Here is a 57671-nt window from a genome sequence, read left to right as displayed (position 1 = left end):
TGTGCTGGTCATACCAGGTTTTGCGGAACAGATAATCAATAAACCAGGGACCTTCATACCACCAGTGACCAAACAGCTCGGCATCATAGGGTGACACAATAATGGGCTTGCGCTGCATAATGCCGTACAGATGTTCAACCTGGCGTTCCCGGTTATACATAAAATTACCGGCATGTTCTGCGGCCCTTTCTCTAGCCCAGTAGGGGTCATAAAGCTGCTTATCACCCAACCCTAAGCCCTTCCCAGTAATTTTGTGGTACTTGATACCCACATTCTTACGCTGCCCGTTGGGCATAATGTAAGGCTTAATGTATTCATACTCGGCATCCCAACCCAGATCCCGGTAAAATTCCCGATATTCGTGTGCTCCAGGATATCCCACTTCTGATGACCACACCTGCTGGGAGGACTCGTGATCTCGACCGAAGGCAGCCACCCCAGCCGGGGTAAATATTGGGGCATAGCTGCCAAAGCGTGGACGGGGGCGAGCGTAAAGGATACCGTGACCGTCGGTGAGAAAATAGCGTAGTCCGGCATCTGCCAGCATTCGCTCCAGCCCCTCGTAGTAGGCACATTCTGGCAGCCAGATTCCCTTCGGCGGGCGTCCAAAGGTTTCCTCATAGTGCTCAACCGCCACCTTGATCTGGGCCCAGACTGCCTGCGGATACATTTTCATCAGGGGCAGGTAACCGTGGGTCGCTCCGCAGGTGATGATTTCAAGGTTGTTGGACTCAGCAAATAGATTGAAGGCTTTGACCAGGTTGCGATCGTACTTTTCCCAGATATTTCGAACCTGATTAAACTCTTTGGCATAGTGCTCTGCCAGGTAGCGGAGGTGTCCGTTATAGGCATTTCGCTCAATCTCCATCTCTGCCAGCTCTTCCAACTTGGCGAGATGATCGTCATAGCGTTCCTGCAATAACGGATCCAGGAGCATGGACACCAGGGGCGGGGTCATGCTCATGGTGATTTTGAAGTCGATACCATCCCGTTTTAGCCCTTCAAAAACCTGGAGTAGAGGAATATAGGTTTCTGTGATTGCCTCATACAGCCATTCCTCTTCCAACACATAGTCGCTCTCGGGGTGGCGGACGAAGGGCAGGTGGGCATGCAAAACAAGGGCAAGGTATCCAATACTCATAGGAATTCCACGATAGGGATGGGTCGTTTAGCAACAAGGGTTGCAAAGCATTGTAAAGCGAAATGGCAACGAAGGGAGTGTCTGATGAGTTACATCTCGCTCTAACCCTTAGCTGTTGGTTTTTAGGAAATGTTTGAAAGGCTTAGATATGATCGGCATTGACACGGAAGTGCTGAGGTTGGGGCGCAATCTGCTGTCGCAGATTGGGGAAATCATATTCCTGAGTTCACACTAATTGGTCGGGTTTTGGCAGTCCCGTTTTAGCGATCGCTCCGATTCTCCCAGCGTACTAGGAAGGGAATCGAAGGCACCCTTTCACGGCAAGAATAAAATCCCCGGAATACTGCTCTTGCTTGAGTTATAAATGACCTTATCAGCAAGCTTCAGGAGGGCTATTGTTCTATGCAACATATAGCGTCCTGCTTGAAATTTGAACGGGGTGTAGGGGTTCTACCCTTGCGTGGGGGTGAAGCTCCCCTCTGTTCAAAAACTATAGCGGTCCTAGGTCAGTCGTGAAATAGAGAGGCTTTTTGAGAAGGAGTTTCTACAGAGCTCCTTCTCAAAATCCAAGTAGGATCGCGATATTTGTGAACGCTATAACATCCGATAAGGTATCCATTTTTCAATTTTCCGATAAGGTATCCATTTTTCAATTTGCGAGTATCTTGAATAGCATCTACCTGATTTAAGGTTGAAGTTTTGCATTGGGCTGTCCCACTATGCTGAGGGATCCCTCTTATTGATTTTTCGAGTGTCTTTGAGCTATTCACTTTAAGTAATTTGTCCTATGACTCAGCCTAATCTCTTGGAAGTTGCCAAGCAGGGTGATCCAGAAGCCATTGCAAAGCTGATGAATCTTGCCTTGCAGCCCAAAGGAATTACTGCTGAAACTCAGCTCAGTAATGGTTGTCTGGAGGTCATTTTGACTTCAAGCCGCCCGCTTAACCCAAAGGCTTTAGTCAATTTTGTTCAGCGGGGACTGGCCAATTTAGGAACTCAATCTATCCAGTTGGTGAAAGTTTATGGACAAAAGGTAGGAGATGATTCTCCAATTTGGGTAGATGAATTTCAAGTTTTTGCTTCAGAAAATAGGGTTCGATCGCGCCCTTCTGACACTCAAAAGGTGACTATTACGGGTCCTTCAGGTAATCGTTCAAACAATTTCTTAAGGTGCAAGCCGCTTCGTCCAAACGCTCGCTTCCGAGGTCTGAAGTTCGCCAGCAAGCGCCTCCTTTTCCAGGTTCGGTTCCATCTGGATCGCTGGTTGGCAACGGCTGAGCAGGCGACTGCAAAAGTTCAGTTGCCGACCCATCTGCTTCCAGCAAAGGTTCGTTCGTCTAAATTCCTGACGGCACTGGCGATCGCAACTCTGCCCGCATTTCTGCTGGGGGCGATCGCAGCGGTGATTGCCTCTTTTGCCCAAAACGGTTCAACCCAGACAGGTGTACCCCCCTCCTCAAATCAAACAGGCAGCCCAACTGAGTCCAGTCAGACTCAGTTGAATGAGATGGCAGAGGTCAGAAAGTATCTTGACAAAATGAATAAGGTACAGCGGAATTTCTACCTCAAGAATGGCCGGTTTGCCTCCAGCCTGGAGGAATTGGAGCGATCGGCAAGTGTTCTTTCTCAGAGCCACCACTACACCTATAAACTCTCAATATCTAGTGGAACTCAGTCCCGCCTAACGGCTACTCCAAAAGTTGATGGTTTAAAGAGTTTTACGGGACTAGTTGTCATCACGAAAGAAAATGGCACCAGCGTTGCAACGACAACTGTTTGCGAGTCGAAGCAACCCGCAAAAACCGCTCCCTTAATAGAGCCATCAAGAGGAAATCCGATCCAATGCCCAGCAGACTCAACCAGAATTTCCTAGAAAAAGGTTTTGAGAAGGCGTACAGCCCTACCGATTTAGCAACGCTACTAGACTTGAAACACTACTGGTCAGGGATTTTACGTTTTCTGCCTGCTGCCTGGCAACCTCCGCCTACTGTTTCATAGTTTCTGCCTGCTGTTGAACCGTTAACTTAATCTCAGTTAATTCCTCTGTCAAATTCTGGGTAGCTTCTGCCTGCTGTTGAACCGTTGACTTAATCTCAGTTAACCCTTCTGTCAAATTCCGCGCGGTTTCGGCTTGCTGTTGAACTAACAACTAATAATTTGATCTCGGTCAAGCCTTCTGTTAAGAATCCTACCTGGTCAATCAATATTTCTAACTTTTCATCTAACCGATTAAACCCATGCTCCACAGTCCGAGCTAGTTGAATGAGGGCTTGCTGAACGCCAGATTCTGGCTAGCTACTGTGGAAGGCATTCGTTTCTCCTACGTGGATATTCATACTGGCGTTTACAGCGGCATCTTCGGAGCCATTCTAGAATAGATAAGTTGGTAGTCATCATTAATTGTAAAAGGGGGAGTGGGGGCTGCGCCCCCAGGCAGGGGGTTTCACCCCTTCCGCCCCTGAAATTATCCTTGATTTAATTGCGCCTGGTGGACGATGGCATCAGTTCAGTCACCATTGGTTGGGGAGTGGGGAGTCGGAGGGAGCCAGAATGGTTCCGTTTCCCGACGTGCTGTACTAGCTACTTAGATAGGATTGGTAACACAATAGATGGGCAGTGTCATTGGTACCTTAATCATCGCCGCGCTGATCGTTGGGCTCTCAGGGTTCAAGCTCGATCGCGAATATCAGCGGGGAGTCATCTTTCGCCTGGGTAGAGCCAGAGGCATTAAGGGACCTGGCTTGTACTGGATTGTGCCCTGGGTTGATCAGAAGGTACAGGTAGATGTGCGAACCCGTACTGTGAACATCGAGCCGCAGGAGACAGTCACCGCCGACAGTGTAACGATTCGGGTCAATGCCGTTCTTTACTACCGGATTCTGGATGCCTCGAAGGCCATCAACCGGGTTGAGAACTACGAAATGGCCGTTTACCAGATCGCCCTGACTACCCTCCGCAACGTCGTTGGCCAAAATATCCTGGATGATGTGTTGCAAAACCGGGACAAGATCAATATCAAGGTGCAAGAAATTGTTGACGAGATTACGGAACCCTGGGGTATTGTGATTGAGCGGGTGGAAATGAAGGATGTCGAGATTCCACCGGGAATGCAGCGGGCAATGGCAAAGGAAGCCGAAGCAATTCGAGAAAAGCGGGCTCGTTTAATCAAAGCCGCTGCTGAGCAGGAAGCCTCGCTAAAGCTGGCAGAAGCTTCTCAGAATATCAGCCAAAATCCCTCGGCCCTGGAGCTTCGCCGCCTGCAAATGTTGACTGAAATCGGTGCAGAAAACAACACAACCACCATCATCATGATGCCTTCTGATTTCATCAACCTGGCTCAGCGCTGGGCAACCGTTCCGCAAAATCCATCAAAATCAGCAGAAGCTGAACCGTTTAATCCAGAGGTCTTTCTGAACGAAAAAGATATGGAAGAGCGCGATCGCCTCTAGCCCAGCCAAATTGAATAATCGTCTGGATCAACTAACCAACCAGGCTGACAATTAAACTTTAGGCAATGTAGAACATTGCCCGTAACTCGATTAGAACTTTATTCAAGTGACAAAATTTCAATTCTCCAATCCGGTACGATAAACACATCATCTACAATTCGCCATCTTCATTCAACTTGATGTGTTCCCGCCAAAGAACTGCGATAGCTGGAACAATGGAGCGATCGCCATAGTCAATTCGCTTCGTCTCAGTCACTTCCTTCAAGTCACAGACTTCAAAGAAGCCACATTCTGTTCCCAATTTGCGCCATCAAAGGGCTCTATTTTGAAATACGAGATTGCGTCTCCATCCAAACAACGCACATTCACGTCGTAACAGTCTGGATGCGATCGCGGTCTGTAGAAGGCATGAATTCCACAGACACTACAGAACAAATGCCTGGCAATACCCGTGTTAAAGGTATAGGTCATCAGAGCTTCTTCACCGCTCAATAGCTTGAAGCGATCGGGGGGCACAATTAGATGCAAAAACCCCTTCTTCCGACAAATAGTGCAATTGCAGTCAAACACCACATATTCATCGGCAGCAACCGTAACCTCAAAGCGAACAGCCCTGCAATGACATCCTCCCGTATATGTAGCAGGCTCATCCGTAGAATTCATTTCCGCAAGTTGTTGGTGAAGGGTGATGGAGGGAGGAGGGAGGAAAGTCTTAAGTTCTGACTTTTAAGTTCTGACTTCTGAGTTTTCCCGACTCCCCCCTCCATGAAGAACTGAATCTATGAAGAACTGAATCTATTCTTAAAAGTCTCCATATCTTAAAAATCCTCTGTGAGATACCAATTGGACATGGGAATACTGATATTGAGGAGGTATCAATGCTCACTGCCTCCAAAAGTTCCTACTAGTTTGTCAGGATTGATTTTAGGCCTGCCTAAAATCAACTGAACCAATTTCCAGATGTTTTTGAGGTTTGCACCCACAAAAAACACTCTTGACAAACCACTACAACGTTAGCACTTCGGGGGGGATTGGTCGTGCAAGCGACGAAACAGCAGCAAATTTTAGGTTACTTCATCGAGGAGGCCAAAGAACACCTCGACACCATAGAACAGGGACTAGTGAATCTAAAAGCAACGATGGCAGATTCAGAACAATTGAATGAGTTATTCCGGGCAGCCCACTCCGTCAAAGGTGGAGCGGCTATGTTGGGCTTCAACAGTATTCAAAGAGTCAGCCACCATTTAGAAGATTGCTTCAAGCAGCTTAAAGAACATCCTGTTGAAATTGACCAGCATCTAGAAAATCTCTTTCTGAAGGGATTTGATACTCTCAAAGATCTGGTTGAAGAACTCCAGTCTCCCTATGGTCTGCGAGCAGAAGACGCAGAACAGGCAGTCCAGACAGCAGAACCGCTCTTTGCTGAACTGCAAAACTACCTCAATAAGCGTATGAAAGGAGCGGGAACCCCCACTGCTGCTCAACCATCTGTCAAAACTGGGGCCGAACTGGCTGCTCTGCTCAACGGTGCGTTGAAAAAGATGCTGGAGTTGTTCAAGCAGGGAGATACTCCTACTAATCGCCAGCAACTGGCAGCATTTTGTGGTCGTCTTGTTCAGATCCACCCCAGTCCAGAGTGGCGGAGGTTGGTTCAAACTGCGCAGCGGGCGATCGCCCAATCCAGAACCCCCTACCAAACCCTTGCGCCACTCATTATTAAGGAACTGAAACAGGCCGGTGACTTGCTCATTGCTGGAAGAATCAGTGAAATCAACTCCAGTAAAGCATTGCAACAAATTGCGGCACCGCTCTCTCCTACCCCTCAGCCAACTGCCCTAACTGCTGCGCCTTCACCTGTTGCCAAAATCACAATTCCAGCCGAGCCACGAGCGGCTGCCAGAGCGCTGCTGGATGCTTTCAATAAGGAACAGTTGATTGAACTGGCCGAGTTCATTATGAAAGCCATTCAATAGGTTGGCCCATCGGTGACTCTTTCTCTCCTTGCAGGTCAAGACCGCGATCGCGGTCTTTTTTTTTGAGAGGACGGGTAAGGTGGTTATAGCTCTACACGAGTGCGTTAGGACATTGGAATTAGAGAGGGAGTGGGGGCTTCGCCCTCAGCCAAGGGTTCCACCCCTGCACCCCGTTCTAACCATGATGACTACCGCTTTACCTGCCTGCTGCCGCTACGATTCCAAACAGTAAGAAAAGAGCTCCTCCCAGGGCGGTGATGGCGCGTTCGGAGATGCGTTTGGCAACAAAACAGCCGCCCAGAACCGCGATCGCAGCACAAATGGCATGCCCTGCAATAGCTCCAGCTGTGACCTCCAGGGGATGGTTGCCAGCCGACAGGGCAACGGTCGTAAACTGAGTGCGATCGCCCCACTCCGCCATGAAGGTCAGTCCAAAGGATTGGGCAATGATGCCCCAGCCATTTTTCCAGCAGTCTAGTTTGGGGGTGGCATCGGCGATCGCTCCTTTCGCTTCCTTAACCTCATGGTCAGGGGGAGCAGGGGACATCTGGCTGGCGTCGTAAAGCAACTTCAGCCCAAACCCAATAAATAAGGCTACTTCGCTCCAGTGAACCAGTCTTCCAGGTAAAAGCGCGGCAACCTGTCCCATCAGGACCGAAAGTACGGTCATGGCTGCTAGTGCTGCAACTGCACCTGCAAAAACCAGCCGACGAGAATAACGCATCGCCAGCAGCATGGCGATAAAAAAGGTCTTATCGCCCAATTCAGAAATCGTAATCAGCAAAAGCCCGGCAGTAAAGGCTGTCAGCATGTCCTCTCAGCTCCTCAGGATTTTCTCTCCTTAGCATCTGAGTGAGCTTGATGAGGACAGAGACGACTCCACCAAGCTCACTCAATCGTGAACTCAGTGAAGGTCTCGCTTACAAGGAGTTGTTAGTTGTTGGTTGTTAAAAACTACCAACTAACAACTGCATCTGTCGCCTGAACCAGGTTCATCACCAGTATGTTGATTCAGGCGGGCTGGGATTAACCAGCAGCTACTCCCCTTCAATCGAGAATAATTATTGCAGATTGCGGATAGTGGATGCAATCACCGGAGTTTCTAATTTTGAGAAAGCTGCCAGAGGTTTTCCGTTGGTGACAGTTGCAACAGAGGGCCGTGAGTTTGTTCAAGGGTTGTTCTCAATTTCTCAGAGGGGCGGAAGGCGATCGCTGTTTTTCCCTGAATTTGCTCCCTGAAGTCCTCTGTTTTTGCCCAGGTTGGCACCTGGATGAGTAATAATGGCATGTCTTTGTTCAACGAATAACTGAGTGAAATCAGGTCTCCCAGGTTGGTATAGTCGTAGCCAAAATCACTAATGACAATTGGCGAGGATGCTGCACTGATGCGGCGGGCTGTGTCAGCATTAAAGTTACTTGGAACAATGTGCCACCAACCATCTGAGAGGGCGCTGACCGTAAGCGATGCCAGACTACCCGTAACCAGAAGGGCAAAAAATCCCTGACGAATCCACGGCTTCAACGGATAGTCACTGGAAATCAATCCAGAGAGGAGGTGAAGGCGGTTTCTGCGAGATTTTCTGGCTGCATTTAGACCGGGCTGACTGGTGGCCAGATTCAACGTCAGAAAGTAAGCAACCGCCAGTTGAATACCGGGATAGCAGGAAATCAGGTAGCGGCTGACTGTAGAACGTTTACTCTCCATCAATAAGTCGGGTACGGCCAACAGCAGAAAAGGAACCAATATTGAAGTGAGAATCAATAGCCAGACTGAGCGATCGCAATAACGGCAAAGGGCATAGAGAGAAACCCCAATCAGCACCAGAATCGGGACCCGCAGCAAAAAGGTCAAAACAAGCTGGGAGTCGAAATACAAATCGAAAAACAGGGAAGTAAAACTGAGGGTCCATAGTTTTGCAAAAAAATCCATCCCTGGAAAACCCTGACTCCAGCTAGTGACTGACAAAGCCCGTTGGGAGTTTGTGATTATCACCCATAGCCAGGGAGCATAGAGAATCAATGCCGCGGCGATCGCAACTCCAAATCTCAGCACCCAACCGCGCCTTCTTTCGGTCTGCCCCCAAAGACTCCGCTCCGGTCGATTTGCAAACCATTCCAATCCCACATAAACCGCTTGACCAATAACAGTCAGCCCAAAGAAGGGGTGGGTATATAACCCTAACGCGACTGACAGGGCATACAGTCCCCAATTTCTCCACTGCAACCTCAATCGCTGCTTGTTCGTGTCTCGACTCCTGGGCTGGTTCACTTCAGTTTGTAACGCCCGGACCAGAAGCCAGTAGCTACCAATCGTGGTTGCCGTAAGAAGACTGTACTGCCGGGCTATTTGAGCAAACAAAACATCAAAGGGCGACAGGGCCAGCAGGGTAGTAGCCATCAAAGCTACAGAATGGGATGCAAAGAGTTCCCCAGCAAGCGCATACATCAGGAGTAGCGCCAGCAGGCTAAAAAACACAGCAAGCAACCGGGAGGCAATGATAGAACTACCAAACCATTGCATCCAAGACCGCGCAATTGCAAAGTAGAGTGGGGGATGCTGCGGATCTTCCTTTGCCAGAGAGTTAATCGTATCTGCAAGGGTACTCTCCGGTTTGATTTGCTGATATTTTTGCAATTCACCAAATGGAATCACCTGATTGGTAAACAGTTCCTGGCCAATCTTTAAACCTTCGTAACCAGCTGCCCGCATGGAAGTGTAAACTTCGTCATGCCAGTAAGCCTTGTGCCTCAGGTTGACAAAGCGAAACACAACACCAGTCAGCAGCAAAAAAATCAGAAAGGTTCGAAACCAGGCAGAGGAACGCACTTGATTCAAATTCCCCACTTCTTAGAGGCGTAAGCACAACCTGCCAGTTTAGGAGATTAATGTCATTCCTTTCTATGCCTTAAGGATGATGTCTGGCTACCCACACTCCAACCCTCTCAGGCAACCAGCTTTTGCAAGAACTCATTGTCATGGAAAGGAGCGAAGTGAGCATCGCCATCTGCCGATTGTCCAAAATCAAAGGAAATCGTCGAGTCACACAGGCTCCCTGTTCCTGGGATTGCAGCGCACTCAGAAGCAGGGGGTAATCACCTAAAATGCCGATGTTGAGCTGTCCCCTTGCTAATTCGTCTACAATCGGTGCGCCCGTTGGAAAGTTGCACCACTGAATCTGACAGTGAATGCTGCTGTAGCGTCCGTCGCGGGGCAGAAAATGTTCCAGCAGCCCAAGTTGTTGAATAATCAAGTCTGCCGTAACTGTGGGGATAGTGTCGTTTTGAATGCCAATGTTTGGTGTCAGAGATTCTGGACGGTGGAAATGGTTTGGGCGCAAGGTAAAGTTGGGCGATCGCAACCGCATCCAGGAGTTGGGCGTTGACGAAAGATCTGAAGCTCTGTCATGCGCTGTAGCTGGATTGCTCCATTTTTCCTGGTGCAGCAAATTGACAAATTTCCGGGTGGGATTTGGGTCGGGCGATCGCCGTTTGCTAAAGTGCGTCGTGGCTTCGTGAAACTCACTGACCCGCTTCAGCGACAGCAGAAAAATATTCCCCGGCAACGCAAACTCTTGCAGCGCAATTGAAATCAGCATCCTCTTTGGCAGGTTGATGTCCCCATTCTCGACATTGTTGAAAACATAAGGTTGAAAACATAAGTTATCTGGTAGGATGCCTTGGCTTTAGTATTTCAACATATAGCGGCGACGCTACACGCTACATTTGGCATTGCTGAAAAGCAGTATGAATCAAAACAAAGTTTCGAGCATACAGCACCTATTTCATACCCAAATTCAGCACGCCCCACATTTTGTCTCATTTCAATCATTCACAGAACGTTAAGCGCTGGCTAAATTTCATAACGATTCTTCATCGCCGACGTCTGGAGCAAATCGTATAAATAAATTAGCTCTATACGAATGTCACTGACTTAAGAACGCTGAGATCAAACGCAGGCGCAAAGCTCAAGTTGATCAATCCAGGTTGAAAGCTTTAGCAAACAGTTTGAAAGCTTTAGCAAACAGTATTGCAGCCAGTTAAATCTGACTTTAGCTTTCGACCCAAACTCTAATCCAGGGCTTAAGTAGTGCCATTCGCTCTACACCTTAGAAAGTCCTAGGAGAAGAATCATGCTCTACCACCGCAGCGCATTAGAGACGTGGGTAACTGGATCGGCAGAATGGCTCCCAACAACATGTGAGGAAGCCCTACTGGTAGAACCCAATCTGGCAGAAGATACAAAACGCGTTCCAAATACTTTAGCGATCGCAATTGGTGTGGCTGCCAGTCTTCTGTTCTTAGGCTTAGCAACCTTGGTTTGGGGTACTGCCGAGGTATCGAAAGGGAGTGCCATGCTCAATCAAAATTTGGCACCCGTACACTACGGTAGTTGGGAGAAGTTACGGTAGTTGGGAGAAGTTAAAGTAAGCCCGTCATCAATGCCTGGGAAAACCAACCTGCTTCAGATTCTCTTCTGACCAGTAATCGTAATAGTGAGTTTTAAGTAGAGCATCGGATGCGGCTTTTACTTTTTCCTGAGTCTGAACTGTAAAGTTAATGAACGGCTCTCTCCGGGTATACACTCCTTGAATATTAAATGGCTCTTGAGGGTGTCCACCAAAAGCAATCAGACCATAGGGGGCGATCACCTCATTCAACCCTTCCACAAATTGCTGTAGCTCATCTAACGTGAGTGCCTGTCTATCAGGATTGATGACCAGTAATGCTTCGTACTGTTTGGACCGGCTAAAGTCCTGAATGAATTGCATCAGATGAACATCTGGATTCAAGCGATCCAGTGGCACAAAACGGTAGACGTGATAAAGAACTTTCTTCTCTAACCGCGCCTTACGAGCGAACGGACAGATTGGTAGACCGCCAAAGACTGGATGAGGCTTTTCCAAGACATTCTGCATATAACTAATCATTTGAGCAATGATGTCAGCTTTCGTTTCAAGCACTCAAGCCTCTCCACTAGAGCAAAAGTTGCTAGCCATTATGCATTAGACTCAGCTTTTCCGCTCACTTTTTTAGATATAGCTGCTTTAGATATAGCTGCAGTCACCAAACTTAGGACGGGGTGCAGGGATGGAACCCTTGGCTGGGGGTACAGAGCCCTCCCTCCCTTTTACCCAATGTCCTACCAGTGTCCTAAGCTACCTGGAGACAGCTATCATGAGGGGTGGGGAGTGAGGTGTCATGTCAGATGTCGGTGGTAGATGGCTTGTGGTTCTGGTACCAGTGATGGGCAATGTCAATACGACGGCAGAGCCATACCTGACTGTGTTTCTGCACATGATCCAGAAACCTGGCTAGGGAGGCTGCCCGGCCAGGTCTACCCACCAGGCGGCAATGTAAGCCAACGCTCATCATTTTGGGGGCCGTCTCTCCTTCTGCATAGAGAACATCAAAAGCATCCCGCAAATAGGCAAAAAATTGATCGCCTGAATTAAAACCCTGGGGAGTGGCAAACCGCATGTCATTGTTGTCGAGGGTGTAGGGAATGACCAGATGGGGTTTGCCGTAGTCCAATACCCAGTAAGGCAGGTCATCGGCGTAGCTGTCTGCATCATAGAGAAACCCCCCTTCTTCCACAACCAGTTTGCGGGTGTGGGGACTGGTGCGCCCGGTGTACCAGCCCAGTGGACGACTACCAGTCACTTGAGTGTGAATGGCGATCGCTCTCTGCAGATGCTCCCGCTCCTCCGCCTCACCAAAATACTTGTAATCAATCCAGCGATAGCCATGGCTGGCAATTTCCCACTCGGCCTCATTCATAGCAGCAACCGCCTCTGGATTGCGTTCCAAGGCCATCGCCACCCCATACACAGTCACTGGAATTCCCCGTTCAGTAAACATCCGATGCAACCGCCAGAAACCTGCCCGGCTACCGTATTCGTAGCACGATTCCATATTCATATGCCGGATGCCATGCAAGGGAACCGCTCCCACAATTTCTGATAAGAACACCTCTGAAGATTGGTCCCCATGTAGAATGCAGGTTTCGCCACCTTCCTCATAGTTGATCACAAACTGAACTGCCACACGAGCCTGATTGGGCCATTGTGGGTTGGGCGCGGTTCGCCCATAGCCAATCAGGTCGCGAGGATAGCGTTCTGTCATGGTGAAAGCCTCGTTGAATTCAGATGCTGGTTTTATCGGATATAACTTACCAGATTCACAATTACCAGCCGATGCATAGCGATGCTATAGCGATCCTTCTTGAAATTTGAGCAGGGTGCAGGAGTGAACCCCCTACCTTGGAGGTGAAACCTCCACCCCCCTTGTTCACAAGCGATTTGTGAACGCTGTATAGCAGTCTTAGATCAGTTATGAGATTGGGAGACTTTGTGAGAAAGGATTCCCGCGGAACTTTTCTCACAAACCAAATAGGGTCGCTATATTTGGTTTGTGAAAGAACTTTCCTGTCAGGAAAATATCGTGATTTCAAGACAAAAAATCGCCGTATAAATCAGAAATCTGTAAAAATAGATACAGAAATAAAAACTTTCTTCTCTTTTGCGGTCTAAATGGCTTTCCTGGGAGTTTGGTAATAAACGAAGCCTATTACCAGGATAAAATTAATATTCCAGGATTTTGCCTGAAATGAAAGAGTGGCTTAAGCTACTCTTCCACCGGCAAGCTGGGAGAGCCGTCTAAATTAGCGAGGTAAGTAGGGAAAGGGAAAGAGATTTAGTTTGCATGGCCTTCCGTCAAACGCATACCCATTCACCCATTTACTATGGAACTGACCCACTCACAGTGTGATGAAAGCAAGAGGTAAAGCGGGATGCCTGACAATGCTAATCATGGCAGTGTTAATCAGCAATCCAGACCATTTTTGTCACTCTGCATGATTGTCAAAAATGAGGGTCAAAATCTGGCGCGGTGTCTGGCAAGCGCTGAACCCTATGTAGATGAGATTGTGGTGGTTGATACGGGCTCTCAGGATGATACGTTGGAGATCGCCGCTCAATTTGGGGCCAGATTGGATTATTTCGAATGGTGTGATGATTTTGCAGCAGCGCGAAATTATTCCCTGAGCCGGGTTACCGGGGAATGGATTTTGCATCTGGACGCTGATGAGGAACTGATTGTAGAAGACTCCGACTTTCGCCAGCAACTTCTTTCCCAGCCAGAGGTGCTGGCCTTTGCCGTCACTCGAAATGATGTCAATGTGCCAGAAGAGGCGTTTTTGGGCGGGTTTCACGTCCGGTTGTTTCGTAATCTGCCCGGTTTTCAGTATGTGAACCGTTATCACGAACAACTCAAATATGAGGGCGATCGCGCCGATGCTCCACCGCTGGTCTATAACTACCTCCAGGGGGCGAGAATCCTACACTATGGCAACAGCGATGAGGAAGCCCTGCGCCAGAAAACCCTCACCCGCGATATTCCTATTCTGGAAGCGATTCGGCAGCAGGAAGGATTGAGCTTCTGGTTATTGGATTGCCTTGCCCGTAATTACATTCGGACTGACCAGCTTGACAAAGCCCAGGAGTGCTATGAAGAAGCCTTTGATCGCCTGCTTCCCTGTTTAATGAGTGGCGAAAAGCCGGAAGGGTTTTACTGGGTGCCAACTCTCATGCACTTTATGGCAACTCAGGCCCTTGATAGAAATGATTTCGAAACGGCCCGTATGCTCTGTCAGCGAGGCTTAGAATGGTGCCCAGACCATTTGCCACTCAATTATCTGGCGGGACACATGCTGCTAGAGCTGGGGTTTCCCCTGGGCGCAGTAGCCTATTTTGAAAAATGCCTGAACCTAGCGCAAACCACTAGTTTCTATAGCAGCGAACCGTTTGAACGGACTTTACTAAATCTGGACCCGGCCAACGGGCTTGGGCTTGCCTACTTGCAAATGAACCAGCCGGAAGCGGCGATCGCCGCTTTTGAGTTAGCGCTATCCTTTGACCCTAATTGCGCGATCGCCCAACAGCATCTAGAAAATTTGAAACAAGCTCCGAAATACGAATCACAGTGTTCCTAGACTGAGAGGCTTAATTGGGAGCCATTTTCGGTTTTTCGGACTTCAATTCGAGATTGAAAGGCTTCTTTGAAGTGGGGGACATGGGTGACGGTGAGAATGCAGGCAAAGTCAGGGGCGATTGCATTAATGGCGGCAATCAGGCGATCGCATCCCTCTGCATCCTGGGTGCCAAAACCTTCATCCACAATCAGCATTTGCAGAGCAGTGCCAGAGCGATGGGCCAGGAGTCGTGCCAGGGCTAATCGAATCGCAAAGTTTACTCGAAAGGCTTCTCCACCGGAATAGGTTTCGTAGGGACGGGTTCCATGAGCATCTGCAATCAAAATGTCCAGGGTATCAATCAGCTTTGCCCCGGCTTTACCAGCCGACTTGTTGCCCTTCCCAGCCCGTTGAGTCACAAATTGAACATGCAGTTGATTTGCACTGAGACGGCTCAAAATTTGATTGGTTTCAGCTTCCAGTTGGGGAAGCGCATTTTCAATCATCAATGCCTGAATTCCATTTTTACCAAATGCCTGGGATAGTTCTTGATAAATTCGGTACTGACGTTGAGTTGATTGCAGATCGATTTTGAGGGTTGAGTGTTGGGCTTTGAGGGTTTCGATCTGCTGCTGTTGTTGCTGGAGGCGACCGAGATGGGCCAGGGTCTCGTCCAGGCGTAATCGCCGTTCCTGCATTTGTTGTTCTAAATCCTGAATTTGAGTCTGGCGATCAGGAATTTGTTGCAACTGTTGAACCAGGGTTTCAGTTAAGATTTGGGCAGTCTGGAAAGCCTGCTGTCGTTCCTGAAAGGCATGGGACAGTTGTTCCACTCGCTGTCGTATCTGGGGATAGTGCTGCCGTGCCTGGCACAGTTCCTGATAGCGAAGTTGCCATGATTGCGCCTGCCGCAGTTGTTGACGTAACTGATTGTGTTGCTCCAGGTCATACCCAGTGGCAGCTATTTGCTGATCCAGTTGTTCCAGATGGGTGGTCGTTTCGGCATTTAACTGTTCTAACTGGTGCTGCACCTCGGCTAATTGAGATTCCAGTTCCGGCTGGCGTTGGGCAATCTGGTTCTGTCGCCGTTGTGCCTGCTTAATTTCTGCTTGCCGAATTTCTGCCCAGCGCCAGCGATCAACTTCCCCCCGTGCCAATGCATGATTTTTTTCGTCGTAATTCAACTGCTGCAAGCTATGATCCAGTAGCTTGAGTTCTTCTTGCAATTCGGTTGCGTAGTCACCTGTTTCGAGCGATCGCTCAATTTCCCTGATCTCAGCCATGATTTGTTGTAAACGGGCTTGCCCATCAGCCGTTACCTGAAGTTGCTCTTGCAACTGTCCCCGACGCTCCAGCACTGAACCATACTCCGCCAGTTCCTGCTCCAGGTCACGGTACTCCTGCCGTAGAACTTGAATTTCACGTTCAGACACCGACAGCTGTTCTCGGATGATCCAGATTTGCTCCAGAATTTCCTGCTGTTTGACTCGATGCTTTTCGAGTACCAGGTTCCAGTGATGTTCATCCAGGGGGCGATCGCAAAGCGGACAGGGAGGATAGGAAGTCGAACGTCGGGGAGAGGAGATAGGGGAAGAAGGCAGGGCAGATTCTAAATTGGGAATGACCGACTGAGAAACTTTTCCATTCCCGTGTTCCAGGATTTCCTCCGTCTCCCCATCGCCCCATTGCTCCATCAGTCCTTCATTCACTTGGGCTTCCTGCATCAGCAGTAGAATCTTGCGCTCCACCTCTGCCAGTTGGGTTTCGTAGTCCCGCTGGTGAGCCTGGAGGCGTTCCATAAAACTGCGGCGTTCCAATCCTTTTTCTCGCACCTGTTGCTGGTAAGCCCGGCGTTCCTCTAGTGTTGCGATGCGAGCGCTGACTTTCAAAACGGCCTGCTTTAACCTGGGCTGGCGTTCTTGCTGAGTTTGCAACTGCCGGGCGGAGGTACGCAGTTCTTCCAGGCGGGCAATGAGGCGAGTTTGGATGCGATCAATTTGGGATTGAATCTGCTGGCGACGTTGCAGGAGGGGAGCTACCTGGGCCTGAAGTTGATCCATTTGACTGGCATGCAGCCGCGCCTGATGAAGTTGCGTCAGTGCCGCTTCTATATCGGTTGCCTTACTTAAAATGTGTTGAATTTCGCTTTCCTGCTGCAACAGAGCTTCTAACTGCGCTTGCGTATGCTGAAGCCTGCTGTGTAGTTGAGCGATGGTTGCCGTTTGCTGTTGCTGATATTGTTGGCGCTGGGTCTGAACTGTCTGGTGAGTTCTCTGCTTACTCGCCAGGATTTCTTCCTGGGCTTGTAAGGATTGGAAATGGTGGTAGCCCGCCGCGATCGCCCCCTCCTGCTGAAACAATGCCTCTAAACCCTGCTGTTGCTGTTGGGCAGCCGCTAGTTCCTGTTGCAATCGCTGACAATCCTGGGCCAGGATACGCTGCTGTTGCTGTTGCCAGGTCAACTCTTGCTGCCAGGTCTGGCGCTGCTGCTGAATTAGTTGAAATGCCTGGAGTTGGTTACCATCTTCAGTCTGTTGCTGCTGTAATTCCGCCAGTGCAGCTTCCAGTTTTTTCCGTTCCTGGGCAATTGGGCCGTCCTGCTGTAGTTGGTTCTGAACAGTCTCCAGGCTACGTTCCAGCAGTTCAATCTGCCCCTTAAGCTGTCGTGCCCGGTCCTTTGCCCGCTCTGCCAGGTCGTCGTATTGATCCAGCTTTAACAAGTCGGTCAAAATCTCCTTCCGCTCGCTGGGGCGCTTCAGCATAAATTCATCAGCCCGCCCCTGACGCAGATAGGCAGAGTTGATAAAAGTTTCATAGTCCAGTTTGATGTGCTCCAGAATTAGCTGCTGGGTGGCACGCACGCCTTTAGCCGTGAGAGTACGGAAGGACGGAGTGGGGGATGCCCCTTCTCCCCCTTGTAATTCTTCTGCGGTTGCTTCCTTCTGATTCCCCTGAGCAATCTGAAACTCCAGCATCGTTCCCTGCCCCCGATAGCGGCTACGAACAATTCGGTAAAGATTCTGATTGTTGGTAAAGATAAAATCCACCTGAGCTTCTTGAGCGCCAATGTGAATCACATCATCGTCTGAAGCGGCACGGCTCTGCCCCCAAACTGCCCAGGCGATCGCTTCCAGCAGCGAAGACTTCCCTGCCCCATTGGCTCCACAAATACAGGCGGTGTGTAGCCCTCTAAAATCCAGAGTGGCTTCCCGGTAGCTCAAAAAATTTTTTAGCGTCAGACGTTGCGGAATCATAGCAGTCAGGTGCTACAGCGGTTTACCCAATGGTTTACCGCAAGTGAATAGCAAAAGTGCAGCTAGCTATTTCCTGGAATCCTGATGAGTAGGTAGCCGTAATTAACTGAAACAAGGGGGGCGGTGCCCTCAGGCAGTGGGTTTCATCCCCTCCACTCCCAAACTATCCTTAATTTAATTGTGTCTGGCTACTTACCTGCCCAGGTGGAAACCGCTACACAGCACGTTGATTCCAGATTAGCAGTACAGACGCTCTAAAGTACACATGAACTCAGGTACAATTGGGCTTATTTTTAGAGCTTACGCATTTTTAGAGCTTACACAAACCTTGGAGGTTTTAGTCTAAAACTGCACCCATGCTCCCATTGGCGCTTAACTTCCGAGGTTTTGGCAAAACACGTAAGTCCTGTATTTATAGCTGTCGTCAGGTTGCTTAGAACATTGGTTTTAAGAGGGTGAAGGGGCTGCGCCCTCAGCTAGAGGTTCCACCCCTGCACCTCGTCCTCAGCCTGGTGGCGATCGCTATACTGATCCAACAATCTTGAATCGATGGCCAGCAAAAAGGAGCCAGATTTATTCTGGTTCCTGGCTTCTGACTCCTTTCTGCTATAGCATCTAGGCAAACATTTTTAACCCAGGATTGACTACTCTTTATGGGTGCTCACCTGTTGCACTGCTGAGGCAGCAGGGGCAAGTTTTTTCAACGCTACCTTTTCTAGAATACTCACCGCCTGCGCATATTGGGGATCGTCCTTCGTTGCTAGAAGTTTGGGATTGGCGGTTAACTTCTGGCGATCGCGATCAGTCAGGTCAATTTTGACATCAGGAGTAATCCCTTTATGGCTGATATCGGTACCGTTGGGGGTGTAGTAGTGGGCAATTGTGACGGCCAAACCTGAGCCATCGGATAGGGAATGGACCGACTGTACCAGTGCCTTGCCAAAGGTCTGACTGCCAACCACCATTGCCCGTTTGTTATCTTTCAGCGCTCCAGTCAAAATCTCGCTGGAACTGGCAGAGTTACCGTCTACCAGCACGACTAGCGGAAGTTTAGTCAGAGCCGTTTGGTTGGCGGAAATTCGTTCATCTTTGCCCATACGGTCAACGGTTTTCACAATCGCGCCTCTGTCCAACCACATCCGGCTAATTTCAATACTGGATTGAAGCAAACCACCGGGATTACCACGCAAATCAAGAACAAACCCTTCCACCTTTTGGGCGGTTAAATCCTGAATGGCTCGCCGCATTTGCTCAGCAGCATGGGAGCTAAATTCAGTCAGGCGAATGTAGCCAATCCGGCTATTGCCTTCCCGCTTCAGGGAATAGCGAACGGTTGGCAGTTCAATGCGAGCCCGGGTCAACGACACATCAAAGCTTGCCTTTCCTTCTCTGCCAATCTCTAACTTGACCTTGCTGCCCACATTACCCCGAATTAGGTTAGAGGCATCTTCAACAGTCATGCCTTTGGTTGATTTGCCATCAATAGCCAGGATGCGATCGCCGGGTTGAATCCCCGCCTTCATTGCAGGAGAGTTTTCAATCGGCTCAACAACAGTCAAAATCTTTGTCTGATCATTCACCTCCAAACGAATTCCCACACCCGAGAGTTCTCCAGATGTTTGACTGCTCAATGCCTCATACTGTTTGGGATCCATGAAGCGGGTGTAGGGATCATTCAGTTTCTCTAAGGCTTTCCGCAATGCCGCATATGCCTGCTCCTTTGAAGTGTAGTTCTTGCTAAGTAGATCCTGCCGAACGGTTTGCCAATTGGTGCGGTTGAAGGTGTTGTCTACATACTCCCGGTTCACAATCTGCCAGGCTTCGTCAAGGATGGTTTTAGGACTGTCCTCTAAAGCTGCACTAACCCGTTCAGGAGTCGGAGCTAAAAAAGAAAGTGTCGTTGTAGCAAGAATTGCCCCACCGCAAAGAGAAAGATGGAACAGGGGAGAGCGCTTGGAGATTCGGTTCATTGATTGTCAAGTAAATAGAAGAGTTGCCTATAGATAACTGGAGCAGGTCGCGGGGGCAGTAGAGCAGCCACCGGAACCAGACACTATTTACGATCACAATCTGGCTTCGGCAGGGAACCTAGGCTGTCACATCGGAATAACAAATCCAAGGATACCTGGAGGCTTCGATTGCAATTTATCTAAATAGATGACAGTTTTCAAGGTGATTTGAAGTATCGATGCACCGATCGATTCAGCCAGGCAATAGACTAACGCTCTGCCACCCAACTGGGTGGTGAAGACAGGTTAAAGCACCTGCTGGCTGTCTAACTGGCTGGCTTTCTGTCTGCGTTAACATACGCAATTTATGCCGGATACTGAGCAACCTTGATTGTTTCAGGTGAAAACCTTTCCGACAATCTAACCGAATCCGGGGGAATTGGGATAGGGGATCTACAATCATTTTTGTTAAATTTTTACACTAAGTTCCTGGGTGGTTGATTGCTTTTTGTTAAGTGGTCATGATGACCTCGCATACACTTGTGCTAGGGAGGGCTTTTGTGTGATTTGTCGTAAAAATTGGGGTGCGAAGTGGGTACCGTTTCTGGTTAGTGGGGCGATCGCGGCGATCGCTCTGGTTGGGATTGTCTGGATACAGCGTTCTCAATTAAACCGTCCCTCTCTCTGGGTTTCCGACCCAAAACAGGCCGAAAAGCAAGAAGCCATTCGGCTGGAGGTGTTGAAGAAAGTTCCCACCTTCGGCTTTGATAACCTATTGGCCGATTGGGTATTTCTCAACTTTCTGCAATATTACGGGGACACTCCAGTGCGGGAGCAAACGGGCTATTCCCTCAGCCCCCACTACTTCGACCTCATAACTCGCCTCGATCCCCGCTTTGTAGACATCTACCTCTTCCTCTCTGGCACGCTTTCTTACCAGCTGGGAAAGCCAGAACTGGCCATTCAGTATATGGATCGGGGAACAGCAGCCCTTTCGCCGCAAATCCACCCTAAGTCTTACCAGGTATGGCGCTTTAAAGGGCTGGATCAACTGTTGTTGCTAGGGGATATTCCTGGTTCTATTCGCTCCCATGAGATGGCTGCAAAATGGGCAAAAGGTACCCCCGACGAAGACCTGGTACCCATCTTTCAGCAGGCGGCAGAGTTTCTTCGCAAAGACCCCAACAGCATTCCAGTTCGCCTCCAGTCCTGGGCCAGTATCTATAGTCAGGCAACCCAGGTAAAAGACAAGCCAACCCAGGAGAGAGCCAAGCGGGAAATTGAGAAACTGGGCTGGCAGCTACAGATCAAGGATGGGCAGATGTATCTGGTACCCGTTAAATAGCAGACAGAACTGTCTAAGAAGCCGTGAAGCCAGTTGGTCGATAACTTTTGATAAGTGCTCAGGCTTAGGAGCATGGATTAAATAACATCTGATTTTTCCACGTCCTTAACCTCTCCCCCGTCCCTTCTCCGAGCCGGAGTGGGGTCCGGAGCGGGGTGCCGAAGGCGAGGTGAGGTTCCAGAGATTATTTAATTTTCTTTCCTTAACGAAGGCTCCGTTATTTCCACCACACTGACTCTCAGTTCCCAACCCCTTCTGCCCCCTGCCTCCTGCCTTCTGGCTCCTGCCTCCTGGCTCCTGACCCTGATACCTCCTATCGGTGAAACTTATCCCTAAACTCTCAAGAGAGCGGTGGGTATGAGAGTATGATTTTTTGAACCGTGGTGTGATATAGCGTTCACAAACTATTTGTGAACAAGGGGGGGGTGAAGCCCCCACGCAGGGGTTCCGCCCCTGCACCCCGTTCAAATCTCAAGAAGGATCGCTATAGGAGGAGTTGATGACATGCTGAGTTGGGATCACAGTCCGAGCCTGGCCCTGATGCAGCGAGAGCGGGCATGGGTCGAGGTCAATCTGGCCGCGATCGCCCACAATGTTCGCCAAATTTGTAGCCTGCTAGCAGACCAAGCGGCACTGATGGCCGTGATCAAAGCGGATGCCTATGGACATGGTGCAACAACGGTGGCCCAGGCGGTACTGGGGGCAGGAGCAACCTGGCTCGGAGTGGCTACGATCCCGGAGGGGATTGAGTTACGAGAAGCGGGCATTGATGCGCCAATTCTGGTGTTGGGAGCCAATCATACTCCAGAACAGATTCGGGCGATCGCCCACTGGGGCCTGCAACCCACCCTTTGTACACCCCGACAGGCGCTGATTTTTTCGGAAACCCTGGCAAACCTGAATGACTGCCCGTCTCTGCCGGTCCATCTCAAGCTGGATACTGGAATGTCCCGTCTGGGATCTGCGTGGCAACAGGCGGCAGAGTTTGCACACCTGGTTCATCGACTGCCCAATTTGGAAATTGCCAGTGTCTACTCTCACCTGGCAACGGCGGATGATCCTGACCCAACCATTATGAATCGGCAACACCAACGGTTTGAGTCGGCGATTGCTCAGATCCGGGCCGTAGGTATCAATCCTCCCCGGTTACACCTGGCAAACTCGGCTGCAACCCTGGCAGATGCCAACCTGCACTATGACCTGGTAAGGGTCGGCTTGGCTATCTACGGACTTTACCCTGCCGACCATTTGCGCTCTGTTATCGACCTCAAACCCGCTTTGCAGGTTAAGGCCAGGGTTACTCAGGTAAAAACCATCTCGCCTGGAACAGGGGTGAGCTACGGGCATCAATTCATTGCGGATCGAGAACTGCGGATGGCGGTTGTCGGGATCGGGTATGCTGACGGAGTGCCCCGCAACCTTTCCAATCGAATGAATGTTTTAGTAAGAGGGCAGCAAGTTCCCCAAATTGGTACAGTCACCATGGATCAGATCATGCTGGATGTCAGCACGGTGCCCGATGTACAGGAAGGTGAGGTGGTTACTCTGCTGGGGCGGGATGGCGATCGCTCCATTTCAGCAGATGACTGGGCGAAAACACTGGGCACTATTTCCTGGGAAATTCTCTGCGGCTTCAAGCACCGCCTGCCCCGCATTGCTGTGAATCAGCCGCTATCCAGCATTGCCGTTGAATCGCAATCGCCGTGAAGGGGTTTGTTAGTTAAGTGAGGGGGTGAGGAGTCAGAAGTCAGGAGCCAGGAGTTAAGAGACGGGGATTAGGGACTGGAGGGTGTTCTAGAAACGGGGCTCTGACTCCTCGCAACCCTGATTCCCTCGCCCCCCTTTCCAGGATTGCCACAAAAAATTTGACAAACCCTCCACCCACCCATCCACTCATCCACCCATCTACCCATTCACCCATCTACCCATTCACCCATCACTCCTTCCTAACCCCCGCATCCCCAAATGCCTAAGCGAGTTCATCAGTTATAGCTCTACGCGGATGCGTTAGGACATTGGAATTAGAGAGGGAGTGGGGCCTCTCCCCTAGCTAGGGGTTCCACCCCTGCACCCCGTCCTAACCATAATGACTACCGCTATACAGTCGGTTTCAGGGGAAGGCGAAAGGGGAAAAGCTAAAGCCCATAACGAACAGCCTAATTGCTAGTTAAATAGCTCCAGAACCTTTCTGAGGAATGCTTTCAGCTTATCGCTCCTTTCAGGGGTGGGGCAGCTTTCGCCCTCAAAGATCCAGTTTTCGACTGTAGAGAGTCGCCATTGTTTGCCCCGGTGATCAAAACCTGCCATTTCAATTCCAATAGCACGGCGATCGCCCGTCTCCAGATCTTCATGGAACCGGATTTGGAGCAAAATGCTACGGCTCTGAAGCGATTTGGAAACCCCAGGGAAATGAAACCCAATGTCAATGGAGTCAGGATCGACCAGTTCCCGCGTATCCGGGTCGTTTGCCCACGGCTTCAGGTCTGACCTTGCATCGGGAAATTCAGCTTTGAACAGATTAACCACAGTGGCGATTTTGCTGGCAACTTCCAAGCTTTTTGCCTGTTCGGCGGCGTTCACTCGCGACTCCTTTCTGGCTGCTGAAATGGGATTTCTGCAAGATTAACTCAAACTTTATTCACAAACTGTAGTGTTTGCAAGGTTCTGTTGTCATCTGCTGTGTAATACTCCCTGCCCTCCGCCACTGTGAATGCCAATTAGCTTGGTGCCCAAAAAGGTATCCAAACGGCTTTCCAGTTGGGTTAAACGGTTAACCCGCTCCTCTAACCTGACCAGAGCAAGCCGAATATCTGTATCAGCACTACTGTTACCCATCGTTTCACGGGGGCTTCCATGTAACCCTTGCTGAGAAAACCGGCAGATAAGCTCAGTTACCGATACACCCTCCGCTTGTGCCTTAGCCTTCAATTCTGTCAATAAGCTTTCGGGAAGGCGAAAACTAACCAGTTTTTTCTCCATTGCAAACCAGATATAGTACAAGAGATCTATATGAATTATAGACACTTGATAGTACATGTGTACGATTATTTGTGGATTTTTCGCGAGCTTTCTTCAACGAGCATATATACTGTATATAGTTCATATATACTAATTTTCAGGAGGGCTCATGACTGCCTCTCATGCCAGTGAATATAAGAATCGCCTCATTACCTATGCGTTAGAGTTCGCCCAGCGAGTGCTTCGAGAAGATCCACTGAGTCGGGAATCGAAGGAGTTTTTAAAGCGGCTTTGCCGTAGACAGAAGCTAGACAGTGAACACGTTGATATCATCGGGGAGAGAATTTTGAGGTACCTTAACGATCTCAGACCCATTTCTCTTGACGAGGGTCAACTTCTGCGGATGTTGGAATCTATTGTTCAGGAGTGCCTCAAACTGGGAGGAGTAATAACCCCCATCGATAGAGGGTGGCGAGAGGATGAGCGAAATTGGGAGGCTTTACCCGTAGTTGCGATCGCCAGTGGTGTCTGTATCACAAGTGTATCGATCGCAGTCCTCGCCAGTCATCATCTGACCCGTCCTACTCCCGAACTACCAACAGTGGTATCCCCAGGATCGATTCAGGTTTCACCTCTACCTGCCATCCAGGTGCCCGATTCGGAGAACACCCCTGCCCCTGAAACAGCCCAATCTGCAAGGGAAGCAGAACAGCGCGATCGCCTTGCCCGGTTGGGCGTGAGTTACCAGTTCTTTCAGGATTTACTGAACGATCGCGGGGTAATTAATATTTTTTATTCAGTGAAATCTGACTCTGCCCAACAGTCAGACGCGATCGCCCAGAAGCTGTATGACATACTGGCACAACTCTCCCCAGAAACCCGTTCAAAATTGGGAACCTACAATCTCAATAATTACGATCGGTGGTTGCAAGAACTGGGAGAGCGGGGGCCAAGTAGCCCAAGGTTAGATAGTTTGACAAATGCTCGGTTCTTCCAACTATTTCCCGAACTGAAGGACAAGGAACTTAATCCCCAAACATTTGGGCAGATCTGGTTCGCGATCGCCGAAGAACGGCTCGCAGTAGCCAAAGCCCAACAGCCCAGAATGCTTCCTGATCCACGACCTTACGCAGATCGACCCATGAATCGACGGCATCCCCGCTATTTTCCTGGGCGGCGAGTTCCCATGTCAGCCCTACGGCTTGTCAAAGAATATCCTGCTCAACCAGTCGTCAAAGTGACTTCGCTCTGAATCGTTGATCAGTAACGCTTTCCGAACAGAGCATTGAGGGCAATCGCCTGGGCCTCTGCCATCTGCCCATAGGTAAACAGGTAGGGAATATCTGCAGGCAGACCCGGCAGAAACTTTTCCAGGACATAGGGACTGCCGTAGACAACCAGTGCCTGCAACTGTTCGGACTTCAGCAGGAATTGAAACCAGGCTTGCGCGGTCTGGGTCAGTCCTGCACTGCCGCGAAAGGGATTCCCACGAATGAAAAGTTGCAGGAGGGTGGGATGTCGTTCGGTTTCATCCATACCTGCAGGACTGGTGGGAGTGTGGCTGTCCACCATCTGAAGTTGGTAGCCAAACTGGTTGGGGATAGCGATCGCAGGAGCATGGTGATTTAAAAAGTTGCAGGCAAGTGAATCATCCACAATAATCAGGTTACGCAGGTTCCCCACACCAGCGGGAGGGAGAGTGACGGGACAATGAACCTGCATGGATTCCTGTAGGGTGCCAGTAGCAATCGAGATCGCCTCCGGCTGTGCCAGTGAAGTTGTGATTGCGCAAGCTTCTACAGCGGGTGGTAGCGTTTCCCAGGCATGGGAAGGTTCCCCCTCCTGCAACGAAAAACAAACTTTCTGCTTCGCCTTCCAGATTCGCTCGACGGAAGCCCGAACTCGTTCCGCCGGAATTCGTCCTTCTTCAACGGCGGCACAGACCGCTGCGATCGCCCCCTCCGGATCGACAGGCATGAGCAGAATATCGGCCCCGGCTTCTACCGCCAGCACAGGTGCCTGGTTTGCTCCATAGCGGTTAGCAATCGCCCCCATCACCAGCGCATCGGTGACGATCAACCCATCAAATTCCAGGGTTTGTCTCAGTTCTTCGGTAAGAACCCGGTGAGAAAGGGTTGCTGGATAGTCTGGATCAAACGCTGGAATTTGCAGGTGCGCACTCATGACCGCATCTACCCCAGCAGCGATCGCCGCCCGAAACGGAGGCAGTTCTACCTGGTATAACCGCTCCAAAGAATGGTTCAGAACTGGCAGATCTAGATGGGAATCGGTGGCAGTATCCCCATGGCCAGGAAAGTGTTTGGCCGCTGTCAGAACAGGGTGATGCTGGGCTCCCTGAATGAAGGCGATCGCCAAATCACTCACAATTTCAGGAGTACTGCCAAAGGCCCGCACATTGATCACCGGATTGTCAGGATTATTGTTCACATCCACGACTGGAGCCAGCACCCAATTCAGCCCAATGGCCTGTGCCTCTTTAGCAATAGCGGTTCCCATCTGCATGGCATAGTGCTTTGCCAGTAGCAAATTTTTTTCAGCAATGGCTGCTAACGCCATCGGTGGCGGAAACCAGGTTGCTCCGGAGAATCGTTGCCCTACTCCCTCTTCCACATCGGCTGCTATCAGTAGCGGAACTTTTGCCCATCCCTGAAGCTGCTGAGTCCGCAGGGCAATTTCAGCCGCACTCCCCCCCAGCAAAATCACCCCACCAATCCCCAGTTCTTGCAACCAACGACGTAGTGTTTCGGTATCCGGCTCCCACTGGGGATATTGAATTTGATGATTAAACAAGTAACCAGAAGCCCTTACTACCACCATCTGGGCAACTTGTTCGGAGAGGGAGAGGGAGTCTATATCGGGAAGGAAGGCAAGCACTGGGAGAGTTGTTAGTTGTATTGACACACAAGTCCCCAACGGAGTTGTACCTGTAGGGTGCGATAGCGTAACTCACCAATCAAGTGGGAATAACATCTCGTGTCATTACTCCTTAATCATCCTCGGCTGAAACCATCCCATCGTCCCAGTCTTCAAGATCGAAGGTTTTTCGTTCTTGGTTAAGGCGGTTCAGGAGGGAAAGGACGCGATCGCCCCGCTCCAGAGAATTATCTTCTAGAAACACAACTTCTGGCGTGCGACGTAGACGAATCCGTTGCCCCAATTCACTGCGAACAAAGCCAGTTGCGGATTTCAAACCCGCCATCGTTTCTGCTTTGGCTTCCGCAGTTCCATAAATACTGACAAAAATCTTCGCATGCTGGAGGTCACCTGAAACGTCCACATCCGTCACACTGACCATTCCCGCACCGACTCGATCATCCTTGATGCCAGAAACCAACATCTGACTGACTTCACGTTTGATGAGTTCGGCAACGCGAGCAACCCGACGACTCGTAGCCATAACAAAATCGCCCTTCCACATAGCTAAAAGCCAATAGCTCAATGCTAGCAGCTTTGCCGTAATCAGCCACGGGTTTGTAATCGGTTAAACCGGACCCATTCCCATCATGGCGCGCAAGGTAAACGCAATAAAGGCAATTCCTCCAAGCAGAAGACCAATCAGCGCGATCGCTGTAACAGGATTTTTTAGCAGCGGTACCAGGGGTTTAACTGCGTTGAAAAATACACCCAGAATGGCTCCCAGAACAAACAGGGGCCACTTAGAGACGTTATTCCAAAGATTTTGCATGGGTTCCTAGTCTGTGTTTCATATCGCAGATTCTAAGTAGCTGGGCACAATTAAATTAAGGAAATTTTGGTAAGGAAATTTTGGGAGTGGAGGGGGTGCCCCCTCTGCCTGGGGATGCAGCCCCATTCTCCCCTTCATAATTACCTTCACAATTAATTGTGGCTACCTACTTATTGTCATTAGTTTAAGAGATTTCAGCCGGGTTGTCTGACAAGACTCACCTGGCGCAGGTGGCAAGAGGATAAGGGCTGCTAGTGTATTTTCAAGAGACCTTTTTGCTAGGGGTTCTAGCAGGGGACAATCAAAATAGTCACAGACTCTGGTCTTAACTTCTTGTGCGCTCAGTACTTAACTTCTTGTGCGCTCAGTATCCGTTGTGGTTCTATAATGGCCCGCTTGGCATGAATCCACTTCGACTCAATCGCATTCAAGCAGGGACTTTTTACAGGTAACTGAGAGAGAATCAATCGCCCTCCCTTTCCCGTTCGCTTGACTTGAGCCTGGTGTTACCTGACCCATGGCCGCACAGGCTTGGAGAAGTGCCAGCTCACGTTATCCCCAATCAAGGGCCGCACTCGCTGACCCATTTGACTCACTTGCTGAGCGATCCAGGCTAAAAACTCACCAGTGATCTTGCTCCGCGGGCGTTGCTCCACACAGCGCACCAGCATCTGAGAGTGCGCTCTCAAGTACACCCCATAACAAGCGATGGCTTTAGCCTCAGGGTCACGTTTGTCTTGTGTCTCTTCCATCAATGCTAACGACTTCCCATTCTCACGCCAGGGTGCATCATTGGGTCGCGCAACCGACTCCACTAGACCTCGTCGAGAACGCCCACAATCCAAGCTGGGTTCTGCTCTCTCAGCTTGAGTCATCGGTTGTGCTGTCGCTTTTTTAGCTCATACTGCTCATCGGGAGAGCCAATCCACCGCTTGGCTCGACTCCAGGTGATGTCCTGCTGGAGAACCACTTCTGCCAACAGGTCTAACGTCCAGGTGGAGCGAACTTTGCCATCCTGCCAAAGATTATAGCGGTAGTCATTATGGTTAGGACGGGGTGCAGGGGTGGAACCCCTGGCTGGGGGCGAAGCCCCCACTCCCTCTCTAATTCCAATGTCCTAACGCACCTGCGTAGAGCTATATAGCCAATTCATAGTCACTAGCAGGCAAAATTTAGCCAAAAACAAAAGGGTTTTAACCTGCTTAGTGGCTGAAACCCTTTATCTATCGTTCTTCTAATTGATGCGGATGAAAGGACTTGAACCTTCACGCCTTGCGGCACTAGAACCTAAATCTAGCGCGTCTTCCAATTCCGCCACATCCGCTTATCTTGCGTACCTATGATAGCAAAGGGAGGGGGAAAGTTTTGAGTTGTGAATTTTGAGTTATGAGTCAGGGATACTTAAAACCCCAAAAACCTATAACTCAAAACCTGTCATGACTCCTTCACCCCTCCAAACAAGGCCAGCTCATACCATTTGAAAAAGCAGTCTACCTGCTGCAAACCGATCGCCCGTAGCCACTCGCATTGAGTCTCAACCGGAGCCAGAATGTTCGCTTTTTTGTCCTCACGGTAGACAAAGCGTCGGGCAACCCTATCACGAGAGTCTGTGCCCCCCTGAGATCGATGCCAATCATAGAAAGCATCTACCAGAGACTCATTGAACAGGTTCTCGACCTAGGAAGTAGAAGATGCAACGTGCTCAATGTTCAGGAAGCATCCTCCTGGATTCAGCAGGTGATAGATCTCGTGGTAAAGCGCCTGCTTGCGATCATCTGGCAGATGGTGAATGCAATAGCCAGAAATACTCACATCAAACGGGTACAGTCCTGTCTGCCAGTCAGAAGTATACAGGTCTGCCTGGGCACAGGTGACGCGATCGCCATAGGGTTGCAGGCGTTTTTGGGCCTGCTCAAGCATGGGTTCAGAAAAATCAAGGGCAGTCACCTGAGCTGCTGGGTAACGGGCAAGGATGACACATGCGATCGCTCCATCTCCACAGCCTAAATCAGCAACTCGCCTGACCGGGATTCCTGCTCGATCAACAACTTGCAGCGCGATGTTGATCTGAGTCTATAGCGTAGGGAATCGCACCTCAGACTCCCAAAAAACTTTCAACTAAGGTTTTGTCCTGCCAAACAGTATCAGTTCTCATGAAGCAGGCTTCCTATTTCAAGCTGGTGGGGATGAGGGGAACAAGAACCCCATTGACGGTGAGTCCTAACAACATTGGCTCATTTGGACGGATGGGCTTGCCTGTGAGGGCACAGCGTTCTTCATGCTGGGCAGTGGCGGCGATCGTGGCTCGTATTTCGGCCTTTGAAACCTGTGGCGTAAAGTCTCCCGATTTCTGTTGCACGTAGTTCCAGAGAATATCTCGAATGAGGGCCTGATAGCCCTGGTTGCCAGAAAGCTCCTTAAGGCGCTCTTTCAGCTCCCGCTCTAGACGAATGCTGGTAACTTCCATTTCAGTGGTGGATGTGCGGGTAAGTGTATGCATCATAGACCTCCAAAAAAGTGTGGACAGGTTTGTAATACAAGTGTAGTATGTAAAATGCAATCTGCAACCTGTTGTTTCAGTTTTTGCAATTAAACCTTGATAGAACTTAGCTCTATTGGAAGGAGTCAGGAGCGGAGAATCAGGAGCTAAAAGAGGAAAGGAGTGGGAGGGTGGGAGAGTGATGGAATGAGGGAGTGATGGAGTAGGGAAATACCCTATCCCCCTATCACTCATCCACCCATCTACCCATTTACCCCCTCACTCCTCTCTAACAACTAACAGCTAACAACTCACAACTCCCTCAGCCTTTAGTCCCCAGCCGGTATCAGAGGGTGGTCACCTAAAAATAAAGGCTTGATGCCCATGCGTCGAGAAAACAAAGCTTAGCTCTACTGTTCTTAATTCAAATCTTTAGTGCAGGCTTGGCACACAATAATTCTGTATTTGCCCCAACCCGCTTCTTTGGGATGGAAGTGGGAGAATTGCTGTCTTCTATACACGGAAAATAACCTGGCACCGTTGTAGTCGTGACGATGGTGCGGTTTGCCTGTCTGAACGAATGCCTCACCTACCCGGAAAAAAGCAGGAGTTACCAGAACCATGCTGAAATTTACCTACACCGATTCGGGAATACATCTGGAGTACTTGAACCAACCTCTGGAGGAATTGATTTCACTACGATTTGTTTTAGCGATGCGATTGGGCGATCGCCTGATAGCAGAACCCGGAACTGCTTCCTTTCTGTTGCCTGCGAACCTACTGCTTTTGGACCGATTGACAACTATTGCCCGATTTGAGGAAAACCTGACCTCTCCTTATCCGGTTGACGGCGAATTTGTCGAGATCACCCTGCGGGGAACCTGGCTCTACTCAGGGACAAGCTATGGTGAAGGGTTATTTATGACAGAACTGGAAGAGTATGCAGAACGGTTGATTTTGGAGGTATTGCGATCGCACTTTTCCTTCCAGTCATTCCTGATTTGCTAAGGGGAAAAGGGTGGATGAGTGAATGAGGGATGGAGTGATGGACCCCATCCTCCCGTTACCCGATCACCTCCTCACCCCTTACCCCTCACCCCTCTCTAACAACTAACAGCGGCAACAACCGTCCGATGACGGGGACTATTGTTGGTAACAATTGGTTGCTCAAAGCCAGCATCCACCAATGCCTGCTCCAAATCCAGCGCAAAGTACTCGTCCAGATAGGGTTCTGTACTCTTCAGCAGAGTCAGAATGTAGGGCGGCATCCTGGCATACACTTCAGAGCTGGGATTCATGTCCATCAGGGCAAAATGACCACCGGGGCGCAAAATACGGCGTGCCTCTTTGAGAATGGCAATGGCTGCCTGTTGAGGTAACTCATGGAAGATGAGAAACGCCGAAACCAGATCAAAGGAGGCATCTGGAAGCCCTGTTGCTTCAGCCGGGGCATGTAACCAGCGCGGAGTGGGGAGAGAAGCGGCAGGAAGGGGGAGAAACCGTTCCTGGATACCGTAGCCTTTACCCTGCTCCCGATTCCGGGTGCGGTAATGGGCCACTGCCAGGAAGTAAGGCGACAAATCAATTCCAGTGATGCTGGCATTGGGATAGGCTGCCTGCATGGCAAACGTACTCATGCCAACGCTACAACCCAGATCGACAATATCTTTTGGAGCTTCTGGCAGTTGTACTTTGAGAATATCGTGGTAACTCTGGCGCAGGCGAGCATCCCCCTGAGCTCCCGCATCTCGCCAGATGCGAGCATGAACGGCATGGGCAGCAACCTCAACTTCCAGGGCTGGCTCCCATCCCAAATTCCCTTCTTCATAAGCGTGGAAGGAAGTCACGTAATAGTCTGGATACTTCAGGTTAGGATTTTGAACGGCTGCCAGTTCTGCACTCCAATCTCGTGCTTTGAGGGACTCGACCTCCCTTGTCCAATAAACTCCGATCGCTTCTGCCCGTCTAATCATCATCTGGCGTGCCTGGTTCTTGGCCAGGTTTGCTAGCGGTTTAATTGCCAAAATACCATTTACCAGTTGGGAAGCAAGATTGGGAGCAGGGCTAGCCGAAACAGTCATAAGTCAACGCAGCCAATGAACAGGATATTAAAATGACCAAGGTTATTATCGCAGGCAGGGTAGCGTTTGCATGCAGGTGAGGCTGAATAGCCACTCTCGTTTATGTCGAATCCATCCTGTTGAGGTTGGAGGTCGGGAGTCGGGGGTTGGAAATGGGCCTGAGAAGCTATAGCCGTATGGGTTGGAACGAGGTAGGGACGTTCCGTGGGAATGGGATGAATGGGAGGGGCGATCGCTAAGCCAACCGGCTGAAGCGCTAACCTGGAGAAATGGTGTATCTTTTATAGCTCTACGCGGGTACGTTAGGACGTTGGAATTAGAGAAGGAGTGGGGGCGAAGCCCCCAACCAGGGGTTCTACCCCTGCACCCCGTCCTAACCATAATGACTACCGCTATATCTTCCGGGAACAAATTTGCTGGTTCTTTTTAATGGGTCATTCTTCCATGACGAAGTTTTATTTTGATGATGAGAATGGTCGCAGATCCTTTGAACTGCCAGGCGCTAAACCTCACTACAACCCCGATCGCCCCGGCCAAGTTGAACACATCTTTTTAGATTTGACATTAGATATTCCAAACCAGAGCTACCAGGGGACTTGCAAGATCCGGCTAAACCCCATTCGAAATGATATTGATCGGTTAACCCTGGACGCTGTCAGCCTGGATATTCAATCCGTCAAAATCAATGAAACTGTTCAAGCGTTTGACTACGATGGTGAGCAACTGCATGTGCGGCTGGAGCAACCCACCCAGGCAGGTCAGCCGCTCGAACTGGCGATCGCCTACCGCGTAGAAAAACCTCAGCGTGGCATTTACTTCATCACTCCCGACAAACACTATCCCAACAAGCCCACCCAGGTCTGGACGCAAGGCGAAGATGAAGATTCTCGCTTCTGGTTCCCCTGCTTCGACTACCCTGGGCAACTGGCAACTTCCGAAATTCGGGTGCGCGTGCCCAAACAATTCATCGCAATTTCCAATGGCGAACTAATTCAAACCGAGGTAGACGGTAACGACAAAATCTTCCACTGGTCTCAGAAAGAAGTTCACCCCACCTACCTGATGACTCTGGCCGTGGGGGATTTTGCTGAACTACAAGACGAATGGAACGGCAAACCCGTCACCTACTACGTTGAAAAAGGCAAGGAAAAGGAAGCCCGCCTCAGCATGGGTAAAACCCCGCGCATGATTGCGTTCTTCAGCGAAAAGTTTGGCTACCCCTATCCCTACCCCAAATACGCTCAAGTTTGTGTGGATGACTTCATCTTCGGCGGTATGGAGAACACCTCCACCACCCTGCTCACCGATCGCTGCCTGATTGATGACCGGGCCGCTCTCGACAACCGCAGCACCGAAAGCCTGGTGGCCCACGAACTGGCTCACCAGTGGTTTGGAGATCTGGTCGTGATCAAACACTGGTCCCATGCCTGGTTGAAGGAAGGCATGGCCTCCTACTCGGAGGTGATGTGGACTGAACATGAGTACGGGCCAGAAGATGCCGCTTATTATCGTCTCAATGAAGCCCGCAACTACCTGGACGAAGACGCCTCCCGCTATCGCCGCCCCATCGTTACCCACGTTTACCGGGAGGCGATTGAACTTTACGATCGCCACCTTTACGAAAAAGGAGCCTGCGTCTATCACATGATCCGGGCAGAACTGGGCGATGCATTATTTCTGAAAGCGATTGCCACTTTCGTTAATGACAATGCCCACAAAACCGTTGAGACGGTTGATCTACTGCGGGCGATCGAAAAATCCACCGGGCGCAACCTGCTCTTCCTGTTTGACCAGTATGTTTTTCGGGGTGGACATCCCGACTACAAAGTTGCCTACAGTTGGGATGGGGACAGCCATCTCGCCAAACTAACTGTCACCCAGAACCAGGCAAAAGAAAACAAAAATGGGAGTCGCAGCGAGTTGTTTAATCTCAAGATCCCAATTGCATTTGGCTACGTCGGTGAGAAAGGAGGAGAGAAAAGAAACCCTCCGCTCCTAAAGACCTTCACCGTCCGCATCCACGAACGGGAGCAATCCTTCTACTTTCCCCTGGAGAAGAAACCCGACTTCATCAGCTTCGATGCCGGAAACCACACCCTTAAAACAGTATCCCTGGAATATCCTGTCCCCGAACTGAAAGCCCAGTTGCAGCACGACCCCGATCCGTTGTCTCGCATTTCTGCCACCGAAGCCTTAGCCAAAAAAGGTGGGTTAGAAGCGGTCAAAACTCTATCAGAGGTATTGCAACAGGAGCCTTTTTGGGGTGTACGAGTAGAAATTGTCAAGAATTTAGCCAAAATCAAGCTGGATCAGGCGTTTGAAGGGTTACTGGCCGGACTGGAAGACGACGATGCCAGAGTCCGGCGGGCAACGATTGAAGCGCTGGCCGCGATCAAGACAAATGATAGTTACAAAGTTCTCAAACCGATCGCCGAGAAAGGCGACCCCAGTTACTACGTCGAAGCAGCAGCGATCCGTGCCTTGGGCAGCCTGGCCGCCTCCAATCTAGTGGAAACGAAGGAAGAAAAAACGCTGAAACTGCTGAAGTCAGTATTGAAGGAGCGCCAGGGGTGGAACGAAGTGGTACGGTCGGGGGCGATCGCCGCCCTCAGCCAAATGAAAACTTCTGAAAATGCCCTTAACCTAATTCTGGAATACACCGAACCTGGCATTCCCCAGGCACTCCGGCTGGAGGCCATTCGGGCGCTGGGTACCGTCTCCACCGGACAAACCGCCGTTAACTTGGAGCGCATTCTAGATCGGCTGACAGAATTCTCCAGGGAATCCTTCTTTTTAACCCAGGTTTCGGTAGTCAATGCCCTGGGCCAGATGGAAACGCCAAAAGCCATTGGCATCCTGCAATCCCTGGCAGACCAAACTCCTGATGGACGAGTTCGTCGCATTGCCGAAGAAGCTGTTCAGCGCGTGCAGAGAAATGTGGGCACTGATAAAGCTGTCAAACAACTCCGCGAAGAACTCGACCAGTTGAAGAAGGAAAACCAGGAACTCAAAAGTCGCCTGGAAAACCTGGAAGCAAAGGCAAAAGGAGCCTCAAGCTGAGGGGCAGGAGAAATGAGGGGTGAGGGGTAAGGGGTGAGGAAGTGATAGGGCAACGGGGGGATAGGGTGAGATTCTTTCCTCCATCACTCCATCACTCATCACTCCCTCACCTCTACCACACCTGATAACCCCGTTCCCGCGCCACTAAACGACCCTGGTAACGTACCTCAATTACATAGCGACCATTGGAGCCACGGAATACGTTGTATCCATAACGACGGTTACCGCTGTAGTAGTTGGTTCCTCTGGCGGAAGTTACTGCTTCAGCCCGCGCCCAGTTTAGTTCCTGGGAATCGGTGCGCTTGTTGTAGACGTTCATGTACAACCGGCCTCGATGCCTGAAAACCTTAACAGAGTAGGTATTGGTTTGGAAAACAACAACCGTTCTCTCTCTGCCGTGACCAGGATTTTCAGGATAGTCAGGTGAACCAGGATAGCCAGGGTATCCTGGATAGCCAGGATAGCTGACAGGAACCGTGACGAAATCTCCACGAACCCAGCCCTCTGCACCCGACGGGAACCGGACGTAGTACCAAGTGCGCCCGTCATGGCCACGCGCTTCTTTAATAATTTCGATGCGATCGCCCACCAAACCATAGTGGGGAGAGTACGATTCAGTCGTTGGCTGTGAACGAACATTGATCCGACTACCAGGCTGCACACCAGATAATATGCCTGTTTCGGCAAGAGATGGCAGAGCAACACCCATTGAAAGAGCAGTGGCAGCCAGAGCAGATAGAAGAGGGAGCTTGATTTTCATAATGAAACTCTTGAAAGCGGATAGAACAGCCCTGGGGCTTGGGGCTATTTCAGAGGCAAACCTCTGGATTGGTTGACTCTTCTAGCTACCGCTTTCGATGAAATCGCTCCGCAATCCGATCGGGTGATTTTGAAAAAATTACCTATGAGGGTAATGGAGTGATGGATGTGAAGAGCAATCACCCTATCACCCCACCACTCCATTAACCCCATCACATTTTTATTCCTCTCCAACAACTATAGCGATAGCCACCAGGCTTAGGACAGGGTGCAGGGGTGGAAACCCCTGGCTGGAGGCGGAAGCCCACACCCCCCCTTAAAACCAATGTCCTGAGCAACCTGGCGACAGCTATAACAACTCCATCACTCTCCCACCCATCCACCCATCTACTCCTTACGGTGCTGGATTGGGATAGCGGCTATGCACAGCATTTACTTCTGCTAAAATTTCGGGGCTGAGGTTCACTTCGACGCTGGCAAGGTTTTCTTGTAGCTGATCGAGAGTGGTTGCGCCAATCAGGGTACTCGTGACGAACCAGCTCTGGCGGACAAAGGCCAGGGCTAAGGCAACGGGGCTGAGGTTGTATTTCCGGGCGATCGCCCCATATTCTGCTACAGCTGGTTCGACATTTGGCTTGTGGTAGCGCTGCCCAAAGCCAGGAAACAGGGCCAGCCGACCGTTTAGGGATTTTTTTTTAAATATTTACCGCTCAACGAGCCAAACCCCAGTGGGCTGTATGCCAGCATGCCCAGCTTTTCGTAATAGCAAACTTCCGCCAGAGCCGTTTCAAATACTCGATTGAGCAGGTTGTAAGCGTTCTGGATAGAAACCACTTTGGGCAGTCCTAGCTGGCGAGCGATCTGGCAAAATTGCATCACACCCCAGGGGGTTTCGTTACTCAACCCCAAATAGCGAATTTTTCCCACCTGAATCAAATCAGCAAAAACTGTGAGTTGTTCGGCAATCGGGATTGTTTCTCGGACCTGGTTTGGATCAAACACTGTTTGCCCAAATAGAGGGACGTAGCGATCGGGCCAGTGGATCTGATACAGGTCGATATAGTCGGTTTGCAGACGTTTGAGGCTGTCATTGACGGCCTGCTCGATGTTGGGGCGATCAATCGCCTGGGGACCATTACGAATCCAATCCATACGACGGGAAGGACCGGCAATTTTAGTTGCCAGAATGAGGCGATCGCGCTGTCGTCGTGCCAGCCACTTGCCAACAATTTCCTCAGTTAATCCTTGCGTCTCTGCACGAGCGGGTACTGGATACATCTCTGCGGTATCAATAAAGTTGACTCCGTGATAAAGGGCGTAATCTAACTGCTGATGGGCTTCCTCTAACGTATTCTGTTGCCCAAAGGTCATCGTACCCAGACCAATTTCAGAGATTTGAAGGCTACTATCACCCAGTTGCCGATATTGCATGGTATTAACCGAAAAGTGACCTGCATTTATAGCCGTCGCCAGGTTGCTCAGGACATTGGTTTTAAGAGGGTGTGGGGGTTTCCCCCTGCACCCCGTCCTGAGCCTGGTGGCTATCGCTATATCCTATGTAGAGCTTACGCAAACCTCGGAGGTTTTATGCCTACAACAGATATAGCGATCCTATCTGGATTGTGAAAAGGGATTCCGGCGAAATCCCTTTTCACAAAGCCTTTTCATTTCACGAATCATTCAGGACTGCTATCAGTAGGTGGGACTAATTAAATATCAGACCTGTGTAGGTTGGGTTGAGGCACGAAACCCAACACCGGCATGGGTTACGCTATCGCTAACCCATCCTACATTTGATTCCACCTACCTGCTTACACAGACAACAGGCGAAACTAGTTGTTCACTGGCTCAGACGGGTTTCGCCAAAACACAAGCCTGTCATTGATGGGCTGAATCCGGGTGCCGGGGTAGTAAAAACTGAGGATGCGATTACTGGACCAACCGAGCTTACCCAGGTGGTAGGACCCGGTCTGGCTCAAGCCGACTCCATGTCCCAGTCCGCCCCCTACGAAGGCATACCCAACCAACGCTCGATTTGAGCTGTAGAGGGGTTCCAGGTAAAACAGGGTGCTGTTGGGAGCTTCAAAAACCTTCAGCACATCGTCCTTCAGAAATTTCACAGTGCCGTTATCCAGGGTCACAGTTAACTCCTGAACTCGTCCGGCGGGCGATCGCTGTGTGACTGCCATTCGCTGAATGGTTTTGAAATTGGCCAGGGGGTTCCGCTGTTCAAGCAGGTATTGCTTCAATTGCTGATTCAAATCGGGCAGCCAACTTTCTACCCGCCACCGGAACCAGGATTGCCCTTCCTCATTAAATCCCTTCTTCTGGTTAATAAAGGTACGGAAGTTCTTCTCATTGGCCAGGCTTTTGCGTGACAGATCCCACGATAGGGCGACGGAATCAACAACGGCCTTTAGGTAAGGGCGTTCTGCCCCATGCCAGATGTCGTTGAACGGGGCTGTGATCCCACCTGTAGTCGAAGAGTAGACTGCATCGACCAACTCATTCTGATAAGTAAGTACCAGTCCTTTCGTGGCGGCGATCGCCCGATCCGTTGCAGCAGCAGTTCCATTCAGTCCGTTGTAAACCTGACACTGGGTATCGGCACACAACTGGTAGTCATCCACCGCAAACCGTCTCAAGTTACGCAGAGCATAGGTGCGGGCCAGAATTGCCTGCACCTCCAGTACCGACTGCGCCGCAAAGGTACCAATCTCATGGGGCACAACTCCCCGCAAATAGGTTTCTAAGGGTACCTGGTTAACTAGGGTATAGGTGCCATAGGCGTTTGGCTGAAGCCGCAGGCTACCCGCGTAAAGATAACGGTTCGACTCTTTCCCCTTGCGGTCAACCTGGATAACGCCCGTATTAGATGAGATATCAACGCGATCGCGGGTAAAACGGTAACCATTTACCACCAGTGAAGCGCGGGGCCGCTTCTCAATCACTTTAGAGTCAATAAAAGCGGTTTGAATTCCTTGTGATTGCAGGTTTTGTAGCAACAGCCGCCGTAACAATGGAGTGCGATAGACATCCCGTTTTGCCCACACCTGCCATCGCTGGGGTTGAGCCACTTCCACCGGAATCCCCTTCTCCTGCCAACGATTGGCACTGTCCTCCGCACTTTCAAAACTGCGGTGGGTACTGAGAACAACCCGTTCTTCCAGAACTGGTTCAGCCAGTGGCTGCATCAAAATATCAAACTCGACGCGACTACTGGTGTAGGTTTTGGGTTTACCCTCAGTTTGCAAACGAACGGTTAAACGAGGTGCCTTTGTAGCTCCACTGGCACTGGAATTTGCCTGTAGCGTCAACCTGTCCAGGGGGTGACTGCCGAATCGCTGCACAACCCCAACCTGGAGTTCAACATCTTTGCCCGGTCGATTGGCGGCTTTACCACAATCCAAAAATGCACCTAGCAGGAGTGTCGCTGCCAGCCCAATACGAGGCAAACGCCGCCATACTCTGACTACAGAGATTAATTCCACTCGATGCATACCTAATCGTCTAAAACGTTTTGCAATCTATCCCAGGGACAAGGGAACTTTTCGGGAGTTCCCCCTCAAGAATCATAGACGCATTCAATAGCAACGCTTAACCTAAACTTGGTGAATTTCCTGTTTCAGCAAATTCTATCAAGAACATTAAATCCATTTGCCAAAATGAAGTCGTAATGAGTATGATTAAGGAGTAACGCATACGAGGAGTTCAATGGTTAGGGTTGAGGACATTCCAATTCAAAAAATTCGCCGCCCCCTGTTTCGGCAAAACGACCAGACAAAGGTCGCTGCTTTAATGGAATCGATTCGGAAGATTGGACTCCAGGAGCCTATCGATGTTTTAGAAGTTGATGGTGAATACTATGGCTTCTCCGGCTGTCATCGATACGAGGCCTGCACCCGTTTAGGACACGAAACCATCCGTTGTCGGGTTCGGCGCGCTCCTCGGTCGGTTCTAAAGATGCATCTGGCTTAGAAGTGGTGTTGCTAATCCCGGTATGTAATGAGGGTTTGTATAAATCGAACCTTTCAAGTTCTGATGGGGATTCAGCACTATCCTTTAAGAACAAGCAGAGGGTAGAGCAGAAGGAGTTTAAGAATTGATGGTTGACAGCCCACAATGAGTCGCTCAACGATGATTACTGGTCTGTTAGAATTCCCTGCCCTTATAGCTCTACACGGGTGCGTTAGAACATTGGAATTTAGAGAAGGCGTGGGGGCTTTGCCCCCAACCAGGGTTTCACCCCTACACCCTGTCTTAACCACAATGACTATCGCTTTATCAACCAATTGGAATTGATTCATGTAGGAGACAATTATGCTAACCCATTCTGAAGTTATGCCTATCAATATTGGGATTGATGAGAAAGCAAGAGGCGATATTGCGGAAGGACTTTCTCGCCTTCTGGCCGATACTTATACCCTGTACTTGAAGACGCACAATTTCCACTGGAACGTGACAGGCCCCATGTTCCAGACCTTACACCTGATGTTTGAGGAGCAGTATAATGAATTGGCCATGGCCGTAGACCAGATTGCAGAGCGAATTCGGGCATTGGGCTTTCCTGCACCTGGTACCTACTCAGAATTTACTCGTCTCAGCTCCATTGCCGAAGCAGAAGGGGTACCCAAGGCAGAGGATATGATTCGCCAGCTAGTGGAAGGGCAGGAGGCGGTGGTTCGTACGGCGCGATCAATCTTTCCAGTCGTTGAAAGCGCTAATGATGAGCCAACAGCAGATCTGCTGACTCAGCGGATGCAAGTCCATGAGAAAGCAGCCTGGATGCTAAGGAGCTTGCTTGAAGGGTAACCAGTTGTTAGTTGTTAGTTGTTAGAGGTAGTGGGGGATGATGGAGTGACAGTGTGGGGAAGTAATGGATGTAAAGAGCCATCATCCTATCAACCCAACACTCCGTTACTTTATCACCCCATCACTCATCCATTCATACTACCCATCCACTCTCCTCTGTAGCAGTCTTAAATCAGTGGTGAGATGGAGAGCTTTGTAAGAAGGGGTTCTTGCACAACTCTTTCTTACAATCCAAATAGGATGACCGTAGCAACTAATTGCAACAGCTAACAACTTCCATGAACTCATCTTCCCCCCAGAACAACCCCCATCTTTTGCAGCAGTTGATGCAGCGGGTGGGGTTTTCTAGTTTTCGGGCACTGGGCCAGGCTGCTGGAGTTTCGGAGAAGCAAATTCGGCGTCTGCGGCGGGGTGAAGTGGCTCAAATCCGTCTGGAGACGTTGCTTAAACTCAGTCAGGTTCTGCAAGTTTCGATCGCCGAGCTTCTGGAAATCTTTATCCCATCTAAAGATCAGAGCCGTGAAGGGAAGCCTCAAAACTCACAGCTTACTTATGAGTTAGAGAATCTGAGGCAGGAATATAATCGCCTTCAGCAACAACTTCTGCAACAGAAGCAAGCCCTCCAGCAAGAGTTTCAGCAGTCCAGCCTGCAAGTTCTGGAATCCCTGCTGCTGCAACTGCCAACGGCGGCTTATACGGCTCAGCAAAATCCGCAGGTTCCTGCGGTTAAGTTGTTGCCGTTGCTTAAACCCCTGGAGCGACTGTTGCAGGAATGGGGCATTGAAGCGATCGCGGAAGTTGGCTCTGAAGTTGTCTATGACCCCCAGCAGCATCAATTAATGGAAGGCTTTGCAGAAGCTGGCGATCTTGTCCGAGTCCGCTACACAGGGTACCGTCAGGGCGATAAACTCCTCTATCGAGCTAAAGTAAGCCCTCTATCGCATCACTGAGATCATTCATTTAGCTATGGCTAAGAGGAAGCCCAAGGATGACACGAAGACAAAAGGGTTTGACTTAGGCAACCGCAGTCGTATACTGTCTCATCTGCTCCTCACATTGTTGAAATAGATAGTTGACGACTCCAAACAGGGCCTCTAACTCAAAAATTGAGTAGGGAAGAATATTGCGAGTAAAGAGATCTGCTTCCAATTTGCCAAATTGCCAGGTTGAGCCATTAGAGGTAATGCCAAAAACCGTAATCGGTGGATCCTGATTCAGTCGTTGAGCAGCAATCATTTCTGAAAGGCACTGTGCCCAGGCTGCTTCGAAATTATCCTGTTTAGCTTCAACTAGCAGTAAATAGGGTTTATCGAACACCACTTTGCCTAGAGGCGATCGACTGGCGAGGATATATTCAGGGAATCCACAGAGGCGATTGTCAAAGGTGAGGGCTTGATGGCTCCAAAGAATAAAATGCTGACGGTACAATTTCCAAACTTCTTTCAAAATGGGGTAAATTAAGTTTTCACAAATCGCAAACTCGGAATTATCCACTACACCTTCGCGCATGATCAGGTCGAGGTCTTCTTGAAAGTAGTTGGAAATAGCGAATGCCAGAGTTTCCACAAAGTTGGCTTCCCTGTAACGCACCTGAAATTCTTTCAGAACAGATCCAATGGTTTTAAATTCGCTGTAGGACATGGCTCATTTTGTGAACAGGCGATCGCGCGACTATGCCTAGTTTAAGGTGACAGAAAGTTATTCGCTTACCCAGCGCCAGTTTGGCCGATTCCAATCGTAAACTCCCTGGATTTCGTATTCGGCCCCCATATCGAAGCGAACAACACAACTGGTATAGCGATCGCCCCTCTCTTCTATCTCTGCCTCATCCTCATCCGATGGCTCTCGAATGCTGATCACCGTACACAGAAACCATTCCCGTGAGCAGGGTCCCTCTTCCTGAACCCACTCCCACAGGCCGTTGGTTACTTCGATGCGATCGCCCACTTTTAACCGGATGGCTTCCCCCTGTTCTGCACTAGCATACTGCGCCAGATGAAAGGGCTTAACCCGTTCCAGCCACTGCAGCCCGTAGCGATCGCGAATGAACTGAACCGTTCCAGAGTCTCGCTCTTGCACCCAATCATTCAGCAACGTTGTTTTCCAGGGGCGGTTCTCACTTTCTTCGCGGCGGACAAACTCTAATAGTGCCTGTCGCTCCTCTGGGGCTAATTCATCCAGAGGATTACCAGAAGGAGTCTCTGATGAACCAAAACCATCTGCCCCGATTGGAATTTTGCCATCGCCATCTAACCATTCCTGAGCCAGTTCCTGTAATGCCTGCAACAAAATTTGCTTTTGCTGGTCGTTGAGAGGGCAGGAGAACAATTCGCACCGCTTGAATGCAGCATCCAAGGCAGCTTCAATCTCAAGTTCGGGCATAGGCTGATCACCAATCGATAGAAGGGGTGAAACCGGAAGTGAAGGAGTCACTGAAAAGAGATTTTTGCAGGCGGCTAAAAGGTTAATTTCTTATTATGACAAACTTGTTAAAAACGTTGCATTGTTTACTCACTCTTCCCTTTCCTGCAAGGGCTCAAACACTGGACAAAAGCCATCAGGCGTTACCTTGAACTCGTACAGGGGGGAATTGGGGTTCCAGCACCGCTGCCCTCGAAAGTAGCGGCAGTTAGCACAGCACTGGCGTAAGGGTGAGTTGATATCTACCCAATCAATCAGGCGATCGCCCCCCTGACGCAGCAACTCCCGTTGGGGTAAACCGCGTAGAACAAGCTCCTCCCCCTGCCAGCGGGCTTCAATCAAACCTGTGTCTGCCAGGGCCTTCCAGCGGGGGTCAGCCGTGATGGAATTGGGAAGGTTAATGGTAACAACTGTATCGAGTTCAGTCAGTTCCCCTTCGTAGTTGGTTTCTGGGGCAGGCGGCTGCAAAAAGGTTTCCCCGATGGGCAGCTCCACCAGGGTGCCAGATCCTGGCGAGTGCAGATGATAGCGATTATGCAGTTCTTCTAACCCGGTCAGGTCTGCCAGATAGGTTGGCGAACCGTGGATAAAGATCACATGCTGTGGACGGAGATTGTGAATCAGTTGAGTGGTTCCGGGACCATCACAGTGCTGGGCCAGGAGATAGACTTCAACGGCGGGGAGAATTATTTCTCCCTTTTCTGCACCCATCACTCCTTTGATTTCTCCCACGTGGCGGTGGGGTTGCTGGGATACCAGAACCAGCCAGTCCTCCAGGTGAGCCTGATAGTACTGGCTCAGGTCGCCTGTCTCATCTGCAACAACAATGCAGGGCGGTTGCAGGGCAGTAGCGTCTTCGGGATTCAGGCGGCGCACTCTCGGACGCACTTTTTCATCCCAAAACAGGGGTTGATGGCGGGCAAAATTCTGTACGGAAGGAGGCAGGTGAGACAGGATATCCAGGTAAACATCACAACAGGCGGCGACGGTTTCATCAACCCAGATATCGATGTCACGTCCGGTGAAATGGTGATGACTCCGAAGCAGCACGAGTAACTCCTGCGCCAACCCCAGGGAAGGAGTGGGGAGAAGAATGGCCTGCCGGGCTGCGATCGCCTGGTTAATTCGTTCTGCCAGCTGGTTTTCCTGTTGACGACGGTGGGGGTGGCGAGCCGTACCAAAGGTGCCTTCCACAATCAGCACATCGGGCGATAACCCACGCAATTCTTCTAGGGGCAACCCTTCCACCAGGCGCGAATTAGACAGGAAAAAGTCGCCTGTATACACCACCCGATAAGACCTACCACCGCCTGTGGGGGTGTAAGTTAGCACAATAGTAGCAGCTCCTGGCAGATGTCCCGCTGGATAAAGTTCCGCACTGAGCCCATCAAAAAATTCGACTGGGGTTCTCCAGGGGAGTGCCTGACACAGGTGGGGCGGGAGCTTGTAATCTTCCTTTAGCCAGTTGAGGGGCAGTAGTTGAGTAGTGACCTCGCTGCCATAGATGGGAATTTGAGGAAAGGCTTGATGAAGCGCCAGCAAACCTCGCGCATGGTCAGCATGGGCATGGCTGCACAACACTAAATCGGCTGGGGGAGCGGCCTTTTTAGCAACCAGCGGAGAGAGGTTCGTCAACCCACAGTCCAACATGATGCGATACGGACCCAGCCGGAGCAACAGGCAGACTCCCTCATCTGCCTGCTCAACCCCGTAAGCTAAGCATTCTAGCTCGGTCACGTCTGTGAGATTTCTCCTGAGTGGCGTTCATATAGTGGGGACTTCTGGGAAAAGGGTTAAGGGCGGGTTAATGAGCCGATCCGTTGCCATGGTAGTTGTCAGAATCGTAAAACCCATTCTTAGTTCCAAAGAATAGACACGCCACAATAAAAACAGCGGTTAATACAGGTAAAACTAGCTTGATGTCCATTTTTCTATAACTCTCGACGACAAATGAAATTCAACAAATGAAATTCAGTAGATCCGGTTCTCCTGGAAGTTTGGTGATAGGCGCGGATCGCTACCCAACCGAAATCAAAATTTCAGAGATACGGTTTGGGATGAAAGGGTAGAGACAGCTACTCTTTCATTGACGAGCCGGGAGAACCATAAATCCAAAAAGGAAACTGTTTCCATGGACTTCAGGAATTGTAAAACAATATTCCCGTAATCCTGGTATAACAAAGATTTTTGCAACAAGTTTTGTAACAGTCGAATGTGGAGGGAGGGGGAGACGGGTGAATGAATAGGATAGTGCCTGTATGCTTATGCAAGGCGAAACGAAAAGGAGAACCACGAAGGAGGCGATTTTGCAGTGGTTGAAAGAGTCTTCGCCAATTCGGGCAAGATGGTTGAGCCGGGCTGCTACTCAAGTTGCACCGGAGTTAATTGGTTGCTGGTTGGTGCGCCAGACGCCTGATGGACAGGTTCTGCGCGGATTGATTGTTGAGACAGAAGCCTATGAGCCAGATGACCCTGCCTGCCACGCCTACCGTCGTCGCACAGCCCGCAATGAGGTGATGTTTGGCCCCGCTGGGATGACCTATATCTATCTGATCTACGGCATGTACCACTGTCTGAACATCGTAACCGATCTGGACGGGGTTCCCAGTGCTGTTTTAATCCGCGCACTGGATTTAGAAACCGTCCCTCCCTGGTTTAAGGACAACTTTTCTACGCAGAGGCCGCGTGAATCCCCAAATCCCAACTCATCTCCTCGTAAAACTCAACCCTGGAGAATTGCGGCTGGTCCAGGGAAACTATGCCGCGCTTTGAAAATTGACTTGGCTCTGTCCTCTAAACCCCTGCAACCGGGTCAACCACTTTGGCTAGAACACCGCCATCCAGAGTTCCAGCAGCAACTTGAAAGGGGGAAACAGACTCTAATTCAGACTACTCGCATTGGTTTATCCCGGGGAACCGAATTACCCTGGCGCTGGTATCTGGCCAATTGTAGAGCAGTGTCGAGGCTGTGAAGGGGTAGATGGGGGGGCGTTGCTGAAAAGCAGTATGAATCGAAACGAAGTTTCGAGCATACAGCACCTATTTCATAGCCAAATTCAGCAACGCCGATGGGGGGATGAGTGATAGGGAGATAGGGGATAGGGTGAGGGTCAGTTGTTAGTTGTTGGTTGGTTGTTAGTCGTTAGAGAGTTGTGAGGTGTGAGGAGTAGATGGGGGATAAGGGGGATAGCCTTTCACATCCATCCCCTCCTCACTCCATTCTCCCTCACTCCCTCGCTCCATCCCCCCTCACTCTATTACTCCATTACACCCCTATCCTCTCACTCATCCAGCTTTCCCTAAAGGGCTGTACGATCACCCGAAGTTTAGGTACTTCCACTGGGACGAGAGGTTGTGGTACTGCTGGCTGAGGTATTAAAAATGTCCCAGTTCTGGATACCGCGACGGTTCAGGATGGATTCAGCCTGACGGATTTCGTCTTCTGAACCTTCAACCATGACCAGGTATTCGCCTCTGGAGACGCGATCGCTATACATTTGGGCCCGGTTTTCCGGAGTACCCAATCCCACCAGTCCACCAACCAATCCACCAACAGCGGCACCAATTGCGCCACCAGAAAGGGCATTCGCAAGCGCGGTAGCAACTGCACTTCCTATCATCATGGGTCCAATTCTCGGAATGGTAAGAGCATCCAGACCGACCAGCAATCCGGTTAAACCACCCAGCACCCCCTGCAACGGCTCCTTTTGTAGTCCCTTCGTCTACCTGGGTGTCGGCTGCCGTTTGCTTAGCTCCTTCCCCATAACCTTCACCGCTGCCCATTCCACGAGTGATGCCTTGATCTTCAACACTCAGACCAACGATGCTCCACCCCGCCAGGAAAGTTGCCAGGAATATTTTCAAAAATTTCATAGTGAAATCTTGTCTTCAACGCTTTGATCTAGTGGATCAGGCGTTTCTATCACCAGGCTGGTTGAATTTATTGCTAAGTGCCTTTCGGTACATTGTGTATCCAGCTACTTAGGGTTAGCATAGATGTAGCGGTGCCCTTCTTAGGGCAGCGATGTCGAATTCTAAGATTTCCATGGACACAGGTCCATCCCCTTACAGTAGTTGCACCCTCCCCTAGCCTGGTGAGCCAATCTCCCAGCGCGGGGGAGATTGAGGAGAGAATATGCTTACCCAGGAAGGTCGTGCTTCACTGTCGGATATTTCCGACCTGAACAGGCTCAAGCTTGAGCTTAATCAACTGCCCGCCATTGATGTGGGTGATTATATTGCGAACCTGCTGCCTGAACGGCGGGCGATCGCATTTCGACTGTTAAACAAAAACCAGGCCACTGAAGTGTTTGAATATCTCCATCCGGAGATTCGGGAGGAACTGATTGGCTCCCTGCACGATGCCCAGGTTTGCCAGATTGTGGAAGCCATGCGCCCGGATGACCGGGCAGAGTTATTTGATGAATTGCCCGCTGGGGTGGTCAGGCGGCTGATCCAGCAACTCAGTCCGGTGGAGCGGCAGGCAACGGCAACGATTTTGGGCTATCCAGAGGGGACTGCTGGTCGGGTGATGACGACCGAGTATGTCCGGTTGCGCCAGGGGTTGACGGTTGCGCAAGCCTTGAGCAAAATTCGGATGAACGACCGGGATAAAGAAACGGTCTACTATGCTTACGTCACGGATGACAGTCGCAAACTGATGCAGGTGGTCTCTCTGCGACAACTGTTGTTCTCCCTGCCCGATGCTCTGATTCGGGATATTGCCAGCGATCGCGTCCTTAAAGTTCGTACGGACACCCCTCAGGAAGAGGTGGCCCAACTGATGAAGCGCTATGATTTGCTGGCAGTACCCGTCGTAGACCGGGAAGATCGGCTGGTTGGCATTATCACGATTGATGATATGGTGGATGTCCTGGAAGAAGAAGCCACAGAAGATATCCAAAAACTGGCGGGTGGTGGTGGTGATGAATCGGCTCTGGCATCGCCTAAAGTAACTATCCGCAAACGACTGCCCTGGCTGCTGCTAAACATTGGGCTATATATTGGAGCAGCCAGTGCGATCGCCCCATTTCAGCAAACCATTGCTCTAGTTCCAGTGCTGGCAGTGATTATGCCAATTCTGGCAAACAGCAGTGGTAACGTTGCCTTTCAGGTTTTGTCCGTTACGGTGAGAGGACTGGGTGTTGGTGAGGTAACTCCAGAAGACACGTTACGGGTGCTGCGGAAAGAAATCCTGGCCGGGTTGGGAACCGCCATCGTCCTGGGATGCTCTTTAGGGATCTTATCGCTAATTTGGGCCTCTCCCAGCGATCGCTGGGTTTCAATCGTGGCTGGGCTGGTAATGTCTGTTAACATCTTCATCGCCTGCACCCTGGGAACCCTTTTGCCAATGGGGCTCAAGCGGCTCAACCTGGATCCTGCCCTTATCAGCGGTCCTCTCCTGACCACCACGCTGGATACCGTTGGTTTTTTAACATTTCTCTCGTTGACTTCGCTGGCCCTGCGATTTGTGGTTGTTTGATAAGTAGGTAGTCATAATTAATTTGTAGAGGGGGGGAGTGGGGCTGCCCCCCAGCCAGGGGTTTCACCCCTGCACCCCGTCCTAACCATAATGACTACTGCTAATAATTTACGGCAGAAGCAAAGTCAATACTTTTCCTCGAATGCCACGGACATCATCCTCTGTTAGGTCAAGCATTAAAGAGAAGAAATATTGATACCAGTTTGTTCTAATACAAACTTGAGGGGTTTGTCAGCGATTGGTATCTCTCATAACAAACTCTACACGATTTCAATCCTTCTTTCCGAGATTTTTGCATTCCTCAATCACGGAATCCTGAGCAATTGATTATTGCAGCATCAAGGGGCATCGTGCGGGAAAGTGTTTTCCCTACTCCAAATAGGATTGCTATATTTCCTCAACAGAAAGTCGAGGGAACTTTTACGAATTGATTTATTAGTACTAATCCAGTGCATAACATTCGATGAATGTATATGTACTGATTTGATGCATGGGTTGCCAGTGCTTCATGGCAGAAGTTTATGCCAGTTGTTTAGAAAGCACCTGTCTACCCATCCACTCATCTACGTATCCACCTATCCACCCACCCACTTGAGCTGCAAAAAGTCCTGAAATTTTGTCGAGATGGATGAAGGAAGAAAGATAACCATTTCTCGTCTACCTCGCAGTTATGCAGTCCAGTGAAAATCGGTCAGTCCTGGCAGGCCAATTCGTGTACGCTGAAAGCGTTCTCTTGTCAGTTTTCGGTATGGCTACTACCACCTGGACGCGCCGTCATATTCTTTCTCTGGCTGATTTCACACCTCTGGAATACGACACAGTTCTGCAAACGGCCAATAGCTTTCGGGAAGTGCTATCACGACGGACGAAGAAAGTGCCAACGTTACAGGGGCAGGTTGTAACCAATCTGTTTTTTGAGCCTTCTACCCGTACTCGCAGCAGCTTTGAACTGGCAGCCAAACGGCTTTCAGCCGATATTCTAAACTTTACACCGGGAACGTCTTCCCTGACTAAGGGTGAGACGATCCTGGACACGGCGAAAACCTATCTGGCGATGGGCACCGATATGATGGTGATTCGCCACAAGGAAGCGGGCGTACCTCAGGCGATCGCCCGTGAAATGGATCGGCTTGGTGTCCGGGTTGGGGTCCTTAACGCTGGCGACGGTCAGCACGAACACCCCTCCCAGGCACTGCTGGATCTGTTCACTATTTGCACACTCATAGACCCGGATGATCCACGTCTGGCATTGCTGAAAGACAAGAAGATCGCGATCGTGGGCGACATTCTCCATTCCCGTGTTGCCCGTTCCAACATCTGGAGTCTGACAGCCAGTGGAGCAGAGGTTCACCTGGCAGGGCCACCGACGCTGTTGCCCAAATTGTTTGAGGAGTTTGTGGGGAAGCAGGAGGTAGAGGGTAGAGACTGGGGATTAGGGGCTAGAGGTCAGGAGCCAGGAGTCAGGAGCCAGGAAGTGGGAGATGGGCCAACCCTCAGTGCTCAGCATTCCCCTGGTTCCCACCCCCCAGCCCCTAGTTCCTCTACCTCTCTCACTCCTCTTCCGCGAAAACTTTTCCTCCATTGGTCGCTTGAACCGGCGATTAGAGATGCGGATTTTGTTATGACGTTGAGGTTGCAGAAGGAGCGGATGACGAACCATCTGTTGCCAAGCTTACGGGAGTATCACCACCAGTTTGGGATTACGCGCGATCGCCTCAAGCTTTGCAAACCCGATGTCAAAGTGCTGCATCCTGGCCCGGTCAATCGAGGAGTTGAAATCAGTTCTGATTTAATGGATGATCCCCAGTTCAGTCTGATTTCCCAACAGGTAACGAGTGGGGTTGCGGTGCGAATGGCGTTGCTTTATCTCATGGGCAGCGGTAGAGGGTAAGGGATGAGAGAAAGTAAGGAATGTGAAGGGCATCACCCTATTATTATCACCTTATCACTCATCCCCCCATCCACCCTGGACCTTACGCCTCTCTCGCATGGACTAAATAGCCAGACGCAATTAAATTAAGGACAAATGGCACTGACGTAAGCAGGGATAGGGATGAGTGGCCAAAACTCCTGAGGTTTCGTGCTTAGGTATACCAATTTTGACCTGATGTTAGTGACCTTAAGGTAGTTAAGGATAATTCTGGGGGTGGAGGGGGTGAAACTTCCTTGCTTGGGGGCTGCGCCTCCACTCCCCCCTTCACGATTAATTGTGGCTACCTACTTAGAAGCCTGGAGCTAAGAACCCAAGGCCAGGCGTCCTTGTAAAAAGTAGGCAATTAAGCCTCCGTATTCCCGGAATATGAGTGCAACTTGCTCCCGGTAGCCTAATTCAGGGGGCAAGGGGCTGGCAAAAGGAGCCACGTCAAAACCAGCACTTTTGAACGTGAGGAGCGATCGCAGCATGTGGGGGGGATCGGTCACGAGCAGAATTTTCTGGATACCTTGGGGTTTCAAAGCAGTGACAGTAAACTTTGCATTTTCTCCTGTGGTCATTGAACACTCTTCTCCCCCTAAAGCCTGTTCTGGAATGCCCTTTTCTTGAAGCTGTAGGAGCATCCGTGCTGCATCACCGTGACCACTAACAAAAATTCTGGGCGCCCGTTGTATTCGCCACAGGGCAGCCGCCACTTCGATGCGATCAGTTTCGAGTTTGGGTCCCCGGCCCAGGACAACGATCGCTTCAGCTTTGGCATCTGAAGTCAACGGAGTCAAACTGACCAGGGCTTGATTGGCTAATGCCACACCCGGCGGTGAGATCAGCAGCAAACCAAGAACTATCAGCCCAACCACAAACCTGGTTACTCTACTGCGCCAGCGAATTCTTCCAGCGATTTTCCGCCGCCGCCGGGGTTGCTGGAGCATCCACACCAGACAGGTCATCCCTAAAAGGAGGAGGGCGATCGCGGCAATTCGAGCAGATACTGGAATTGCCTTCGTGAAGGTGTGGGATAGAAATGATGTCAGAGACACCCATTGACTATGCGTGCGCGGGCAAAGGCTGGAATCTAGCATCCGGCAAACTCGTCAAAATCAATTTCAGGCAAAACCCCTCCTATTCTAGTTTCTCTATCTCCCTCTTCTGGTTCAAGCAATCTGGAAATTAGGTGTAGATTGTGTGAAATAAAATCTTGACGCTCTACTTATTTCGATTATTCTAGAAATATGATTAACGAAGATACCGCCCGCTATGCAGATGTTTTCGCTGCATTGGGGTCGGAGCCAAGGCTTGAAATTATGCGGTTGCTGTTTGCGGCACATCCCAATGGTTTAACTGTAGGTGAACTGCAATCCCAGCTTCACATTCCCAATTCAACGCTGTCCCATCACCTGGAGAAACTGCGGGTGGAAGGATTGGTCAGTTCTCGGCGCGATCGCCAGTTTCTCTGGTATTCCGCAAATGTGGAAACGGTGGAGGAATTGTTGTCGTTCCTCTATAACGGTTGTTCGCTTAGCAATCCAATTCTGACGGAGCAAAACAGTTCTGAAGAGGCTGAAGATGCTTACCAATCGATGGAGTTAGCCGAAGAAAGCATTCAAGAGGAAGGACTTATGTTTCAACGATTTCTATGGTCGATGCAAAAACTGCTTGGCGAGCTATTTGGCTTTACAGCCTTACCGAGGGGATTTGAAAAGTTCACCCAGAAGGCGATCCAGACCATCTTTCTGGCGCAAAATGAAACGCGTCGATTGCAGCATCGCTACGTGGGCACTGAGCAAATTCTTTTAGGACTAATCGAAGAAGGTACTGGCATTGCGGCCCAGGTGCTGACGAGGGCAGGAGTTCATCTAGAAGCGGCCCAACAGCGGGTGGAGCATTACATCGGGCGGGGTTCTGGTACGCAGGAAGAAATTCCTTTCACTCCCAGGGCAAAGAAGGCATTGTGGTTGGCCGTGGATCAGTCTCATCAATTGGGACACTCCTACATCGGCACTGAGCATCTGTTGTTGGGTTTGCTGCAGGAGGGGAAGGGTTTAGGTGCACGGGTGTTGGAGGATTTGGGCGTGAATTTGCGATCGCTCGAACAACAGGTTCACAGTGCTATTAATTAGAATGTTACCCAGTTAGTGCTTTAACGATGACAAGCTTTACTGCCAGCAATTTGCAAACTCCAAACCTCACCCATTCCGGTGATCACTTTGCCATTACCTTTGCACCACTTTCCTTAGAGGAAGCCTACACACTAGCAGATGATCCTGCCAATGGTGCTGTAGTGGTTATGAGTGGAATGGTGCGCAACAACACCGATGGCAAAGCCGTTGTTGCCCTGGAGTATCAGGCCTACGAACCAATGGCAATTCGTGTGTTTCAGCAAATTGCATTTGAGATTCGCAACCAGTGGAAAGATGTCACTCATGTGGTGATTCATCATCGAGTTGGGAAATTGCAAATTGGTGAAATTAGCGTTTTAGTTGCAGTCGGTTGTCCCCATCGAACCGAAGCGTTTGTAGCGTGTAAATATGCGATCGACACATTGAAGCACAATGCACCCATCTGGAAAAAAGAACACTGGGAAGATGGTTCCACCAGTTGGGTCAGCATTGGAGCTTGTGAGCAGTCTCAAGGGTGCTGACATTCTTGCACAATGATCTGATAAGAATAAGAACAGTGGACTGCTTCTCCGGATTCGCTGCCAGTTCTGTTTTCTCTAATCCCTGAGCAAATTCCAAGATAATCTCAGTAGATCGAAAATCCTCTAAGGAAGGGGTAGAATCAAGCTAACCAAAAATTTACCAAAATAGCCATACTACCTACCCCACTTTATTATGCGACACACCTGCCTTGAGTGATGAAAGCACCTTGGAGTGTACGATTGAGTGTTTAATGGAACACCTGCCGTTGGAGATAAACGACAACTACACAGTGCCAGAGGTGTTTGAAATCTTGGTGCGGGCAGCCAGTCGAGGTGACAGTATTGAGCAGACGGTGCGTAGCCTGGAAGGAGCGCCGAGCGGCAATGGCATCCGTTTTGGAGAAACTCGATGATATGGGAGCATGCGAAGCGCAAGTGAATGCGGCTTTGCAAAGCCGCATCCCACCAAAAATCTGCAAACGACGGCATCACATCGCAATTGATTTGCACTGAATCCCTGACTATGGTGTCCCCCCTGAGACGGAAGCGCCCTATGCCTACCGCTCTCAAGCGAAAGCTAGAACCACACGGTTTTTTGCCTATGCTACGGTCTACGTCATCTGCCACAACAAGCGAGTGACTTTGGGCAGTTATACAGTGCCTTGTGATGAAACCCTGTGGTAGTGACCTATTTGTTAGCAATGCTCTCACCCCGTTGCGGGTTCGCGTCAAACGCCTGTTGCTTGACCGGGGCTTTTAAGGACAACATGGAAGTTGTTATGCGGTCTATGTTCTGCATCGCGTTAACGTGGCGCTGCCTCAACTGCATGACTATTATCGTGAACGCTTCAGCATTGAAACCAGCTATAGACTCAAGAATCAATGTCGTATCCGCGTTACCACAAAAAATCCGATTCTCAGATTTCTATTTGTCGCTTTAGCCTTTATCCTAATGAATCTGTGGATCTATCTGCTGTGGTATTTTGTCAGGTGCCCAAGACCAGGTGGGCAAGTCGTTTATTTGAGTAGCATATGCTCTTTCATATAATTGCTCAATGGTAATTTCAGCGATCGCAGGAGATACCAAAAACAGAAAACTTAAGATAGCAATTTTACTAAAAATTAAAAAGAGAATCCTCATGGCATTTAAGCTCCTGTTGATGTTGATGTACCGTAAACAGAAATTACTAAAAATCGACTTGATGAGTCTGAGTTAGAATTATTGCGACACCTTGGTTGCGACACCTTGGTTATAGTGGGCAGCTTCGTTAATAAAAATTGGATAAGCTAATGCTGTGTTGCTGTATTTTATGACTCCTCCATCAAACGTCACAAACATTACATCACTGGGGTGGAGTGGGGAGCATGTCACCTTTGCGTCCCAATGAGGCCATTGAGGTAAGCACAACGATGAGCTAATACTTGTGGGACGTTGTCTTCGTTCCACTGAGTCCCCGAAATTTTGATACGGCGACCAATCTGCTTGATGTCGGATTCGACAGCTCTCGAACCAATCGAGCAAATCTGCTCACGCTGATATAGCTCTACGCGGGTGCGTTAGGACATTGGAATTAGAGAGGGAGTGGGGGCTTCGCCCCCAGCTAGGGGTTCCACCCCTGTACCCCGTCCTAACCATAATGACTACCGCTATACTTGTCGGTTTTTCACAGAGTATCAAGTAGTGTACTCCGCATTGATTCTGACGTAATCGTAGCTGAGGTCGCAGCCCCAGGCAGTACCGCGACCGGGGCCATGACCAATGCCAACGGTGATGAGAACAGTGTCTTCCTTCAGGTAAGCTCCGGCAGCAGCTTGTTTGAGGTAGGCATTGGCGGCGGCACGATCGAATGGTTGGGGCTGTCCACTTTGCATCATCAGAAAGTCGCCAAGCCGGATTTGCAAGTCGTTTTGATCGAAGGAAACGCCTGCCCGTCCGGCGGCTCCAGCAATTCTGCCCCAGTTGGGATCGCGCCCAAAAATGGCGGACTTGACCAGGGAAGAACCGGCAATGGTACGGGCAATGGTACGAGCCTCCTGATCATCCGCTGCACCGGAAACCTGAACTTCGATCAAACAAGTGGCACCTTCGCCATCACGAGCGATCGCTTTTGCTAAATAAATGCACACCTCCGTCAGCATGGCTTCCAGTTTGTCGGCATCTGGTCCCGGCTCGGTAATAGCAGGGGTACGGGATTCGCCATTCGCCAGGGCAAATAAGGAGTCATTGGTACTGGTGTCACCATCCACTGTGATCTGGTTGAAACTGCAGTTGGCTGCGCGGCTTAACATCTGCTGCCAGAGATAGGGAGAAACAGCCGCGTCGCAAGTGATAAAAGCCAGCATCGTAGCCATGTTGGGGTGGATCATACCGGATCCCTTAGCTATGCCACCAATGCGAATCGGGCGATCGTGCAGTGTGGTTTCCAGAGCAATGGATTTGGGAACCAAATCGGTTGTGATAATGGCTCTCGATGCTGCTTCGGAACCATTCTCTGAAAGAGCGGCTACCAATTGGGGCAATGCCGCCTTCAATACATCCATCTTAATTCGCTGTCCAATCACCCCCGTTGATGCCAGCAAGATGGCCTCTGGGGAGATGTTCAGTTGTTGGCTGAGGGCTTGAGCGCTGGCTAGGGCGTCTTCCCAACCCAGAGTTCCGGTTGCTGCGTTTGCCTGCCCGGCGTTGCAGAGGATAGCACGGGCGCTTGGCTTTGATTGAAGCCTTTCGCGACAGTAATCCACACAGGCAGCCCGAACTTGATTGGTGGTGAAAACCCCAGCGGCGATCGCCTCCACATCCGACACAATCAGCGCCAGGTCTGGCAGCCCCGATGGTTTCAGTCCAGCCGCGATTCCTGCTGCCCGATACCCTTTGGGTGCAGTAACCCCTCCGGGAATTTCCTGCCAGTCTGCCATGCCAGTAACCCTCTATGCTCCACAATCCAGGCGATTATATAACAGGTATCAGGTGTTAGGGGACAAGGAGGATAGTTGTTGGTTGTTGGTTATTAGAGGGGGTGGAGGGGTAGATAGTTGACTCATCCACCCACTTCTTTGCCCTTCTGGCTCCTGGCTTTATAGCTGTCGCCAGGTTGCTTAACAGGTTGCTTAAGACGTTGGTTTTAAGGGAGTGTGAGGGTTTTGCCCCCAGGCAGGGGTTCTATCCCTGTACCCCGTCCTAAGCCTGGTGGCTATCGCTATAACAATGAAAAAAAAGGGAGAGAAAAAAAAGGGAGAGCCGCCAGAGCGCCTCCCCCTATCATCAGGGTGCATCTACTTACCACAGTATGCCATCGAAAGGGTGAGGGGTGACACCCCCTATTTGATTTTTTGATAAAGATTTAACACAACAGGAGGTCTGGGAGGTGAGGGATTACCCCCTTCATTGTCGTATTTGAGCGGAAATGGTTCCAGGAAAGCCTTATTCATTCAGCTTTTGAGCCAGTAACTGATTGGTCAACTTAGGATCAGCCCGTCCCCCAGTTTTCTTCATAACTTGCCCAACAAAGAAGCCCAGCATTTTGGTTTTGCCATTGCGGTATTGCTCTAACTCTTTGGGGTGGGCAGCTAAAACCTCTGCGATCGCCGCTTCAATTACGCTGGTGTCGGAGATCTGGATCAGTCCTTTGGCTTCGACTATGGCTTTGGGTGAACCGCCCTGCTCCAGCAATTCTGGCAGAATGTCTTTGGCAATCTTATTACTGATGGTGCCGCTTTCAATCAAATTGGTCAGTTCAGCCAGATCCGATGGTTTGAGGGGAAGGGTGTTAATACTGACGTCACTATTGCTGTTCAGGTAAGCGCTGATGTCACCCATTAACCAGTTCGCCGCTAATTTGGCCGGTGCGCCTGCGGCAACTGTTGCCTCAAAGTATTCAGCCATTGCCCGATCGTCAGTCAGGACTCTTGCATCATAGGCGGATAAGCCCAATTCGCTCTCATAGCGCTGGCGCTTCTGATAGGGCAGTTCTGGTAGTTCTGCTTTCCATGCCGCTAGCTGTTCCTGAGAAACCTCAATCGGTCCTAGGTCGGGCTCTGGGAAGTAGCGGTAGTCGCTAGAACCTTCCTTACTGCGCATGCTGACAGTGCGTTGGGAATTCTCTTCCCACAGGCGAGTTTCTTGAATGATGCGCTCTCCAGCAGAGATCGCTTCAATTTGGCGCTCAATTTCATACTCAATCGCCCGCTGAATGGCGTTGAAGGAGTTCATGTTTTTGATTTCAACCTTCGTGCCAAATTCCTTTTGCCCAACGGGGCGCACG

53 protein-coding genes, 1 tRNA gene and 1 pseudogene (2 of these 55 only partly in view) are annotated in these 57671 nt (G+C 50.2%); 20 read left to right on the top strand and 35 right to left on the bottom strand.

What is annotated here, in order from left to right; translation table 11 throughout:
- Positions 1-1141, bottom strand: partial view of a glycoside hydrolase family 57 protein gene (locus tag P4D80_RS03965; RefSeq protein WP_421657563.1) — the 5' portion only. Its footprint begins 449 nt before the window's first position; the window shows 1141 of its 1590 coding nt (coding positions 1-1141); it begins with the start codon at positions 1139-1141; its stop codon lies beyond the left edge, outside the window.
- A 787-nt stretch (positions 1142-1928) separates the two neighbouring features.
- Between P4D80_RS03965 and P4D80_RS03960 the strand changes: the two genes are divergently transcribed.
- Entirely contained in the window at positions 1929-3014 is a 1086-nt protein-coding gene (locus P4D80_RS03960) for a type IV pilin-like G/H family protein (protein WP_421657562.1), read from the top strand.
- A 111-nt stretch (positions 3015-3125) separates the two neighbouring features.
- Here P4D80_RS03960 and P4D80_RS03955 read toward each other — a convergent pair whose 3' ends face one another.
- Positions 3126-3290, bottom strand: coding sequence for a hypothetical protein (locus tag P4D80_RS03955; protein ID WP_421657561.1), 165 nt, complete (start codon positions 3288-3290; stop codon positions 3126-3128).
- 460 nt (positions 3291-3750) lie between these two features.
- Between P4D80_RS03955 and P4D80_RS03950 the strand changes: the two genes are divergently transcribed.
- Complete coding sequence (locus tag P4D80_RS03950) at positions 3751-4590, top strand: SPFH domain-containing protein (RefSeq protein WP_421657560.1); 840 nt, start codon at positions 3751-3753, stop codon at positions 4588-4590.
- A gap of 261 nt (positions 4591-4851) precedes the next feature.
- Here P4D80_RS03950 and P4D80_RS03945 read toward each other — a convergent pair whose 3' ends face one another.
- Positions 4852-5253 (bottom strand): GFA family protein, encoded by a 402-nt coding sequence (locus P4D80_RS03945; protein ID WP_421657558.1) that lies wholly within the window; start codon positions 5251-5253, stop codon positions 4852-4854.
- A gap of 374 nt (positions 5254-5627) precedes the next feature.
- On the opposite strand from P4D80_RS03945, the gene P4D80_RS03940 reads away from it, so the two are divergent.
- On the top strand, positions 5628-6563 hold the full coding sequence (locus P4D80_RS03940) for an Hpt domain-containing protein (RefSeq protein ID WP_421657557.1): 936 nt from the start codon (positions 5628-5630) through the stop codon (positions 6561-6563).
- A gap of 196 nt (positions 6564-6759) precedes the next feature.
- Here the strand turns inward: P4D80_RS03940 and P4D80_RS03935 are convergent, their stop codons facing one another.
- The 3 genes from P4D80_RS03935 to P4D80_RS03925 all read right to left on the bottom strand — a co-directional run bounded on the left by P4D80_RS03935 (position 6760) and on the right by P4D80_RS03925 (position 10159).
- Positions 6760-7374 carry a TMEM165/GDT1 family protein gene (locus P4D80_RS03935; protein WP_421657556.1) on the bottom strand — a complete coding sequence of 205 codons (615 nt, stop codon included), beginning with the start codon at positions 7372-7374 and terminating at the stop codon, positions 6760-6762.
- A gap of 291 nt (positions 7375-7665) precedes the next feature.
- Positions 7666-9390, bottom strand: coding sequence for a glycosyltransferase family 39 protein (locus tag P4D80_RS03930; RefSeq protein ID WP_421659483.1), 1725 nt, complete (start codon positions 9388-9390; stop codon positions 7666-7668).
- 79 nt (positions 9391-9469) lie between these two features.
- Positions 9470-10159: a hypothetical protein gene (locus tag P4D80_RS03925; RefSeq protein ID WP_421657555.1), complete on the bottom strand. Its 690-nt coding sequence runs from the start codon at positions 10157-10159 to the stop codon at positions 9470-9472.
- Positions 10160-10693: 534 nt separating this feature from the next.
- Between P4D80_RS03925 and P4D80_RS03920 the strand changes: the two genes are divergently transcribed.
- Complete coding sequence (locus P4D80_RS03920; protein WP_421657554.1) at positions 10694-10972, top strand: hypothetical protein; 279 nt, start codon at positions 10694-10696, stop codon at positions 10970-10972.
- A gap of 27 nt (positions 10973-10999) precedes the next feature.
- On the opposite strand, the gene P4D80_RS03915 is transcribed toward P4D80_RS03920, so the two are convergent.
- Positions 11000-11524, bottom strand: coding sequence for a hypothetical protein (locus P4D80_RS03915; RefSeq protein WP_421657552.1), 525 nt, complete (start codon positions 11522-11524; stop codon positions 11000-11002).
- 241 nt (positions 11525-11765) lie between these two features.
- On the bottom strand, positions 11766-12686 hold the full coding sequence (gene puuE, locus P4D80_RS03910) for an allantoinase PuuE (RefSeq protein WP_421657551.1): 921 nt from the start codon (positions 12684-12686) through the stop codon (positions 11766-11768).
- 667 nt (positions 12687-13353) lie between these two features.
- On the opposite strand from puuE, the gene P4D80_RS03905 reads away from it, so the two are divergent.
- Entirely contained in the window at positions 13354-14553 is a 1200-nt protein-coding gene (locus P4D80_RS03905) for a glycosyltransferase (RefSeq protein ID WP_421657549.1), read from the top strand.
- Here the strand turns inward: P4D80_RS03905 and P4D80_RS03900 are convergent.
- Both P4D80_RS03900 and ctpB read right to left on the bottom strand, forming a co-directional pair.
- Positions 14550-17786 carry an AAA family ATPase gene (locus tag P4D80_RS03900; protein ID WP_421657547.1) on the bottom strand — a complete coding sequence of 1079 codons (3237 nt, stop codon included), beginning with the start codon at positions 17784-17786 and terminating at the stop codon, positions 14550-14552. The genes P4D80_RS03905 and P4D80_RS03900 overlap by 4 nt on opposite strands.
- A gap of 644 nt (positions 17787-18430) precedes the next feature.
- Positions 18431-19756, bottom strand: coding sequence for a carboxyl-terminal processing protease CtpB (ctpB, locus tag P4D80_RS03895; RefSeq protein WP_421657546.1), 1326 nt, complete (start codon positions 19754-19756; stop codon positions 18431-18433).
- Positions 19757-20297: 541 nt separating this feature from the next.
- On the opposite strand from ctpB, the gene P4D80_RS03890 reads away from it, so the two are divergent.
- Both P4D80_RS03890 and alr read left to right on the top strand, forming a co-directional pair.
- On the top strand, positions 20298-21080 hold the full coding sequence (locus tag P4D80_RS03890) for a hypothetical protein (RefSeq protein ID WP_421657545.1): 783 nt from the start codon (positions 20298-20300) through the stop codon (positions 21078-21080).
- A gap of 504 nt (positions 21081-21584) precedes the next feature.
- Positions 21585-22787, top strand: a complete 1203-nt coding sequence (alr, locus tag P4D80_RS03885; RefSeq protein ID WP_421657544.1) for an alanine racemase — start codon at positions 21585-21587, stop codon at positions 22785-22787.
- A gap of 456 nt (positions 22788-23243) precedes the next feature.
- Here alr and P4D80_RS03880 read toward each other — a convergent pair whose 3' ends face one another.
- Positions 23244-23660, bottom strand: a complete 417-nt coding sequence (locus P4D80_RS03880; protein ID WP_421657543.1) for a hypothetical protein — start codon at positions 23658-23660, stop codon at positions 23244-23246.
- Between the two features lie 90 nt (positions 23661-23750).
- Entirely contained in the window at positions 23751-24059 is a 309-nt protein-coding gene (locus tag P4D80_RS03875) for a hypothetical protein (RefSeq protein ID WP_421657542.1), read from the bottom strand.
- Between the two features lie 148 nt (positions 24060-24207).
- Here P4D80_RS03875 and P4D80_RS03870 point away from each other — a divergent pair, with 148 nt between their 5' ends.
- A complete protein-coding gene (locus P4D80_RS03870) occupies positions 24208-25290 on the top strand; it encodes a hypothetical protein (RefSeq protein WP_421657540.1) in 1083 nt (360 codons plus the stop codon).
- 8 nt (positions 25291-25298) lie between these two features.
- Here P4D80_RS03870 and P4D80_RS03865 read toward each other — a convergent pair whose 3' ends face one another.
- From P4D80_RS03865 to P4D80_RS03825, 9 genes are all read right to left on the bottom strand, one after another.
- Positions 25299-26933: a glycoside hydrolase family 3 protein gene (locus P4D80_RS03865; RefSeq protein ID WP_421657539.1), complete on the bottom strand. Its 1635-nt coding sequence runs from the start codon at positions 26931-26933 to the stop codon at positions 25299-25301.
- Positions 26934-27045: 112 nt separating this feature from the next.
- Positions 27046-27456, bottom strand: coding sequence for a 30S ribosome-binding factor RbfA (gene rbfA / locus P4D80_RS03860; RefSeq protein ID WP_421657538.1), 411 nt, complete (start codon positions 27454-27456; stop codon positions 27046-27048).
- Between the two features lie 84 nt (positions 27457-27540).
- Complete coding sequence (locus P4D80_RS03855) at positions 27541-27744, bottom strand: DUF751 family protein (protein WP_421657537.1); 204 nt, start codon at positions 27742-27744, stop codon at positions 27541-27543.
- 506 nt (positions 27745-28250) lie between these two features.
- Positions 28251-28619: a hypothetical protein gene (locus tag P4D80_RS03850; protein ID WP_421657536.1), complete on the bottom strand. Its 369-nt coding sequence runs from the start codon at positions 28617-28619 to the stop codon at positions 28251-28253.
- Positions 28616-28840: a hypothetical protein gene (locus P4D80_RS03845; RefSeq protein WP_421657535.1), complete on the bottom strand. Its 225-nt coding sequence runs from the start codon at positions 28838-28840 to the stop codon at positions 28616-28618. Before P4D80_RS03845 ends, P4D80_RS03850 begins: the two co-directional genes overlap by 4 nt.
- A gap of 146 nt (positions 28841-28986) precedes the next feature.
- Positions 28987-29068 (bottom strand) — tRNA-Leu (locus P4D80_RS03840).
- Between the two features lie 353 nt (positions 29069-29421).
- Positions 29422-29775: a class I SAM-dependent methyltransferase gene (locus P4D80_RS03835; RefSeq protein ID WP_421659482.1), complete on the bottom strand. Its 354-nt coding sequence runs from the start codon at positions 29773-29775 to the stop codon at positions 29422-29424.
- A 136-nt stretch (positions 29776-29911) separates the two neighbouring features.
- Positions 29912-30247 (bottom strand): hypothetical protein, encoded by a 336-nt coding sequence (locus P4D80_RS03830; protein WP_421657533.1) that lies wholly within the window; start codon positions 30245-30247, stop codon positions 29912-29914.
- A gap of 395 nt (positions 30248-30642) precedes the next feature.
- Complete coding sequence (locus P4D80_RS03825; RefSeq protein WP_421657532.1) at positions 30643-30846, bottom strand: hypothetical protein; 204 nt, start codon at positions 30844-30846, stop codon at positions 30643-30645.
- Between P4D80_RS03825 and P4D80_RS03820 the strand changes: the two genes are divergently transcribed.
- Positions 30845-31231 (top strand): alr0857 family protein, encoded by a 387-nt coding sequence (locus P4D80_RS03820; RefSeq protein ID WP_421657531.1) that lies wholly within the window; start codon positions 30845-30847, stop codon positions 31229-31231. The two genes, P4D80_RS03825 and P4D80_RS03820, sit on opposite strands and share 2 nt — an antisense overlap.
- Before the next feature lie 95 nt (positions 31232-31326).
- Here P4D80_RS03820 and P4D80_RS03815 read toward each other — a convergent pair whose 3' ends face one another.
- On the bottom strand, positions 31327-32304 hold the full coding sequence (locus P4D80_RS03815) for a class I SAM-dependent methyltransferase (protein ID WP_421657529.1): 978 nt from the start codon (positions 32302-32304) through the stop codon (positions 31327-31329).
- 327 nt (positions 32305-32631) lie between these two features.
- Between P4D80_RS03815 and P4D80_RS03810 the strand changes: the two genes are divergently transcribed.
- Positions 32632-35364 (top strand): M1 family aminopeptidase, encoded by a 2733-nt coding sequence (locus tag P4D80_RS03810; RefSeq protein ID WP_421657528.1) that lies wholly within the window; start codon positions 32632-32634, stop codon positions 35362-35364.
- Positions 35365-35476: 112 nt separating this feature from the next.
- On the opposite strand, the gene P4D80_RS03805 is transcribed toward P4D80_RS03810, so the two are convergent.
- The 4 genes from P4D80_RS03805 to P4D80_RS03790 all read right to left on the bottom strand — a co-directional run bounded on the left by P4D80_RS03805 (position 35477) and on the right by P4D80_RS03790 (position 39614).
- Positions 35477-36124, bottom strand: a complete 648-nt coding sequence (locus P4D80_RS03805; RefSeq protein ID WP_421657526.1) for an SH3 domain-containing protein — start codon at positions 36122-36124, stop codon at positions 35477-35479.
- Positions 36125-36517: 393 nt separating this feature from the next.
- Positions 36518-36721, bottom strand: a complete 204-nt coding sequence (locus P4D80_RS03800; protein WP_421659481.1) for an aldo/keto reductase — start codon at positions 36719-36721, stop codon at positions 36518-36520.
- Positions 36722-36804: 83 nt separating this feature from the next.
- Positions 36805-37554 carry an aldo/keto reductase gene (locus tag P4D80_RS03795; protein ID WP_421657525.1) on the bottom strand — a complete coding sequence of 250 codons (750 nt, stop codon included), beginning with the start codon at positions 37552-37554 and terminating at the stop codon, positions 36805-36807.
- Between the two features lie 401 nt (positions 37555-37955).
- Positions 37956-39614 carry a SpoIID/LytB domain-containing protein gene (locus P4D80_RS03790; protein ID WP_421657524.1) on the bottom strand — a complete coding sequence of 553 codons (1659 nt, stop codon included), beginning with the start codon at positions 39612-39614 and terminating at the stop codon, positions 37956-37958.
- A gap of 223 nt (positions 39615-39837) precedes the next feature.
- On the opposite strand from P4D80_RS03790, the gene P4D80_RS03785 reads away from it, so the two are divergent.
- From P4D80_RS03785 to grpE, 3 genes are all read left to right on the top strand, one after another.
- On the top strand, positions 39838-40101 hold the full coding sequence (locus P4D80_RS03785; protein ID WP_421657523.1) for a ParB N-terminal domain-containing protein: 264 nt from the start codon (positions 39838-39840) through the stop codon (positions 40099-40101).
- Between the two features lie 363 nt (positions 40102-40464).
- On the top strand, positions 40465-40935 hold the full coding sequence (locus tag P4D80_RS03780; protein WP_421659480.1) for a Dps family protein: 471 nt from the start codon (positions 40465-40467) through the stop codon (positions 40933-40935).
- A gap of 278 nt (positions 40936-41213) precedes the next feature.
- On the top strand, positions 41214-41885 hold the full coding sequence (gene grpE, locus P4D80_RS03775; RefSeq protein WP_421657522.1) for a nucleotide exchange factor GrpE: 672 nt from the start codon (positions 41214-41216) through the stop codon (positions 41883-41885).
- A 64-nt stretch (positions 41886-41949) separates the two neighbouring features.
- On the opposite strand, the gene P4D80_RS03770 is transcribed toward grpE, so the two are convergent.
- From P4D80_RS03770 to P4D80_RS03760, 3 genes are all read right to left on the bottom strand, one after another.
- A complete protein-coding gene (locus P4D80_RS03770; protein WP_421657521.1) occupies positions 41950-42576 on the bottom strand; it encodes a hypothetical protein in 627 nt (208 codons plus the stop codon).
- Positions 42577-42633: 57 nt separating this feature from the next.
- Positions 42634-43317 (bottom strand): hypothetical protein, encoded by a 684-nt coding sequence (locus tag P4D80_RS03765; RefSeq protein WP_421657520.1) that lies wholly within the window; start codon positions 43315-43317, stop codon positions 42634-42636.
- A 129-nt stretch (positions 43318-43446) separates the two neighbouring features.
- Complete coding sequence (locus P4D80_RS03760) at positions 43447-45093, bottom strand: MBL fold metallo-hydrolase (protein WP_421657519.1); 1647 nt, start codon at positions 45091-45093, stop codon at positions 43447-43449.
- A 527-nt stretch (positions 45094-45620) separates the two neighbouring features.
- Between P4D80_RS03760 and P4D80_RS03755 the strand changes: the two genes are divergently transcribed.
- The gene (locus P4D80_RS03755) at positions 45621-46328 is read left to right on the top strand and encodes a DNA-3-methyladenine glycosylase (protein WP_421657518.1); all 708 of its coding nucleotides are present in this window, start codon (positions 45621-45623) and stop codon (positions 46326-46328) included.
- 354 nt (positions 46329-46682) lie between these two features.
- Here P4D80_RS03755 and P4D80_RS03750 read toward each other — a convergent pair whose 3' ends face one another.
- The gene (locus P4D80_RS03750) at positions 46683-46979 is read right to left on the bottom strand and encodes a hypothetical protein (RefSeq protein ID WP_421657517.1); all 297 of its coding nucleotides are present in this window, start codon (positions 46977-46979) and stop codon (positions 46683-46685) included.
- Here P4D80_RS03750 and P4D80_RS03745 point away from each other — a divergent pair.
- The 3 genes from P4D80_RS03745 (at position 46978) to P4D80_RS03735 (ending at position 50729) form a co-directional block, all read left to right on the top strand.
- A complete protein-coding gene (locus P4D80_RS03745; protein ID WP_421657515.1) occupies positions 46978-47256 on the top strand; it encodes a hypothetical protein in 279 nt (92 codons plus the stop codon). The two genes, P4D80_RS03750 and P4D80_RS03745, sit on opposite strands and share 2 nt — an antisense overlap.
- A gap of 235 nt (positions 47257-47491) precedes the next feature.
- Positions 47492-48838: a magnesium transporter gene (mgtE, locus tag P4D80_RS03740; protein WP_421657514.1), complete on the top strand. Its 1347-nt coding sequence runs from the start codon at positions 47492-47494 to the stop codon at positions 48836-48838.
- 748 nt (positions 48839-49586) lie between these two features.
- The gene (locus tag P4D80_RS03735; protein ID WP_421657512.1) at positions 49587-50729 is read left to right on the top strand and encodes an aspartate carbamoyltransferase catalytic subunit; all 1143 of its coding nucleotides are present in this window, start codon (positions 49587-49589) and stop codon (positions 50727-50729) included.
- A gap of 344 nt (positions 50730-51073) precedes the next feature.
- Here the strand turns inward: P4D80_RS03735 and P4D80_RS03730 are convergent, their stop codons facing one another.
- Positions 51074-51850 (bottom strand): YdcF family protein, encoded by a 777-nt coding sequence (locus P4D80_RS03730; RefSeq protein ID WP_421657510.1) that lies wholly within the window; start codon positions 51848-51850, stop codon positions 51074-51076.
- A gap of 150 nt (positions 51851-52000) precedes the next feature.
- On the opposite strand from P4D80_RS03730, the gene P4D80_RS03725 reads away from it, so the two are divergent.
- The 3 genes from P4D80_RS03725 to P4D80_RS03715 all read left to right on the top strand — a co-directional run bounded on the left by P4D80_RS03725 (position 52001) and on the right by P4D80_RS03715 (position 53822).
- Positions 52001-52888, top strand: a complete 888-nt coding sequence (locus P4D80_RS03725; RefSeq protein WP_421657508.1) for a metalloregulator ArsR/SmtB family transcription factor — start codon at positions 52001-52003, stop codon at positions 52886-52888.
- 26 nt (positions 52889-52914) lie between these two features.
- Positions 52915-53409 (top strand): molybdenum cofactor biosynthesis protein MoaE, encoded by a 495-nt coding sequence (locus tag P4D80_RS03720; RefSeq protein WP_421657507.1) that lies wholly within the window; start codon positions 52915-52917, stop codon positions 53407-53409.
- A 209-nt stretch (positions 53410-53618) separates the two neighbouring features.
- Complete coding sequence (locus tag P4D80_RS03715) at positions 53619-53822, top strand: hypothetical protein (protein WP_421657506.1); 204 nt, start codon at positions 53619-53621, stop codon at positions 53820-53822.
- An 806-nt stretch (positions 53823-54628) separates the two neighbouring features.
- On the opposite strand, the gene P4D80_RS03710 is transcribed toward P4D80_RS03715, so the two are convergent.
- From P4D80_RS03710 to gatB, 4 genes and pseudogenes are all read right to left on the bottom strand, one after another.
- Positions 54629-54781, bottom strand: coding sequence for a succinylglutamate desuccinylase/aspartoacylase domain-containing protein (locus tag P4D80_RS03710; RefSeq protein WP_421657505.1), 153 nt, complete (start codon positions 54779-54781; stop codon positions 54629-54631).
- Positions 54778-54948: pseudogene (locus P4D80_RS03705) on the bottom strand (ISKra4 family transposase); the annotation flags it as partial. The pseudogene P4D80_RS03705 and the gene P4D80_RS03710, both read right to left, overlap by 4 nt.
- A gap of 135 nt (positions 54949-55083) precedes the next feature.
- Positions 55084-56325 carry a bifunctional ornithine acetyltransferase/N-acetylglutamate synthase gene (argJ, locus tag P4D80_RS03700; RefSeq protein WP_421657504.1) on the bottom strand — a complete coding sequence of 414 codons (1242 nt, stop codon included), beginning with the start codon at positions 56323-56325 and terminating at the stop codon, positions 55084-55086.
- Positions 56326-56830: 505 nt separating this feature from the next.
- Positions 56831-57671: the 3' portion of an Asp-tRNA(Asn)/Glu-tRNA(Gln) amidotransferase subunit GatB gene (gene gatB / locus P4D80_RS03695; RefSeq protein ID WP_421657502.1), read on the bottom strand. It continues 650 nt past the right edge of the window; only the last 841 of its 1491 coding nucleotides appear in the window; its start codon lies beyond the right edge, outside the window; the stop codon is at positions 56831-56833.

This window comes from Leptothermofonsia sp. ETS-13 (genome assembly GCF_049200465.1).
Lineage (GTDB): Bacteria > Cyanobacteriota > Cyanobacteriia > Leptolyngbyales > Leptolyngbyaceae > Leptothermofonsia.
This window is presented reverse-complemented; position numbering and strand designations above follow the sequence as displayed.

Excerpts from the sequence above, each read along its gene's own strand:
- rbfA (WP_421657538.1), bottom strand. The coding sequence starts at position 27,456 with ATGGCTACGAGTCGTCGGGTTGCTCGCGTTGCCGAACTCATCAAACGT.
- alr (WP_421657544.1), top strand. The coding sequence starts at position 21,585 with ATGCTGAGTTGGGATCACAGTCCGAGCCTGGCCCTGATGCAGCGAGAG.
- ctpB (WP_421657546.1), bottom strand. The coding sequence starts at position 19,756 with ATGAACCGAATCTCCAAGCGCTCTCCCCTGTTCCATCTTTCTCTTTGC.
- P4D80_RS03960 (WP_421657562.1), top strand. The coding sequence starts at position 1,929 with ATGACTCAGCCTAATCTCTTGGAAGTTGCCAAGCAGGGTGATCCAGAA.
- puuE (WP_421657551.1), bottom strand. The coding sequence starts at position 12,686 with ATGACAGAACGCTATCCTCGCGACCTGATTGGCTATGGGCGAACCGCG.
- P4D80_RS03870 (WP_421657540.1), top strand. The coding sequence starts at position 24,208 with ATGACTGCCTCTCATGCCAGTGAATATAAGAATCGCCTCATTACCTAT.
- P4D80_RS03750 (WP_421657517.1), bottom strand. The coding sequence starts at position 46,979 with ATGATGATAGGAAGTGCAGTTGCTACCGCGCTTGCGAATGCCCTTTCT.
- P4D80_RS03745 (WP_421657515.1), top strand. The coding sequence starts at position 46,978 with ATGGGTCCAATTCTCGGAATGGTAAGAGCATCCAGACCGACCAGCAAT.
- mgtE (WP_421657514.1), top strand. The coding sequence starts at position 47,492 with ATGCTTACCCAGGAAGGTCGTGCTTCACTGTCGGATATTTCCGACCTG.
- P4D80_RS03770 (WP_421657521.1), bottom strand. The coding sequence starts at position 42,576 with ATGTCCTACAGCGAATTTAAAACCATTGGATCTGTTCTGAAAGAATTT.
- P4D80_RS03830 (WP_421657533.1), bottom strand. The coding sequence starts at position 30,247 with ATGATGCATACACTTACCCGCACATCCACCACTGAAATGGAAGTTACC.
- argJ (WP_421657504.1), bottom strand. The coding sequence starts at position 56,325 with ATGGCAGACTGGCAGGAAATTCCCGGAGGGGTTACTGCACCCAAAGGG.
- P4D80_RS03765 (WP_421657520.1), bottom strand. The coding sequence starts at position 43,317 with ATGCCCGAACTTGAGATTGAAGCTGCCTTGGATGCTGCATTCAAGCGG.
- P4D80_RS03925 (WP_421657555.1), bottom strand. The coding sequence starts at position 10,159 with ATGCTGATTTCAATTGCGCTGCAAGAGTTTGCGTTGCCGGGGAATATT.
- P4D80_RS03735 (WP_421657512.1), top strand. The coding sequence starts at position 49,587 with ATGGCTACTACCACCTGGACGCGCCGTCATATTCTTTCTCTGGCTGAT.
- P4D80_RS03815 (WP_421657529.1), bottom strand. The coding sequence starts at position 32,304 with ATGACTGTTTCGGCTAGCCCTGCTCCCAATCTTGCTTCCCAACTGGTA.
- P4D80_RS03755 (WP_421657518.1), top strand. The coding sequence starts at position 45,621 with ATGCAAGGCGAAACGAAAAGGAGAACCACGAAGGAGGCGATTTTGCAG.
- P4D80_RS03720 (WP_421657507.1), top strand. The coding sequence starts at position 52,915 with ATGACAAGCTTTACTGCCAGCAATTTGCAAACTCCAAACCTCACCCAT.
- P4D80_RS03945 (WP_421657558.1), bottom strand. The coding sequence starts at position 5,253 with ATGAATTCTACGGATGAGCCTGCTACATATACGGGAGGATGTCATTGC.
- P4D80_RS03920 (WP_421657554.1), top strand. The coding sequence starts at position 10,694 with ATGCTCTACCACCGCAGCGCATTAGAGACGTGGGTAACTGGATCGGCA.
- grpE (WP_421657522.1), top strand. The coding sequence starts at position 41,214 with ATGAACTCATCTTCCCCCCAGAACAACCCCCATCTTTTGCAGCAGTTG.
- P4D80_RS03905 (WP_421657549.1), top strand. The coding sequence starts at position 13,354 with ATGCCTGACAATGCTAATCATGGCAGTGTTAATCAGCAATCCAGACCA.
- P4D80_RS03805 (WP_421657526.1), bottom strand. The coding sequence starts at position 36,124 with ATGAAAATCAAGCTCCCTCTTCTATCTGCTCTGGCTGCCACTGCTCTT.
- P4D80_RS03935 (WP_421657556.1), bottom strand. The coding sequence starts at position 7,374 with ATGCTGACAGCCTTTACTGCCGGGCTTTTGCTGATTACGATTTCTGAA.
- P4D80_RS03725 (WP_421657508.1), top strand. The coding sequence starts at position 52,001 with ATGATTAACGAAGATACCGCCCGCTATGCAGATGTTTTCGCTGCATTG.
- P4D80_RS03850 (WP_421657536.1), bottom strand. The coding sequence starts at position 28,619 with ATGACTCAAGCTGAGAGAGCAGAACCCAGCTTGGATTGTGGGCGTTCT.
- P4D80_RS03900 (WP_421657547.1), bottom strand. The coding sequence starts at position 17,786 with ATGATTCCGCAACGTCTGACGCTAAAAAATTTTTTGAGCTACCGGGAA.
- P4D80_RS03825 (WP_421657532.1), bottom strand. The coding sequence starts at position 30,846 with ATGGTTCTGGTAACTCCTGCTTTTTTCCGGGTAGGTGAGGCATTCGTT.
- P4D80_RS03785 (WP_421657523.1), top strand. The coding sequence starts at position 39,838 with ATGGTTAGGGTTGAGGACATTCCAATTCAAAAAATTCGCCGCCCCCTG.
- P4D80_RS03730 (WP_421657510.1), bottom strand. The coding sequence starts at position 51,850 with ATGCTAGATTCCAGCCTTTGCCCGCGCACGCATAGTCAATGGGTGTCT.
- P4D80_RS03855 (WP_421657537.1), bottom strand. The coding sequence starts at position 27,744 with ATGCAAAATCTTTGGAATAACGTCTCTAAGTGGCCCCTGTTTGTTCTG.
- P4D80_RS03950 (WP_421657560.1), top strand. The coding sequence starts at position 3,751 with ATGGGCAGTGTCATTGGTACCTTAATCATCGCCGCGCTGATCGTTGGG.
- P4D80_RS03820 (WP_421657531.1), top strand. The coding sequence starts at position 30,845 with ATGCTGAAATTTACCTACACCGATTCGGGAATACATCTGGAGTACTTG.
- P4D80_RS03875 (WP_421657542.1), bottom strand. The coding sequence starts at position 24,059 with ATGGAGAAAAAACTGGTTAGTTTTCGCCTTCCCGAAAGCTTATTGACA.
- P4D80_RS03795 (WP_421657525.1), bottom strand. The coding sequence starts at position 37,554 with ATGCAATATCGGCAACTGGGTGATAGTAGCCTTCAAATCTCTGAAATT.
- P4D80_RS03780 (WP_421659480.1), top strand. The coding sequence starts at position 40,465 with ATGCCTATCAATATTGGGATTGATGAGAAAGCAAGAGGCGATATTGCG.